The following is a 57,671-nucleotide window of genomic DNA, read 5'->3' on the forward strand; positions in this document are numbered from 1 at the left end:
TCGAACACGTCTTAATGGAGGTCGGCCAAAAGTACACCGTTACTTTTGCGTGACTACTTAAAAGCCGGCATTGGTCGAACCAGCTTCGACTACGGCACCCAGCCGGTGGGGCTGGCGCAAAGCCCGAGCCTGAGCTACCAGGCGGGCCTGCTGCTACACGCCTACAACCGCAGCCGCTTGTCGGTGCAGCTCGAAACCATGGTCCTGGCCCTGCGCGGCGACTACGCGCCCGCGGCCGTTTACACAGGAGACTTGTTCCTGAATAAGAAATGGTCAAATATTTTAGCCGATTATGATGCCTGAATGGTCTTTTTGGTTTGGCCAAGCGTGTATCCTTGGATTCTTTGAGCAGCCCCCGTTTCTGGCGCCAAATACGACTTGGAAAACCACCGATTTCTTATTGAGGAACAAGTCTAGGCACTAGCTTGTATGGCCTCACGGGCAGCACCCGCATCCGGTTTCTGCAGCTGCAAATTCCACTGCTGCTGCGCTACCGCCTGGGCCACGGGCCGGTGCTGCAGCCTTACCTCAACGCGGGGCCTTGCTACGAGCAAAATTTCAGCAACTCCTCCGCCATCGTGTACCGCTACTCCAACCGCACCGAGGACGAAACCCTGGCCCTCAGGCTACCCGACCGCTTCAGCCTGGACTACGTGGCCGGTGCTGGCGTGCTGATTCGGCGCCGCACCGGCCCGTCTCTCAACCTCGAAATTCGCTTCGACCAAGTCGTGGACGCTCCCACCAGCATTTACTACACGCCCCAGTACTACACGCCCCAGCACACGAGCCTGCGCCTGAATATGGTGGTCATTTTCTGAATAGTTTTGCTGCGGATAACCGTACGCTCTGGCCCGACCGGTCGTCGGGCGGCAAAAATCGCTGGCTGCGGAGCGGAGCCGGTGGCCGCCGTGCATTCACGCGCAGGTGGCTGCGGGGCGTCCCGAAAATCAGGGCCGGGAGCACAAGCGGGGCTGCGCCGAAAACGTACCGGCCACAGGCGGCGGGCATGCGCAAACCGGTCGGTATCGGAAGCATAATTCCAGTACTTCCATATTATTTATCCTTGATTTTTGTATGGGCCAGTAAAAAGGTTTGATGATATCGGGCGATTGACCTATTTTCGTCGAAAACAACAATTACCAATAAGCCTTCATTCAGGCTGCACACCTCAAATTAAGGTCGGAATAACTGGGCATTTATAACACTAAGTGTCTCATCGACTGCATTTTATTTCCTTATAATACATTTATTTGCCGTGACGGGTAAACTGCTTACCCGTCTGTTGGTCAACAAAAAAATTTCGCATTCGCCTTTTCACCAAACCCACTCATTCCAGGTCCCATGAAACAATTTTTATCTCACATGCTACGGAACGGCCTGGCGGCCGGAGCGTTATTGGCCGGGGCCTTGGCCGGACCCGCGGCCCAGGCCCAAGTGGTGCTCGATGGCCGGCTGCAGGCCGCTGAAAACAGCACCACCCTTCCGGGCTACTACACGTCCATCGGGCAGTACACCCGGCCCCACACCAGCACCAGCGGCTTCGGCAACTGGGGCCTGCTGCAGGGCTACATCAGCAGCGACGACAACAACTTGTATGTGGGGGTGCGCGGCACGAGCGAGCCCAACGGCAACGCCTTCCAGATTTATCTGGACGTACCGGGCCGCACGGGCGCGCTGGTGGGCACCAGCCTGCCCACCCGCCCGGGCGGCACCAGCTTCGACCAGATGAGCGGCCGCCTCGACATGCAGGCCGACTACGGCCTGGCCGTACGCTCGCTGGGCACGGCCGGCCAGTACGGCGCCGAGTATGTGGACTATACCCGCGGCAACGCGCGCGGCGGCTTCGCCACCCCGGTGCTCACCGACGGCACGCCGGCCGTGCTGGTGGGCACCGGCACTGCCCAGGCGTTCAACGCCGCCCGCGTGGCCTACCGGGCCGCCACCCCCGACCTGACGGGCAACGTGAATGAGGGCCTGGAGGTGTCGTTCGACCTCGCCGCGCTGGACTTGGCGCCCGGCGAAACCGTGCGCGTGTTCGTGCTCTACACCAACGACAACGGCAGCTTTACCTCGACTGATTTCCTGCCCGAGTCGCCCGGCCTGACCGCCAACCCCGGCGGGGCGCCCGACTACCCGGCCCTGGCCGGCACGCAGGCCTTCACCTTCAATACCTACGCCTCGGCGGCCACCACGCGCTGCAACCTGGCCGCGCCCGTGGCCAGCGCCTCGCCGGCGTGCACGGGCAGCACGTTCACGCTCTCGGCCACCAACGTGCCGGCCGGCGCCAGATACCAGTGGAGCGGCCCGAACGGGTTCAGCTCGACCGCGGCCATGCCCACGGTGCCGGCCACCGCGGCCGCCAACGGCACCTACCTGCTCTACATTCTCTCGGATAACTGCGGCGCTCCCGCCGCGCCCGTAACCGTGACGGTGGGCAGTGCCCCCGCGGCGCCCACCACCACGGGGAGCAGCAACTGCGGGCCCGGCACCGTCACGCTGAGCGCCAGCGGCGCCCCTGCCGGCAGCACGTACGCGTTCTACGCGGCCGCTACCGGCGGCACGCCCCTGAACTCGGGTACAGGCAGCACCTTCACCACGCCTTCCCTCACGGCCACCACCCCGTACTACGTGAGCGCGGTGAGCGCCGGCGGCTGCGAAGGACCCCGCGCGACCGTCACGGCCACCATCAACCGCCAGCCCACGGCCGCCCTCGCGGCCGGTGGGCCCACCACCTTCTGCCAGGGCGGCTCGGTGGTGCTCACGGCAAGCGGCGGCGCCACCGGCGACACCTACCAATTCTTCCTGAACGGCCAGGCCATCAGCGGCGCCACCAGCACCACGTACACCGCCACCGCCGGCGGCAGCTACACGGTGGTGGTGACCACAACCGACGCCTGCACGGCCACCTCGGCCCCGACCACGGTGACGGTGAACCCGAACACCACGGCCGGCTTTGCCTACGGCGCGGCGGCCTACTGCCAAACCGGCACCAACCCCACGCCCACCGTCACGGGCACGGCGGGCGGCGCCTTCAGCTCGACTACGGGCCTGAGCCTGGACGCCGCCACGGGCGCGGTAAACCTGAGCACGTCCACGGCCGGTACGTACACCGTGACCTACGCGGTGGGCGGCTCCTGCCCCAGCTCGAGTGCGCAGCAGCTCACGGTAACGACACCGGCGCAGGCGACATTTAGCTACGCCAACGGCGCGGGCATTTGCACCACCACCACGGGCACAGTGGCCGCCAGCCTGGCCACGGGCAGCACGGCCGGCGCGTTTACTTCAACTACGGGCCTGACATTGAACGCCACGACCGGCGCCGTCACGCCTTCGACCTCGACCCCCGGCACCTACACCGTGACCAACACCGTGGCCGCCAGCGGCGGCTGCGCGGCGAGTACGGCCACCACGACCGTGACCATTACGGCGCCACAATCGGCTAGCTTCAGCTACGCGGCCACCAGCTACTGCACCACGGCCTCCGGCCCGGTGGCCGCCAGCCTGGCCACGGGCAGCACGGCGGGCACCTTTGCGTCCACCGCGGGCCTCACCCTCGATGCCGCTACTGGCGCCATCACGCCCTCGACCTCGACCCCCGGCACCTACACCGTGACTAACACCGTGGCCGCCGCGGGCGGTTGCGACGCCACGTCGGCCTCGACCAGCGTCACGATTACGGCACCGCAAACCGCCGGCTTCAGCTACGCCGCGGCCAGCTACTGCACTACGGCCACCGGGCCCATTGCGGCCGACCTGGCCACGGGCAGCACGGCGGGCACGTTCACCTCGACCGCAGGCCTGACGCTGAATGCCGCCACCGGCGCCGTCACACCTTCGACCTCGACCTCCGGCACCTACACCGTAACCAACACCGTGGCCGCCAGCGGCGGTTGCGCCGCCGTCACGGCCACAACTACGGTGAGCATTGCCGCACCCCAAACGGCGGGCTTCAGCTACGGCACGACGCCCGCGTACTGCACCAGCGCCACGGGCGCAGTGGCCGCGAGCCTGAGCACGGGCGCTTCGGCGGGCACGTTTACTTCGACCACGGGCCTGACGCTGAACGCCACGACCGGCGCCATCACGCCTTCGACCTCGACCCCCGGCACCTACACTGTGACTAACACTGTGACCGCCAGCGGCGGCTGCGCCGCCGTCACGGCTACGACCAACGTCACGATTACGGCACCGCAAACTGCCGGCTTCAGCTACGCCGCGGCCAGCTACTGCACTACGGCCACCGGGCCCATTGCGGCCGACCTGGCCACGGGCAGCACGGCGGGCACGTTCACCTCGACCGCAGGCCTGACGCTGAATGCCGCCACCGGCGCCGTCACACCTTCGACCTCGACCTCCGGCACCTACACCGTAACCAACACCGTGGCCGCCAGCGGCGGCTGCGCCGCCGTCACGGCCACGACTACGGTGAGCATTGCCGCACCCCAAACGGCGGGCTTCAGCTACGGCACGACGCCCGCGTACTGCACCAGCGCCACGGGCGCAGTGGCCGCGAGCCTGAGCACAGGCGCTTCGGCGGGCACGTTTACTTCGACCACGGGCCTGACGCTGAACGCCACGACCGGCGCCATCACGCCTTCGACTTCGACCCCCGGCACCTACACCGTGACTAACACCGTGGCCGCCAGCGGCGGCTGCGCCGCCGTCACGACCGCCACGACCGTGACCATCACGGCACCGCAAACGGCGGGCTTCAACTACGGCACCACGCCCACCTACTGCGTGAACGGGGGCGTCAACCCCTCGCCCACGCTCACCGCGGGCGCTTCGGCCGGCGCGTTCACCTCGACTACGGGCCTGACGCTGAACGCTGCCACGGGTGCCATCACGCTTTCGACTTCGACGCCGGGCACCTACACCGTGACCAACACCGTGGCCGCCAACGGCGGCTGCGCCACCGTCGTGGCCACCACGACCGTGACGATTAGCGCGGCCCCCTCGGCCGCCTTCGCCTACGCCAACGCGGCCTACTGCCAAGGCGGAGCGGCGGCGCAGCCCACCGTGACCGGAGCCACGGGCGGCACCTTCTCGGTGGCGCCTGCCACGGGCCTGACGGTGGACGCCACCACCGGCGCCTTAGCGCTGGCCACCGCCACGCCCGGCACCTACACCGTGACGTACAGCGTGACCGGCACCTGCTCGGCCAGCAGCACCTTCGCCGTGACAGTGAACACCCGTCCGGCGACGCCCACGCTTGCCACTTCGGGCTCGCCCGCCACGGGCATCACGCTTACCTCCAGCAGCGCCACGGGCAACCAGTTCTTCCTGAACGGGGTGGCCGTGGCCGGCGCCACGGCCCAAACCTTGCTCATCAACTCGGGCACCCGCAACGGCAGCTACACCGTGACCACCACCAACGCCACCGACTGCGTCTCGCTGCCCTCGGCTGCGGTAGCGGTGGTGGTGACGGCGGCCCGTTCGGGCGCCACCGGCCCCGCGTTCAGCGTGTACCCTAACCCCACGCCCAGCGGCTTGCTGCAGGTGGCGCTGGCCGGCTACCCGAAAGCCGTGGAGCTGACGGTGGTGAACGCCATCGGGCAGGAAGTATTCCGCCGGAACGTGGCCGCGGGCAGCCAAACCCTGAGCCTCGACTTGTCGGCCCTGCCGACCGGCATCTACGTGCTGCAAGGCCGTTCGAGCGAAGGCACCACGGTGCGGCGCTTCGTGCGGGAATAACCGCGCAGATACAGAGCAAAAAAGGGCCTGCCGGAAACGGCAGGCCCTTTTTTTGACCGAAGCGCAACGGCACTGCGCCGCGCGAGCCCACCCAGCGGCGCGCTATTTCTCCCGCCGGCCCGTGCCCAGCAGCAGCAATATTATCAGCAGAAAGCCCGTGGCCCCCAGGCTCCACCACGTTATTTCGGGTACTCCGCGGCGGTACGGCATGGCGTCGGAGTAGCGGCCCAGCAGCGTGAGACCCGAAAATAGCAGCCCGCCCACGCTCAGCAGGGCCAGAATGGTGCGGCTTACCAACTGGTCGGCCTTGCGCATCAGGATGTTGTAGCCGCTCAGCTCCACTTTCACCCGCAGCTCGCCCTTGCTGATTTTGCGCACAATCTGGCGCACGTCGGCCGGCAAGGTTTGCAGCAGGGCCAGCAGCTGGGTACCGGTGTACTCGGCCTCCGTGAGCAGGTTTTCGCGGGAGTATTGCTCCCGGATAATCTTGGCCCCGTAAGGCCGCACAAACTCGAAGGTGTTGAAATTCGGGTGCAGCACCTTGCCGATGCCCTCGAGAATAACCAGCGCCCGCAGGATGAGAAAGACCGCCCCCGGCACCTGCAGTTTGTAGTTGTAGATAATGATTTGCAGTGCGTCGGCGAGGTCGCTCATGCTCATCTCCTTCACATCGAGCATCGCAAAATCCTCAATCAACTGGCTCAAATCAGCCTCAAAAGCCCGCATATCCGGGATTTCGGCCGTGAGGGCCAGGCGGCGGAAATTGAGGGCCATGCTGCGCGCATCCTGCCGCGCCATGCCAATGAATACGCCCGCAAAGGCGTATTTCTGCTGTTTGGTGAGGCGGCCCACCATCCCAAAGTCAATGAGGACCACTGTGCCATCAGGCCGCACCAGCACGTTGCCAGGGTGCGGGTCGGCGTGAAAAATCCCGAACTCGAAAATCTGAGTCAGGTAGATATCCATGCCGTTTTCGGCCACGGCGGCGGGGCTCAGCCCCCACTCCTGCAGCTGCACCTTATCGGTGATTTTGCAGCCGCTCACGAATTCAATTACGAGAATGCGCTCGGTGCTCAGCCCCCGGTAAGGCTTGGGCACATAGAAGGTAGTATAGTCTTCGTAGAGCTTGCGAAACTGCTCCATCGAGCGCGCCTCGGCCGTGTAGTCCAGCTCTTTGCTCATGCTCCGCTCAAAAGCATCCACGATGTCCTGTGGATTGGCCAGGCCCTGCTTTTGCAGGAAGCCGGTCGTGAGCCTGACCAGCTCGTGCAGCAGGGCCAGGTCGGAGCGCACTTTGTCGCGCACGCCGGGACGCTGCACTTTTATCACTACTTCTTCGCCCGTGAGCAGCCGCGCCCGGTGCACCTGCCCAATGCTAGCCGAGCCCAAGGTCACGTCGTCGAACTCACTGAACACCTCCGAAATCGGGCGGCCCAATTCTTCCTCAATTATTTGGCGGGCCACCACCACATCAAAGGGCGGCACGTTGCTCTGCAGCTTCTCGAACTCGTCAATCAGGGCCTGGGGCAACAAGTCGGCCCGGTTGCTCATGGCCTGGGCCAGCTTGATAAACGTGGGGCCGAGTTCCTCAATTATGAGGCGCACCCGCTCCCAGCGCGTGGTTTCAAACACCTGGCGGTCGGCCCGCTGCCAGCTCAGGCGGCGGCTCTGGCTCACGAGGCGGCGCAGGGGCGTCGTCGTCACCACATCCTCAAAGCCATAGCGCAGCAGCACCTCAGCCACCTGCCGGATGCGGGTGAGGTTAGAAATCGTGTTTTTGAACATATGCCGCAGATTTACGCAGATTAATCTGATTTCGCAGATTCAGCCGGGCCGTGGCGGTGGCGCAACCTAGCCATTTTAGGTAATTTTCAATCAAAAAAACCCCGCTTGCTCCGGGCAAACGGGGTTTTTTGATTGTGATAACGGGTAGTATTTAAGCCTTGTCTTCAGCTTTGGCGGCAGAAGCAGCAGAAGTAGCAGCAGCGGGTTTCTTGGCAGCGGGCTTGCTGGTTGCGGGCTTCGCAGCAGCTTTAGCGGCGGGCTTCGCTGCCGGCTTGGCGGCGGGTTTAGCAGCGGGTTTGGCAGCGGCAGCGGCTTTGGCGGCGGTCGAACGTTGGGTCGAATCAGCGACGGCGCTCACGCGGTCAGCTACTTTCTTCAGGGCTCCGGCGGCTTTGCTGGCGGCCCCGTTGGCGGTGGCAGCGACCGACTTAGCGGCCGGCTTCTTAGCGCCAGCCTTGCCTTTGGGCTTGGCATCGCCGAGGCCCACAGTGGTTTTCATGCGGTCGGCCAGGCCCTGAAACTGCTTTTCGAGCTCAGCGCGCTTGGTTTCGCCGCTCTTCACCAGCTCATCCACAATTTTCTTACCCTCGGCTTGGGTCATCTTATTGTCCTTCACCAGTTTCTCAATGGTGCTCTGAAATGACTTGCTACCTTGAGCAATGTAGCCAACGCCGGCGTTTACGAACTTCTTAAACAAATCTTCCATGATAACGAAAGGGTGTGGGTGAAATTGAAAAAAGGGAAGTTGTTGATGGAAAAGGCATTGACACAATAAAGTAGTATGCAAGCCGACTATTTTCGTTGCAAACCTACGAAGACTCCGCAATATAGTTGAGTTTCGTACGACGGATTTCTCCAAAAGTGGCTTAAAATCATTGAAAAGAGAATTTATTTTTCAATTCCGTGAATATTCGTTGGCTTGCCAAATGCGCCACAACCCGTTCAGGACCAACCTACGCGGCGCGTCGGCGCACGGCGGGCTGCCGCGGGGTGGCCGGCAAGTGAATGGGCACTACGCCTTGCCGGGCCCATGTTTTCGCCATAAATTCGGCTACTTGGTCGAGCGCCTGCCGGGCTTCGGGCACGATGCGCCAGAACAGGTGCCACCAATGCACCAAGCCTTCGAAGGGCTGCACAGTGACGGATATGCCCGCCGCCCGAGCCTTTTTGGCAAATTTCAGCACATCGTCATACAGTACTTCGGCCGTGGAAATCTGGATTAGCAGCGGTGGCAGGCCATGCAAATCGGCCTGGGCCGGCGAGAGCAGCGGGTGAGAAATGGGCGTTTTGTGGGCGTAAAGCGGGCCCCAGGTGCGCATTTGCAGGGCTTCGAGCAACAAAGACTCTTCGCGGGCCACACGGCGCAGCGCGGTAATGGGCAGGTTCAGGTCGGTCCAGGGCGAGAGGCCGATGCCGGCGGCGGGCTGGGCGTCGCCGGCGTCGCGCAGGGCGAGCAGCAAGGCCAGGGCCAGTCCTCCCCCGGCTGAGTCGCCGGCCACCACGATATCGTGCGGCTGATGGCCGTGGCGCAGCAGCCAGCGGTAGGCCCGCCGGGCATCGTCGAGCGCGGCCGGAAAGGGATGGTCGGGCGCTTTGCGGTAGTTGATGGTGAGCACGTTGAGGCCGCAACGCTGAGCCAGGCTGCCCACCAGGCTGCGGTGCGTATTGAGCGAGCCCAGCACGTAGCCGCCGCCGTGCAGGTACAGCATCACCCGCGTGGGGTGCGCGGCACGCGGCCGCAGCCACTCCGCTTCGAGGCGGTTGTCGAGCTTCAGGCTCTCCAGATTCACCTTCCAGGGCATGAACTGGAACAGCGCGCCGGCTTCCATGGCCAGGCGCATGGCTCCCACGCTGGGCTTGCGACGGGCCAGCGGAGCCGCCGCCGCCGTCAGGAACTGCTTGAGCAGCAAGTGTTGGAATGAGGGCATTGGGTGGGATGAACGCGGGAGGGGAGAAACGGGAAGCGGGGAGCGGGAAGCGGGAAGCGGGAAGCGGGAAGCGAAAGAACGTCATGCTCATCTGGCGTCCGCGTAGCCGAAGCATCTCGCGTGTGGTAGTAACTCAATCTTTAAACGACGCGAGCGAGATGCTTCGGCAAGCTCAGCATGACGTTCTTTTTTCGGCATGACGTTCTTCTTATTCTTTACAATGTTCTTATTTGCTACGGTAAGGTTCGGGCTTTTGCCCCAGCTTATTGTCTTTGTACCCCTTGATGGCCAGCGGTATCCAGCCAATCAACGGGATGAAATAGGCCAGGGTTATGGGGTTGCGCCAGAGCAGCTTCAACCACGCCCCGGGCTTGTCGAGCTGCATGTTGAAATTGCGGCGGCCTTCCTTCACAAACAGTCGCTCGAACTCGGTGAATACGGCCGGCCAGGCAAAGGGCAGGAAGAAAGGAAAGAAGCGGCGGTTTTCCTTCATACGCTGCCAGAGCTCGGCCCAGCGGTAGGGCTTTTGGCCGTGGGCCAGCACGGCGGCATCCATCTCTACCTGCATCCGCTGGCGGATTTGCTCCGACAGGTCCAGGTATTCTTCGCGGGTGAGCTCATCGGTGGTTTTACTGGTGAGGTCGGAGGGTCGGATGCGGGTACCCATCACAAAGGTGAGCTTGGCGGGCAAAGCCAGGTAAAAGGCCCAGGGCTGAATCAGGACCAAGATTAGCAGCACCGTGAGGGGCAAGAACGGGATACCGATTTTCTTGGTGAATTGGTTTATCCAGTCCCAGGAATAAGCGTAGGGATTGAGGTATTCGGCGTTGATGGTGTAGAAGGGCACGATGTCGGTGCCGTGCTGCAGGGCCAGGCGCACCATGCTGGTGGCCAGGCGCTGAAACTGGTACTTGCGGTTGAATCCCTTACCAATACCCAGCACCCCTTCGGGATAGAGCATCAGGTTGTGTTCCTGGTAGTACATCATGGTCTCAAAATTCAGCGTCGTGGCATCCACGGAACCACATTTTTTCCAGAACTCATTTACCAGGTAGGGGTTCATCAGGGCCGTTTGGGAGAGCAGCGGGGCCGAGAGCGGCCGGGGCAAATCGCGCAGGGTGCCGTGCCTGGCCAGCAGGTGCCGCCACAGGTGGGAGAGCGCCACGATGGCATCCCAGGGAAAGGCCATGCCCGAGTGATTGCTGGCGAAAATCAGCGGCCGGTCGGGGTTGTTGCGCTGCGGAAAATCCTCGAAGCCCACCAGCTCGGAGCGAAACCACACGCGGTCCAGCAGCTGCAAAATATTTTCGTCGAGGGTTTGGGTGAATTCCTCCCGAAAATAGTCGTCGTAAATATGTTGGTTGGCCACAATGGCCGGCGGGGGCAGCGAGGACGAAGTAGTGGCGGGCATGGTGGGAATTTGCAGCAGACGGAGGACGGAAGATAGGAGAATTTCTACCGCCGCGCTTGTGGGGCCTGGCGGTGGAAGTCCGGGCGCAGTTTCCCGCGCCAGACCCAGTGAGCAGGCGCAGCGGGCAGCCCGCGCTAGCCGCGACTGCCAAAAATGGCGCTGCCCACGCGCACGATTGTGCTCCCCCCGGCCACGGCCAACCGGTAGTCGCCGCTCATGCCCATGGATATATCGCAGAAAGCTTCAGATTCCGCAAAGTGCGCGCTTTTCAGGCGCTCGAAGTAGCCGCGCAGCTGCTGAAACTCCTCGCGCAGCTGGCCTTCGTCGGGCGTAAAAGTGGCCACGCCCATCACGCCGGTAATGCGCACATGCGTGAGGTGGGAGAATTCGACGTCGGCCAGAATTGCTTCGGCCTCGGCCATCGAGAGGCCGGATTTGGTTTCTTCCCGAGCAATGTGGAACTGCAGCAGGCAGTTGATAACCCGCCGGCTGGCAGCGGCGTGCTTGTTTATTTCGCGCAGCAGCTTGAGGCTGTCGACGCTCTGAATGGTGTGCACGAAGGGCGCGAGCAGCTTCACCTTATTGGTTTGGAGCTGGCCGATGAGGTGCCACTCCACATCGGGTGGAAGTTGGGGCTGCTTGGCAGCCATTTCCTGGGGTCGGTTTTCACCAAATACACGCGCTCCGGCGGCATAGGCTTCTTCCAGCAGCTCCACAGAGTGGGTTTTGGTGACGACGCACAGCCGGGCGGCGGTGCCGGCCAGCTCGGCATTGATGCGGTGAATGTTATCGGCGATGGACATTTATTGATGCATTGATTGTACGATTCTGTCATCCTGAGCAAAGCGAAGGACCTTGTCACCGGAGCACGGCTTGCGGTAATAGCAGCTTGCAATACTACGCACCGTTGCGAGCTTGATAAGGTCCTTCGCTTTGCTCAGGATGACAAAACAAACGAATGACTAATCCTCCAGCGGGTTGCTCAGAAACGTACTTTTCAGCAGCAGCCACAGCAGCCACAAGCCGATGCTCAGCCACAAGTACGGACGGTAGAAATCCTTGGTGTTACGAAACCGTAATTGCTTGATTTCGGATTTCTCCAGCTTATTTATCTGGTTGAAAACCTGGCGCAGACCAGCCGCATCGGTGGCCCGAAAAAACTGGCCATCGGCGGCGGCGGCCAGCTGGCGCATGGTGGTTTCGTCGAGGCGGGTGCTCACGTAGCGGGTGCGGCCGAGCGAGTCCTGACCGTAGGGCACGAAACCGTCTTTGCCCACTCCGATGGTGTAGATGCGAATGCCAAAGGCGTGGGCCAGCTGCGCCGCCAGCAGCGGGTCGAGGCTACCGGCGTTGCTCTCGCCGTCGGAGAGCAGAATGCAGACCCGCGAGCGCGCCTTGGATTCGCGCAGCCGGTTGGTAGCCACGCCCAGGGCCGTGCCAATGGCCGTGCCGTCGCTCTTAATCATGCCGAAATGCAGGCTGCCGAGGCTTTCGCGCAGCAAATCATAATCGGTAGTGAGCGGAGCCAGCGAATAGGCCTCCCCCGCAAACGCCACCAAAGCCAGCCGGTCGCCCACGCGGCTGGTCAGGAAATCGGCGGCGATGCGCTTGGCGGCTTCGAGGCGGTTGGGGCGCAGGTCCTGGATTTCCATCGAGCCCGACACGTCGAGGGCCAGCACCAGGTCGATGCCGCGGCCGGACTGTTCCACCCGCTCGTCGGTGCGCTGCGGGCGGGCCAGCGCCACCACGGCGAAGCTGAGCGCCAGGCCCAGCACCACATCGGGCACGAAGCGCAACGCGGCGGTCCAGTCGCGCCGCACCGGGCCGGGGGCGAAGGCCACGCCCACCTGCGCCCGCCGCCGGGCCAGCAGCCACCGCAGCCCAAACAGCAGCGGCACGGCCGCGATGAGCAGCAGCAGGCGCGGCTGCTGCCACTGGTACCCGGCCAGGGTGGTGTAGCGCAGAAGGGTAAAAAAGTCGTTCAAGCAGCCGCGAAAGTAGCGCGGACTTTCAGTCCGCGCCGGGAAATTGGGAAGGGTTAAGCTCGCGAACTAAAGGTCCGAGCTACTCTGCTACGGAGGCGTAGCGGCGCTCAGCAAAGCCGCGCAGGCGCTGAAAGGCCCGGTCAACCTCCTCGGCTTCCTCGGTTTGCACGTTGCCGTAAATCACTTTATCGGTCGCGTTCAGGGCTTTGCGCACATCGTTGTCGTTTTCGAAATACACCACGATTTCGCGGGTGGTGAAGGAATTCAGCCCGCTGTTTTCCAGGCCGGCGAGGTAGTTTTTCCAGAGCACCACGGCCCGCTCCACGTTGGTGGCCGAACGCGACAGCTCGAACCGCTCGACGTGCCGGGCAAACTGGGCCAGGAAATAGCCGTGGTTTTTGCGACGCTTATAGGTCTGGTAGCGGCGCGACAACCGGCGGCGAAACAAGGCCACTGCGCCCGCCAGCAGCAGCAGCACCGCCAAGGCTCCAGCAATCCAGTATGGGTAGTTAAAAAGGGGCTCTACTGGTACCAATACCAGGTTTTGACGCAAAGCGGGCAGCGGCGCAGTAATGCCAAAGGGTATCGGAGCCGTCGTGCGCCGGAGCCGCACGCGGCTGGGCGGCGGCAGGATGCTCAGCGTATCGGGACCTTGCAGCACGGCCACGGGCAGGGCCAAGGTCTGCACCGAATCGAGGCGGAACGTGCGCAAGTGGTAAATGGCGCGGTCGAGGCTAACGCCCCGGCGGGTGCGGGTGGGAAAAAACGTTTTGCTCACGTACTCAAACGGTACAAAGCGCGCCAGCGAATCCGGAAATACCACCGCCAAATCCGGCGCGTGCTCGTAGCGCAGCTCGTAGTCGATGCGCTCGCCCACGAGAACGGTTGGTTTCAAAAAGCGGCCCTGCGGAACCGGCAGCGAAGTTTGGGCCGCTGCACCACCGCCAAGCAACAGGCTCAACACCATCATGCTTAAGAGTCCAACTAGCTTACCCACGGCGGCCCGATTGACGACGGTGACGGAACAGATTCACTAACTGAGGTACGAAATCGCCCTCGGTACTCAGCGACAAAAAGCCGGTGCGGGTGCGGCGGCAGATGTTTATCAGCTCGGCCTCCTGGCGCTCGGCGGTGGCGGCCACGCTGGCCCGGAAGCTGGCCGATGAGGTATTCACCCAGCGTACTTGCCCGGTTTCGGCGTCGCGCAGCGGCACAATGCCCAGCGCCGGGAAGTCGCGCTCACGCGGGGCCAGCAGCTGCACCACAATCAGGTCGTGGCGCTGGGCCAGCATGGTGAGTTCCCGCTCGTAGTTGCCATCGATGAAGTCCGACACCAGCACCACCAGGCTACGGCGCTTCAGCAACCCCAGCGCTTGCCGAATGCCCGCCCCCACGCCCGTGCGGCGCGAAACCGGCTCCAGCGTAAACAGCCGGTTGATGAGCGCATAGGCCGCCCGTGGCCCCTTGCCCGGCGGCAGGTACAATTCCTTTTGGTCGGAAAACGCGAACAAACCCAGCGCCGAGCCCTGCCGCGCCGCCGACAGCGCCAGCAGCCCCGCAATGTCGCGGGCCACGTCGAGCTTGCGGCGCTGGCCGTCGCCTACGTCCAGCGACGCGCTCACGTCCAGCAGCACCAGCACCTGCTGCTCTTTTTCCTCCTTGTAGGTTTTGACGAAGGTGCCGTGGCCCTTGCTGCTCACGGCCCAGTCGATGGCCCGCACCTCGTCGCCGTACTGATAGAGGCGCACATCGTCGAATTCGAGGCCCGTGCCTTTAAAAACGGAATGAAAATCACCCTGCAGCTGGGCCTCCACCGCTTTGCGGATGCGGATTTCGAGGTGGCGCAGGCGGCGCACCAAGTCGGTGAGGGCCGGGGGCACGGAGGGATTCATGGCGGCGAAGCTACGGCCTGGGACTAACTTTGCGTCGTGAAATCATTCCGCCGCTGCTGCCTGGGCCTGTTGCTGCCCTCCCTCCTACTGGCCCTGCCCGCCTGCCAGCGCCCCGAAGAGGCCCCCCTGCCCGCCGACCTGCTGCCCAAAGAAAAGATTGTGCAGCTAGTGGTCGACCTGCAGGTGCTGGAAGCGCGCGTGGAAAACAGCCGCCTGTCCGCCGACTCGTCACGGGCACTTTACCTGGTCAATCAAAAGGAAATCTTCTGGAAAAACGAGGTTACTGATTCAGCTTTCCAGCGCAGCTACCGCTACTACAGCATTCACGGCAAGGACCTCGACGAGATTTACGGGGCGGCTATCGACACGCTGGGGCGGCGCGAACTTAAACTGGCTCCGGCGCCGGCCGGCGCGGTGCCGCCGCCCGGCGCGGCTAAATAAGGCGGCTGCCGTTGGGTACGGCCCCGGCCACGCTGGCCAGCACGATGTGGCCCGCAGCATCGGCAACGCCCGTCACCAGAACTTCGGAGCGAAATTTCCCAATCTGCTTGGGTGGAAAATTAATTACGGCCAATACTTGTCGGCCCACCAAGCCCGCGGGCGTGTAGTGGTGCGTGATTTGGGCACTGGACTTTTTTAGCCCGATTTCCGGCCCGAAATCAATCAGCAGCTGAAAAGCGGGCCGGCGCGCCTCCGGAAACGGATGCGCCTCGATAATGGTCCCCACGCGCAGGTCGACGTGCTCAAATTCGGCCCAGGTTAGCGGTGCGGTGGTCATGGTCATAACAGCAATTTGCGTAAGACTTCAGTGATAGAGTGGTGAAAATAGAACGGTCATGCTGAGCGCCGTCGAAGCATCTCTACCGCGCAAGTACAAGAATTGCTTCTGCGGTAGAGATGCTTCGACGGCGCTCAGCATGACCGTTGTTAATACAACTATCCGAACGCTACTGCGCAAATGCCTTTAGCGCCTCCAGCTTCTGCTGGGTCTGCTTTTCCCAGAAGGCCTGGCGCGGCGCGTTCAGGCCGTGGTTGCTTTCCTGGTCGTAGCGGTTTTCTTCCCGGTCCCACTCCGCGTACACGCCTTTCGTGAGGTTGTTAAAGGCTGGCTGCAGCTTTAGGCAATTAGCTTTAGCCGAAAACGCTACCAGCTTTTGACGCATAATCCGGGCATATACTTCGGTGATATCGAAATGCAGCTGCTCGTGGCGGAGCAAGGCTGCCGAAGCATTTTTGGGGTCTCGAAACCACGAGGTATTGGGGTCGAAAGTGGCTTGGGCCGTGCCTGTAAACACAAAATCCCGACAAGCCGCATTGGCATTAATATTAGACGACGTGGACGAGGCCAACCGGTCGCCTACACCGGGCCGGGCCAGGTAGTCGGCCATCGTGAGCGGCCGGCTGGCCGACCACCCGATGGGTGCGGCGGGCGCAGGCTTAGCAGCTGGTTTTGCGGGCGCTTGCGCGGGTAGTGGCGTAGTCGAAGTAGTTGGGCGCGGCTTCGTGGCCGGGCCTTGCAGCAACGAGGCCGCCATTAGTAGGGAAGTCAAAAAAGAGAGCATCAGCAGAGAATTAATACCCGGCACGTCTGGCCAGTCCGTCGCAATTTAGTAATCCGACCGAAACTCCGAATGACCGGTCTATTCCGCTGTTACTGGCTTGGGCAGAGACGCGGCATATTCCGGCGAAGTTTCGCGCCGGAAGCGCACTAGCAAGACTCCGGCCACAATGGTCAGGCCCAGCAGCAGCCCCGTCCACACGCCCGGCGCGCCCAGGTGCAGCTTGAACCCCAGGAAATAGCCCAACGGCAGCGCCACGGCCCAATACGCCAGCAGCGCCACCACCGAGGGCACCTTCACATCCTCCAGGCCGCGCAGGGCTCCCAGGCCCATCACCTGCAAGCCATCGGATACCTGAAATAGGGCCGCGATGAGCAGCAACGTACCGGCCTGCGCCACCACGGCGGGGTCGTGGCTGTACATAAGCGGGGCCAGGTGCCGCGTGGTGATGAACAGCAACCCCATTATCGCCATAAACCCAAACCCCAGCAAATACGCGGCAAATCCGGCTTGCCGGGCCTCGGCCAGGTTGCCGCTGCCATTCAATTTGCCCACCCGAATGGTGGCCGCAGCCGCGATACCGCTCGCCGCCATGTAGGTAATCGAGGCCAGATTGATGGCTACTTGATGGGCTGCCAACGGCACTGCCCCCAGCCAGCCAATCATGATGGCCGCAGCGGCAAAGGCGCCCACTTCAAACCCCATTTGCACGCCAATGGGCGCACCCAGGTTCAGGAGGCGCGACACCGTGGCCCAATCGGGCCACCAGCTGCTGATGGCCGCGCGGTAGATGTGCAGCCGCTGGGCCGTCAGCACGTACGCGGCCATGAGCGCGGCCATGAGCACCCGAGCAATGAGCGTGGCCCAGGCCGAACCCATCAGGCCCATTTGCGGAGCGCCCCAGTGGCCAAATACCAGCGCGTAGCACAAGGCGGCGTTCAGCACGTTGGCCAGCACCGACAGCCACATGGCCTGCCGGGTGAGGCCCAGCCCCTCGGCAAATTCGCGGAAGCCCTGAAACACCATCAGCGGTAGAAACGACCAGCTGATGACGCGCACCCAGGGCGCGGCCAGGGCTTCTACCTCGGGCGCCTGGCCGAGGTAGTGCATCAGCGAAGGCACCAGCTGGCCCAGCCCCGCCAGGGCCAGCCCCGCCAGCACGCTCAGCCACACCGACGACACCAGCAGCCGGGCCAGGTCGGGCAGGTCGCGGCGGCCGTCGGCGGCGGCCACCAGCGGCACGCTGCCCATACTCAGGCCAATGCCCAGAATCATAAGCACGGTGGTGCTGCTCACGCCCAGGCTCACGGCGGCCAGCGGAACGGTGCCCGTGCGCCCCACCAACACCGAATCAACAAAATTCACCATCGTATGCCCCAACTGGGACAGCACCACCGGATACGCCAGCAACAGGGTCGGACGCAAATGCGGACGAATATCTTTCAACTCAACAACTTCTAAACTACTGGGCAGAATGGCCCACTCAAAGGTACGCCCGCGCCTTTTGGGCCGGCACCTGAGTGATGCGCAACGCGCAACGAAGCGGCCATCAGACGGCCACCGGCAGCAGCGCGCTGCGGACCTGGGCCAGGGCCAGCCGCAGGTCATTGGTCGGCACTGCGTACGAAAGCCGCACGCAGCCCGGGGCGCCACAGGTAGCGCCGTCCACCACCTCCACCCCAGCCGCCGCTAGCTGCCGCACCAGTTGCGCTGAGGCCGCTTCGGGGGGCATATCTGTCGCCAGAAACCGGGTAAAATCGGCAAAAACGTAGTACGTGCCCTCGGGGGCAGCCACGGCCGGGGCGCCGGGCAGCGCGGCTAGCGCACGCAGCATCAGCGCACGATTGGGCAGTAGCTGCGCGCACAGCGCCGCCCCAATGGCTTCGGCGTGCTGCGTGGCGGCCAGGGCCGCCAGCTGTGCCGGCACGGGCACCGCCACGCCGGTGCTGAACAGCCGAGCGGCCACGGCCTGGGCCAGCGGCAACGGGGCCACCAGACAGCCCACACCCCAGCCCGCCAGCGCCAATGACTTGGAAAAGCCACTCACCACCACGTGCCGCTGGTGCGAGCCGGGCAGGGCGAGCAGCGTGGTCACGGGCTCGGGGCCGAAGCTGATGCCTTCGTAAATCTCATCGCTGAGCACCCAAAGCTGCGGAAAATCGGCTGTGACGGCGAGGATGGCGGCCCACTCGGCCCGCGAATACACCCGGCCGGTGGGATTATTCGGGTTGCTGAGGATGAGCAGGCGGGTGGCAGGCGTGATGGCCCGGCGTAGCTCGTCGGGGCGCAGAACGTAATTATCAGTAGCCGCTAACGGCAACGGCCGCAGCTCGCCACCAGCCCGCCGCACCAAATCATGAAATCCGAACCAGTTGGGCGTGGGCAGCAGCACCTCGTCACCGGCCGTCAGCATTTCGCTGAGCAGCGCAAACAGGCCCGTTTTGGCGCCGGCGGTCACCAGCACCTGGCCGGCTGCAACACCGGCCGCACCGCGTCGGCGGTAGCGTTGGGCCAATGCCTCGCGCAGTTCGGACAGGCCGGCGGCGGGGCTCACGGACAGGGGCGCACCCTGCTCCTGGGCACGTAGCAAGGCCTCATTGACTGCCTCCAGCGCCACGCCGGGCACCGCAAAATTTCCGTATCCAGAAGCCAGGCTTATCATAATAAGGCAGGGTTTACTCTTGGTGAATGGCCAGGACTACATCGGCAAAATCCGTGGCTGCATCGGTGAAAGAATGCACGACCCGCAGCCCGGCCTCGGCGGCCAGCTCATGGATTTGGGGCAGGGTGAATTTGAAAGAATTCTCGGTATGGATGACTTCCCAGGCGGCGAAATCGAAGGTTTCATCGAGCGCGGCGAAGTGAACCTGCTGGCTGCGGGCACTCACCAGATACGAACGCACGGCCCCGGTGAGGGGATTGTAGTCGGTATAGTGCTGCCAGTGGGCCAGGTCGAAATCAGCCCCCAACTCGCGGTTGAGGCGGGTGAGCAGGTTGAGGTTGAAGGCGGCCGTCACGCCCTGGGCATCGTCGTACGCAGCCCGGATGCGGCGGGGGTCTTTCTGCAAGTCAAACCCGATGAGTAGGCGGTCGGCCGGTGCCAGGGGGGCCGCCAGCTTACGCAGGAAATCCAGCCGCTCGGCCGGGCCAAAATTGCCAATATTCGACCCCAGAAACAGCACGGCTTTGCTGCCCGGCCAGGTGCGCAGCTGGCTTAGCGCCGTGGCGTAGTCGGCCACCACCGGGGCTACCTGCAAGTCGGGCAACTCCTGCTGCAAAGCCGCGACCAAGCCCGTCATCGCTCCCGCCGAAATGTCGACCGGCGCGTAGGTGAATGCGGTGCCCGCACGCAGTAATTCGCGCAGCAGCAGCTTGGTTTTGGCTCCGTCGCCGGCACCCAGCTCCACTAGGGCGAATTCGCCGCCTGCCGCCGGGGCCAGCGCCGCCGCAATGGCCGCGCCATGCTCCCGAAAAATGGCAAACTCAGTCCGGGTCGGGTAATACTCCGGCAGGGCCATGATTTGCTGAAACAGCCGGCTGCCCGCATCATCGTAGAAATACATCGACGACAACGTTTTCGGCGTGCGCTGCAGGCCAGTGCCCACGTGCTGAGCCAACTCGGTAAGGACCTTTAACATTTATTCAGGTAGCATTTAACAGCGGTGGCGCTTGCGCTCAAGCTGAGTTTGAACGGAAAAGTAGTTTTGCTCGGCATGAGCAAAAGTCGATAAGAAAGAATTGCTAAATGCTACTTGTTGGTTGACTCAACTGAGCGGGCCAACCGAATGCCGGTGAACTGCCAGCGCTTATCAGCGTGGAAAAAGTTGCGGTAGCTAACACGAATGTGGTTTTCGGGCGTGGCGCAGGAGCCCCCGCGCAACACCAGCTGGTTCACCATAAACTTGCCGTTGTACTCGCCCAGCGCCCCGGCGGCGCGGGCGTAGCCGGGGTAGGCGTGGTAGGCCGAGTAGGTCCACTCCCAACAATCGCCGAGCAGCTGGTGGCACTGGGTGGGGTCCGCATCGATGGGCACAGGCTGGGGGTCAAATTGACTGCTTTCCAGCCAGGTACCACCGTCAGTAACAGCCTCAAAATGCCGGGCCGCCGTTTCCCACTCCGCCTCGGTGGGGAGGCGCGCCCCGGCCCAGTTGGCATAGGCGTCGGCCTCATAGAAGCTGATGTGGGTGACGGGCGCGGTCAACTCCACAGCCTGCAGGCCATGATGCGTGAACCGGAACCAGTCGCCCTCTTTTTTAACCCAATACAAGGGCGCTTCCCAGCCTTCGGCCTGCGCCAGGTCCCAGCCTTCGCCCATCCAATAGCGGAAGTCGCGGTAGCCGCCGGCCGCCATAAAAGTCAGGTAATCGGCATTGGTCACCAAGCGGTTTTGCAATTCAAATGGCGCAAGCAACACGTCATGCGCCGCTAGCTCGTTATCGAAGCAAAAGCCCTCTTCCTGAAAGCCTATCCGGTGAATCCCTCCCGGCACCGACAACCAGGATGCGGCGCTTGGTGCGGAACGAGGGCGCTCATCTGCTTCTTCAACCAAGTAGGCCGGGGCCAACGGGCTGGTGCTGAGAATGTACTTGATATCGGTAGCCAGCAGCTCCTGGTGCTGCTGCTCGTGCTGTAGGCCCAGCTCCAGTAGCTCGTAGAACACAAGGGGCAATAATTGGGGCGCGGCCAGCAGCTTGGCGAAAGCTCCGTCGACGTGGGCGCGGTAGGCCAGCACGTCGGCCAGGGCCGGGCGCGAAAGCGTGCCACGGTCGGCCCGGTTCACGCGGGAGCCAAGTGAATTATAGTAAGAATTAAACAGGAAGGCGTATTCCGGATGAAAAACCTGGTAGCCCGCCGCGTATTCTTTCAGCAGAAATGTTTCCCAAAACCAGGTGGTGTGCGCCAGGTGCCACTTGGGGGGGCTCACGTCGAGCATGGGCTGCACCACGGTGTCTTCGGGCAGCAGGGGCGCGCACAGGGCTTGGCTTTGCGCCCGAACTGCCTGGTAGCGAGCGAGCCAAGACATAGCGGTTGAGGAAGCGACGGGCGCTGGATGAACGAGCAGCATGATTGAAGAGAGCGGAATAATTGGTAGTTGTGCTACTAACTGAATGTGCCGGCCGGAGGTTGCGCGTTGATTACCAAACCCACCCGCAACAGCACCCGCGCCAACGGAGTCTTGACGGGTGTAAATAAACACGCAGAACCCGCCAAGAAATACGTAGAAGCACCTGCGTAAAAAGCCGTATTTTATCGTCAATCAACCACTAAATCAGCCAATAGTTAAACGAATATTATTAAAAACAGTACACTTGCATCTAACCACTTTCTTTTCATATTACTATGGTATCTTCAATTTCCACCATCAGTTCTACAGCTGCTATTGCTGTGAAGGTTGCTCCCCGCCCAGCTGCCCGCGTGGGTACCAAAAGCCGCCGCGGCTTTGCGGCCATGAGCCCCGAAACCCAGCGCCGCATTGCCAGCGAAGGCGGCAAGGCCTCGCACGCCAGCGGCCGTGGCCACCGTTTTTCAGCCGATGAAGCCCGCGATGCCGGCCGTAAAGGCGGCTTGGTAAGCCGGCGGGGCAAAAAAGAAGTGGAGAAATAAGAAACTTCTGCTGCCGGGTTACGCTGCATGCCGCGCATCTTTGTGGCATGCTACGTCTCCGTTTTTCGCAACGCGCCCTCCGCTTCAATTTCCCCGCCCGTACCTCCCGCGGGGCCTTGGCCGAACACGTAGCCTGGTACCTGCACCTCTGCGATGACTCGGCCCCGGACGTGGGGGGCGTGGGGGAAGCCGCGCCACTGGCCGGCCTCAGCCCCGATTTCGGCCCGGAGTTTCCAGCCGCAGTAGTCCAGCTATGCCACCGTTTCAACGCCGGCGCTTTTGTCACGTTTGCCGTGGCCGATGCGCCGGCGTTTGTGGGTTTGGCCCTGCCGGCGTTGGTTTTTGCATTCGAAACCGCGCTACTTGACCTGGCCCGCGGGGGCCGGCGGCAGCTTTACGCCAATGCCTTCAGCCAGGGCCAGGCAACGTTGCCCATCAACGGGCTGGTATGGATGGGAGATGCCACCTTCATGCGCGAGCAGATTGAGCAGAAGCTGGCGGACGGCTATTCCTGCCTGAAATTAAAGATTGGGGGACTTGACTTTGCCACGGAATTAGCCATTCTTGCCGAAATACGTGCCGTGGCAAGTCCCGAAAAGTTGATTCTGCGAGTGGATGCCAACGGTGCTTTCAGCCCGGCCGATGCCCCGGCCAAACTCGCGCACTTGGCGGCGTTTCGTATTCATTCCATAGAGCAGCCGCTGAAGGCGGGGCAGGCAACAGCTTCGGCGGCCCTTTGCCGTACTTCGCCCCTGCCCATCGCCCTCGACGAAGAATTGATTGGACTGACGGACCCGACCGCGCAAGCGGCCTTGCTCGATGCGGTGCGGCCCGCCTACATCGTACTAAAACCCACTCTGCTGGGGGGCCACGCCGCTACCCGCCACTGGATTGCCCTGGCCCAGGCACGGGGCATTGGGTGGTGGATTACCTCGGCCCTTGAATCCAACATCGGCCTCAACGCCGTGGCTCAGCTCACCGGTGAGTACGATGTGCATGGGTTTGCCCAAGGCCTGGGTACGGGCCAGCTCTATCACAACAACGTGGTGGCCCCCTTGCACATCCGCGAGGGCCACTTGCACTACGACCCCGCCGGCACCTGGGGCGAATAGCGCCCAGCCAGCCCCGCAACTATTTGGCTAATCTGCGGCTTGTTCGCTAAACTTACCGATTAGGCTGCGCTTTCCTCTTATGTTGGCTTTCCGCTTTGTGCTTCTGCTAGTTTTCCTGTGCTTATGCGGGGAAATGAGTCCGGCTGCACAAGCGCAAACTGCGCCCAAAGCCGGGCCGTTTGGTTTCGACCAATCCCGACGCCGAAACGTGCGCATTCCCATTCAGCTGCACCGCAACTTACTAGTGGTAAAGGCTAAGGTAAACGGGACGGGGCCGTACAATTTCCTGCTCGATTCCGGAGTTGGGATATCCATAATGACGGCCTCCACGCTCGCCGACTCGCTGGGCCTGAAGCACGGGCAGCAGTTCCGAGTGGTGGGCGCAGGCGGCCTGGATTCCGGCCTGCTCGCCTACCAAACCGATAGTGTCCGCGTGACCATGCCCGGGGTAGTAGCCCCGCACATGACGTGGCTGGTGCTGTCCGAGGACGTGCTCAACCTGTCGGGGTACGTGGGCGTGCCCATCCACGGCATCATGGGTTCCGAGCTGTTTCGCAGCTTTGTGGTGACGCTGCGGCCCCAACTCGACTACCTGTTGCTCAGTGACCCGGCTACTTACCGCACGCCAAAAGGCAAAGGCTGGGCTTCCATTCCTCTGACCCTGGAAAACAACAAGGCCTATTTCACAGCCCCCGTGCAGTTCACCGACTCGCTCACGCTGCCGCTCAAGCTGGTGCTCGACACCGGGGCCAGCCACGCGCTGTCGTTGGAAATGGATTCGGACCCGCGCCTGGTGGCACCTGCCCGCCGCTTGCCCGCCGACTTGGGACGCGGCCTCACGGGCACCGTGCACGGCTTTCTGGGCCGGGTGGCGGCCTTACACTTGGGGCGCTACGTGCTACGCTCGGTGCTCACCTCCTACCCCGACGCGGCCGACGTACACCACCGCATCGATGTGCCCCGCAACGGCAATATCGGCTACGAGCTGCTGAAACGTTTCACCTTAGTTATTGACTACCCGCACCAGCGCTTGTTGCTCCGGCCCAACGTCAGTTTCCGCGACCCGTTTGAGCACGATATGTGCGGCATCGAGCTGCTGGCCACTGGGCCAAACTATCGCCGCTTCCTCGTGCTGCGCGTGGTGCCCGGGTCGCCGGCCGCTGACGCCGGCCTTTCCCCCAACGAAGAAGTACTAAGCATTAACCTCGTTCCAGCCAGCGAATTTTCCCTCAGTGAGCTCGACCGGATGCTGCATTCCATCGATGGCCGGACTTTGTTCCTGGTATTACGCAAGTCAGACGGTGAAATCTACGCCACCTCCGTGCGCCTGAAACGGCAAATCTGAGCGGTTCTGTGGATAACCGAGCCGTACCTTCGCCCCTGCTTCTCACTTATCTCGAACTTATTCTATGACTGCTCGACTTTTGCTTCAACTCGCGGCCCTGCTGGGCGGCCTGGGCGTCGCCATTGGGGCTTTTGGGGCGCATGCCCTGCACGATGCACTGGTACGAGCCGGCCGCCTCGACACCTTTGAAACGGCGGTGCGCTACCAGTTTTACCACCTGCTGGCGCTGCTGGCAGTGGGCGTGCTGTGGACGGCGCGCCCCGAGCTGCGCACCTTGGGCACCACCGGCTGGCTGTGGCTAAGCGGTATAATTGTGTTCAGTGGCTCGCTCTACGCCCTGTGTTTCACGGGCATTACCAAGCTGGGCGCGGTAGCGCCGGTGGGCGGGCTGCTGCTGCTGGCGGGCTGGCTCAGCTTGTTCTGGGCCGTGCGCGAGCTGTAGCCGGCCGCCTGAGCTGGCTTCTCGGTAGCAAGGCGTTGGCGCAGGCGGCTCCGCACTCGCACAAAAGTACTCTAAGTACCCACGCACAAGTAACCGGATAAAGAAGAACGTCATTCCGAGCTTGCCGAGGAATCTCGCTCGCGCTAGTGGGCGGCGCGGATGACTCCGGCAAGATTCCTCGGCAAGCTCGGAATGACGTTCTTTTTGGTTGACTACGGTTACTTATGCGCGACTGCTGAACGATGCCAAAAGGGCGGCCTGCTTACGCAGGCCGCCCTTTTGGCATCGTTCAGCGGCTTAACCAGCTTACTTGATTTTGGCTTTCACTTTGGTGTCGCCGCTTTTTTCTTTCACCTTTTTGCCATCGCCCGACGTTTCCATTTTCATCGCGGGAGCGGCGTTGGCAGTGGCACCGGCTTCTTTCACTTCACCCACCAGGGCTACGGTGGTGCTGCCGGCCGCCGCATTCGACTCAATAGTCAGCACTTTGTTCTGCATACCGATTTTACCAGTCGAGTTGAAGTGCGCGGTGATGGAGCCGGTTTTGCCGGGCATTACCGGGGCCTTGGTCCACTCCGGGGTGGTACAGCCGCAGCTCACACCGATGTTGGAGATGACGAGGGGCGCATTACCCGTGTTCTTAAACTTGAAGGTGTGGTCGACTATACCACCCTGTGCTACGGAGCCGAAGTCGTACTTCACTTCTTCGAACGTGATGGCAGGGCCAGCTACTGGGCCAGCGGCGGCCGACTTCATGGCCTGGGCCTGCGCGGTGTAGGCGGCGGCGGTCAGGCTCAGGGCGAGGAGCAAGGTTTTTTTCATGGATGCGAAAATGATTGACGGATTATGAAGAAGGGAGGAGGAAGATTGAGCCGGTACGGACTCAACCAGCCGGCTGGGGCCTAAACAAATTTACGACCAAACTACTAAGTCCAATCTGAAGAGCTGGTGAAGCTTATCTAACCAAATTTTTAGCCTTTAAATTCTTTGGAGTAGGGAAACTGGCGCGAAGCCTTGCGCATGATGGTGGTAATGATGGAGTTGGTGTCGGACCCGAAGCCGCGCGCGAGGCTCTTGTCGTACTTCCACAGCAATTCGCCGCTCCGACCATCGTTGATGTTGATGACCAGCTTACCGGTGTTGGTGGGGCCCGAAAAACCGCCCACCATTAGCATAGCCACCGCCGCGCCGCCCGACATGGGCTGGCTGCTTTCAAACGTGCCCGAAATCACGCCATCGACACCGAGCATCTGAGCCAGTTCTTCCATGGTCATAGTGAGCGTTTTTTCGCTGGTCATGCCGTTTTTGGCGAGTAGGGCATTGGTTCTGGCTACGTCCTGCACATCCACCGTAATGTCATTATCGCCCTTCTGCTTCAGCAGGTACGATTGCAGGGCGCTTTGCACGCCCAGGCCTTCGCGCTCTTCCAGCACGCGCACGCCCTCAATGCCGCCGTTCTTTTTTACTTCGGCGGGCCGCAGCTGCAGCGTAGTGCGGAAGGGCAGCACGGCGAGGGTTTTGTGGTCCTTAGTCAGTAGTTTGAATTTGGGGCTGGTGTAGATTTCGCGGGTTTGAGCCGAGGCCAGCAGGGTAGTGAACAGCGCCAGCAGCACTGTCAGGGAAAGGTGCTTCATGAGTACAGAAATGGGATTTGAAAAAAAGAATGAGTGGAGTAACGCCGCAAGTTACCAAGTTTTCGGGCATTAAAAAGCGCCCGCCGTTACCGGCAAACGGGTAGCAGCGGGCGCTTCGGGCACCTCCGGTTTCGAGAGCTTAAACATTAGTTCTCCTCCACCGGGTCGCTAATCAGCTTCTGCTGAAAATTGAGCAAAAACAGCCGCTCCGAGGCGCGGGTGATGGCCGTATAGAGCCAGCGGGCAAACTCGCCGGCCAGCGGCTCGTCGGGCTTCAGGAAGCCGTGGTCGACGAACACGGCCTGCCACTGCCCGCCCTGCGCCTTGTGGCAGGTGAGCGCATAGGCAAACTTGATTTGCAGGGCGTTGAGGTACGGGTCTTTGCGCATCTCCTTGTAGCGCTCGGCCTTGGTTTTGAGGTGGGCGTAATCTTCGCTCACGGCCATATACAGGGCATTATTGCGGTCCGAAGGCAGGGCCGGGCTTTCGGTGTGCAGGGTATCAAGCAGCAGCTTAACTTCGATTTCGGGCTCGTCGGGATAGTCCACCAGCCGAACCTGGGCCTGGGCAAAATGGAAGCCGTAGACCTCTTCGCGCCGCACAATTTTGGTGATTTGCAGGAAGTCGCCGTTGGCCAGGAAGCCGATTTCGGAGTCCTTGGGCAGCCAGTAGTAGTTGTTGCGCACCACCATGAGGTAGTCGCCGCCCTCAATCTCCTCCTCGGCATCAAACAAAGCTCTTCTAATGAGCTGGTTGTACTGGTTGGCGTTGCGATTCGAGCGACAGATAATGGTGGTATTCTCGTGGCCGTAGTTGCGGTAGGCCCAGCGCAGGCCGTCCTCCAGCTTGTCGCCGCTCATTTTGAATATGTCGCGAAAGCCCTTGGTATGCAGCTGGATGTTGGGGTGCTCCTGGCGCAATTCCTCGCGCAGCTCGGTGGCATTCACCAGAATGCCCGACTCCTGGGCCTGGCGCATTACCTGGCGCAGCTCCACGCTGCCCACCTCCGCGCGGAAGCGGTGGGCCAGCAATTCCGGGTCGAGGGCCGGGCTCAGGAGCTGGCCCACCGGCGGCAGCTGCGCCGTATCGCCGATGAGCAGGAGCTTATTGCTCGTCTTCTCAAACGCGAAACCCATCAAGTCATCGAGCAGGCCATTTTCGCCAAAGGCTTTTTCGTCCGAAATCATCGAGGCCTCGTCCACAATGTAGAGCGTTTGCTCGGCGCGGTTGGGCTGGCGCTGGAAGTTGAGCCGCTCAGATGGCGCACTAGACGTTTGGCGGTATATTTTCTTGTGAATGGTGCTGGCGGCCACGCCCGCGTAGCCGGCCATTACCTTGGCGGCGCGGCCGGTGGGGGCCATCAGGGTGTACTTGCGCTGCATTTTGTGCAGCCACTGCACCAGGGCGCTTATGACAGTGGTTTTGCCGGTGCCCGCGTAGCCGCGCAGCACAAACACCTTGCGGCCCGGTAGTTGGTCGCGCAAAAACGCGTCGAGCTGCGTGAACAGCAGGGCCTGGTCGTCGGTGGGCTCGTAGGGAAAATAGTCGCGGACGGAGGGGGTTCTGACAGTTAGCACAGATTCATTTTTAAGTAGCCCTTACGACCGGCTTATGCCAGGGGCAATGGCTCAATCACCGCCATGGTGGCGCTGGCTTTGGCGATGAGCACGCCGTCGCACCACACCTCGGCCTCGCAAAAGTGCAGCCGCCGGCCCGATTTCAGCACCCAGCCAATGGCTTTTATCTGCTGGCCAACGCCGGGATTTAGGTAAGAGATTTTCAAATCGGAAGTAACTACGCCGAAATCATCGGGCACGAGCGTGACGGCGGCGAAACCAGCCACCAAATCAGCCATCGTGGCAATGAGGCCGCCGTGGGCAAAGCCGCGCTGCTGCAAGTGCTGCTGGCCCAGCATTAGCTCGGCCTCCACCCGGCCAGGGGCGATGCTTGTCAGGTCGGCCCCAACAAGGTGCATGAAATGCTGGCGGACCAACTTGCGCCGGATGCGAATTTCCAGCTCCGGATTGGCCGCGATAGCAGCAGCAAGTGACTCTTTATTAATAGCTGACACAGAAATTGAATATGTTTATAGGTAAGAAAACGAGCAGCGGTGTTAACACGACGACGGATTTATACCAGTTTGTACTGCGGGCCAGAGTGGAGAACTTCTTAGAACTCTAAAGCGGGCCTGACAGCCTCTCAGCCGCATTTGCGAGCCGTGAGGTCAAAGGTACTGGCTTGACTACTGCGCCCGTATCTTTCGGCTCCACTTTAGCCTTTTGTATCCAATGGAACACGGTCCGACAATGCAGTATCTGGTGGCGGGGGCGCTGGGTCTGGGGCTGGCGGCCAGCAGTGGTTTCCGGGTATTCGTGCCGCTGCTGGCGGCCAGCGTGGCCTACCACACCGGCTACATGGCCCCATCGGCGGGATTTGCGTGGCTGGGTACCTGGGTGGCCCTGCTCACGCTGGCCACGGCCACGGTGGTTGAAATAGCGGGCTACTACGTTCCGTTCGTCGACCATTTGCTTGACACCATAACGACGCCGGCCTCCTTCGTGGCCGGCACCATTCTGATGACTTCGGCCCTGCCCCACCTCGACCCGACTTTGCGCTGGACGCTGGGCATATTGGTGGGCGGTGGCACGGCCGGGCTGGTGCAAACCGGCACGGCGCTGCTGCGCGGCGCCTCCATGGCCACCACCGGCGGCCTGGCCAACCCGGTGCTGGCGACCGTCGAAAACACGCTGGCCGTGGGCGGCGTGGCGCTCACGCTGCTGCTGCCACTGGCGGCGGCAGGACTGGTGGTGCTGTTGCTGGTTTATATCCTGAGCCGGCTGCGGCGCTGGCGTGCTCGCCGCCGCCAGGTGGCCTAGGGGCACGGTGGTTGGGTAAGCAGCCGCAAAAGTCGCTGATTTTCGGACCGGCCAAAACAATCCGGAAAAGTCAACGTTAGTCTTGCCGTGCTTTGCATCCGTCGCCTGTCTTTATTCTATGCCCGATTCGATTATTAATTCTCCTGATGCCTTGCTCCAGGCGTATTCCGGCAAGGTGCGGGTACGAGTGGGCGGCCTGTTGCTGCGCGATGGGGCCATGCTGCTGGCATCGCACCGCGGGCTGTTGCCGCAGGGTGCGCCATTTTGGTCGCCGCCAGGTGGCGGGTGGCAGTTCGGCGAAAGCATTCGGCAAGCCTTGGTTCGCGAATTCAAAGAAGAAACCGGACTGGCCGTGCGCGTGGGTCGCTTCCTGCACCTGCACGAGTTTTGCCGCGATGAGCTGCAAGCGCTGGAGCTTTTCTTCGAAGTACTGGCCGATGATGCTAGCCCGCCCGCCCTGGGCCACGACCCCGAGCACGCCCCCGACCAGCAAATCCTGACTGAATTGGCCTGGTTCAGCCCGCGACAGCTGCAGCAGCTGCCCCCGGCTCAGGTGCATCCCACGCTGCGCCACGTGCTCAGCCCCGATGATATTTTCGTGCCGCAGGTAAATTTTGCGCAGTAGCAGCCAGAAAACTGGTCATTGGAGCCTTTTATTGCTTGGTGCAGAGAGGAATATGTGCCCATTTCTTGGCAAGTAACACCAGCTGGCACTGCCTGTTTTCCGGCTTTCCTATCCATTGGCACGAAGCCACGCAGTATCTTTAGCACCGGCCAAAAGGCCTGATTAGCTCCTACTCGTGCCTGCCACTTCTGCATCTGCTGTTTCTCCGGCTGCGCCCTCGGCGCTGCTGCGCCTGCGCGACGAAACCTTTGACCCCACCAACCTCGGTGCCTACAACCTCTATTTGCTGGTCGCGCCCGCCCGCCTGTGCCTGGCGGTGGCCGATGTGGAGCGCCGCAAGTTTGTCGCCCTCGAAGAATATACCCTGCCCACCGGCGGCCTCCCAGCCCTGGCGGAGCAGCACGACGTGCTGGGCCAGCGCGGCTGGAACGCGGTGCGGCTGGCCGTTACGGGCCGAGCCTTCACGCTGCTGCCCGCGCCGCTGTTCCGGGCCGGCGACGAAGCGGCGGCCCTGCGCCTGCACCACACCCCCACCGCCACCGAAACCGTGCGGCACACCACCCACCCCGGGCAAGAGCTGGTCAACGTGTTTGCGGCAGATGCCGCCGTGGCCGACTGGCTGGCGGTAACTCATGGTGCGGCCGGGCGACTGCTGCACCACACCAGCGCTTTTCTGGTGGGCCTGGTGCACCAGCGCGGGGCCGCCGCGCCGCGCCGCCTCTACCTCAGCCCCGGTCCGCAGGAACTCACCCTTGTTGTGATGGGCCAGCACCTGGAATACTGCAACGTATTTGCCTGCACCACCGCCGAGGACGTGGTGTACTACACCATTCTCGTGATGCAGGAACTGAGCCTCGACCCCGACCTGGATGAGGTGACCGTGTGGGGCGAGCTGACCCCTGATTCGACCGTATTTAGCTTGCTGCGCACCTACGTGCGCAATGTCCGGTTTGGGCCCCGCCCCGCCGATGTGCAGTACAGCTACCGCCTCAACGACGTGTTCGAGTACCGTTATTTCGACCTGTTCAGCCTGCACTTCGCGTGACAGAATTATCAGTTAAGTGCCTGCACAGAATTAAACGAGGTATTAGGGCGTCATGCTGAGCTTGTCGAAGCATCTCTACCGCTTCGACAGGGTCGTTCAACGAGGCGGTAGAGATACTTCGACAAGCTCAGCATGACGTTCTGATTGCACAATTAATTTAGAACAAGCACTTAAGAGGCATGAGTAATGAGTTGAGGCACATAGTAGGCAGACTCCAATTCTTAACTCATAATTTTTAACTCCTGATTCACCGAAATGTCCCGCATCGCGCTTTTTCCCGGCTCCTTCGACCCCTTTACCAACGGGCACCTCGATATTGTGCGGCGCGGCACTGCCCTGTTCGATGAAGTGATAGTAGCCATCGGCACCAATAGCAGCAAGCAGCGCTACGTGCCTGTAGAGCAGATGCAGGCGCTTCTACTGGAAGTATTCCGGGATGAGCCACAGGTCTCGGTACGCACCTTTAAGGGACTAACGGCCGAGTTTGCGCGCGAAGCAGGAGCCCACTACTTATTGCGCGGCTTGCGCAATAGCCTTGATTTCGAGTACGAGAAGCCCATTGCCTATGGTAATCAGCACATCAATACCGGACTGGAAACAGTGTTTCTGCTGACCTCTCCCCTGTTAGGTGCCATCAGCAGCACCATCATTCGGGATATTCACCGCTTTGGGGGCGACGTGACGGCCTTTCTACCCTACGCGATGCCGCCGCTTGGCTGATTCATCAGCAAGCAAAACCCAGGCCTTGCTAAGGCAGTGACGGGGCCGTAGCCAGCACCCGCAATCCCATCAACTGGGTTGGTCGTTGCTCCTCAAAAACCGGCAAGACCAAGTAGTCGGCCGCCCCCAGCGCCAGATTGGCGCGACGCATGAGTTCGCTCTCGTCGGCTCCTAGTAAAAGCAAGTCACTCACGCGGCGGGTGCGCTCGTTGTAGGCCGCCACCACCGCCAGGCCCCGATACTGGAAAAATCCAGACGAGTCTATTTGCTCCTGACGCAGCAGCAACGGTGCCTGCACGGGGTCGGTGAAACCGACAGGTAAGGGCCGGCGGGGGCCTAATCGCCGGATTAGCTGGTCAATTGATAGGTGAATAATGCCGGGCACATCCAGTCCGGGAATGTTCCGCGATGGGGCTATGCTGGCCCGGGGCCGGTCGCGCACCGGCTCGTGCGAACCCGAGCAGCCCCCCGCAAAAGAAACTGCTGCTACAATAATAAGCATTACTACGAGAGGCCGCATAAGCCACAAGATAGACTTATTTTCCAGTGGTTGGTGCTTCTTTAGCCGGTTTACCGGCCATGGTGCTCAGATAGTAACGCACCACCAACGCGATAGAGGCATACGACTCCTCCAGCTTGGCCAGGGCCTCCTGAGGCGACATCCAGCGCACTTCCTCGATATATTCCTCGGTTTGGGGCTTCATCAGGCTGTCGTCGATGGACTTCATCAGGTACCAGTCGGTCTTTTTCAGCATTTTATTGCCTTTGTAGGCATAGCTGTGCCAGGTGCTGGGCAGCTTTTCGCCCAGCTCCAGCTTGATGTTGGTTTCCTCCTCTACCTCGCGCAGGGCCCCGACGGCCGTGTCCTCGTCGCTCTTGAGCTTGCCCTTGGGCAGGTCCCACTTACCGAGGCGGTAAATCATCAGCACCTGGTCGTCCTTCACCACCAGTCCGCCGCCGGCCTTGGCAATCTTGAACTGGTCTTTTAAATGGAGCGTGATGAATTTCTTCTTCTTGACCAGCATGGTCAGCGACTTCAGCTTCTTGAGCTTTTTCACTTCCATCAGGCGCAGGAGGCGGTCGATAAAGAGCGGGCCTGCGTCGCGCACCAGCACATCGCCCACCAGGTCCTTGGACGTAAAGTCGTCGTCGGGGCTGAGAATCAGGTCGAATTTGTGTTTGTACACTTTTTCGCTGAGCTTTTTGATAACCAGCGGAATGTCGTTGATGAAAATATTCATCGGGAGGTACGAATTGAGAAGATGATGACGGGCAGCTGGTGCACCGAAGTCAGAAAAGAGTTGCGAAAGTAGCCCCAGGCTGCGGCTGCAAGATACGGGACCGGGCCGATTTGCCGGGCGGCCGCATCTTTGTGGCATGACGCGTATTGGCTTGCTTTCGGACACCCACGGTTATTTCGACGAGCGAATAGCGCACCATTTGCGCGATTGCGACGAAATATGGCACGCCGGCGACTTCGGCGATGCCCATGTGTTGGATGAACTGCGGGCCTTGGCGCCGTGCTTTCGGGGCGTGTACGGCAATATCGACGGCACGGACGTCCGCCGAACCGAGCCCCTGACCCAGGACTTTGTGGTTGAAGGCTTACGGGTGCTCATCACGCACATTGGCGGCTACCCGGGCCACTACGCCCCGGCCGCCCGGCCCCTGCTCGATGCCGCCCGGCCGGGCCTGTTCGTGACCGGCCACTCGCACATTCTGCGGGTGATGCCGGACAAGGCCCGGGGCCTGCTCCACCTCAACCCCGGGGCCGCGGGGCGGCACGGCTTCCACCAGGTACGCACGCTGCTGCGCTTCGGCATCGAGGCCGGCAAGGTGGTCGACCTGCAAGTAGTGGAACTGGGCAAGCGCGCCAGTTAGCCGCAGTGCCCCCGGCTTTTGCGCTAGCCTATCCTGAAACCGACAAGCCCCGCCGCCTGCGGGGCAGGCGGCGGGGCTCATCAAAGGGGTTGGCAAGTAGCGTTGGGCAGCCCGAATACTTTCGAACTGCTTGGGCTACGAGCGAAAATCCTTACAGCGCGATTTCGGGCTTGGGGTGCTCGCCTGGCTGACCATCGGCGTTCACCGGCTTGGTTACGGAATCAGCGGCTTCGAATGCGGCAGCGTTGTCGGCCACATCGGCGGTTTCAGCAGCCGCTTTCTTGGCGGGAGCCGTGGCAGCCGGAGCCGCACCGTTGGTGGTGAAACGGGATTTCAGCTCTTCGATGTCCACGTTTTTCAGAACGGGCGTACGGAGCAAATCCTTGATAATGCTCTTCTTATTGTTGGCGCGGGCAATGTTCTTGCGGTGCTTGCGCTTGAGGCGGGTAACGGACATGGTGCCGGATTGGTTAAAGTCTAGGGCTTACGAAACGGAGGGCAAAAGTAGGGCTTTCATTTTGAAAGTGCAAGCACCGCAGGCATTTTGCTGAATTACTGCAGATTCAGGTGGGGCGCGGCCGAGCGGTTTCGAGCGCTACTTTTGCCCTGGCCCCGCCCACCATCGGCCGAGGCCCTGCCCCGCTCCTATGCCAACCTCAACCCCAGCTTTGCCCCTCATCGACCTGCGCTCCGACACCGTGACGCGCCCTACTCCCGCTATGCTGGCAGCCATGTGGGCAGCCCCCGTCGGCGACGACGTGTACGAGGAAGACCCCACCGTGCGCCGCCTGGAAGAAGCCGCCGCCGCTCGCTTTGGCATGGAGGCCGGCTTATTCTGCCCCTCGGGCACGATGACCAATCAAATTGCCATCAAGGCCCACACCGAACCGCTGAGCGAGGTTATTTGCGAGCAGACGGCCCACGTGTACCTCTGGGAAGTGGGCGGCATTGCGTTCCATTCCAGCGCCTCGGTGGCGCTGCTGGTCGGCGACCGGGGCCGCCTCACGGCCGCGCAGGTGGAGGCGGCCATCCGGCCCGATAACGTGCACTACCCCACCACCCGCCTCGTATGCCTCGAAAACACGCACAACCGCGGTGGCGGCAGCTGCTACAGCTGGGACGACATGGCGGCTATCAGCGAAGTGGCGAAGCGGCACGGGCTGGCCCGCCACCTCGATGGAGCCCGGATTTTCAACGCCCTGGTGGCAACCGGCCAGCGCAGCGAGGACTACAACCAGGTATTCGACTCCATATCCGTATGCCTGAGCAAGGGCCTGGGCGCGCCGGTGGGCTCGGTGCTGCTGGGCACGCAGGCCTTTATTCAGAAGTGCAAGCGCATCCGCAAGGTGATGGGCGGCGGGTGGCGGCAGGCGGGCTACCTGGCCGCCGCCGGCCTGTATGCCCTGGAAAACAACGTGGACCGCCTGGCCGATGACCACCGCCGCGCCGCTCGCCTGGCCGAGGTGCTGCGCCAGCAGCCCTACGTGACCGAGGTGCTGGCCCCGGAAACCAACCTCGTCATTTTCCGGCTGCACGAGCGCCAGCCGTCCGCCGATTTTCTGGCCGCGCTGGAGGCTCAGGGCATTCGGGCCAGCAGCTTCGGGCCGCAGTGGATTCGCTTCGTGACGCACCTGGACGTGGATGATGCCATGATGGGCCGGATTGAAGCAGCTTTATCGATGGTGAATAGCTAATGGTGAATTGGTTTTGCTTCCGCATTTGCGGTGGAAATAATTAGAATTCTCCATTGCGCTGGTGAGCAGCAGCGTTGGCCGACGTCAACCCACTGCTTTCCACCAGTCGCGACGGCGGTTGCGGTGTTGAAGCCACTGCCTGGGCCCGGGACAGCCCAAAGTTGGCCTCGGGCCCAGGCATAAAATCAGCGTTTTCGGACCCACATCTGCGTTTTTACGTTCTCAAGGCCATGAATTTACTCATCATTGGCGACGTGCACGGGTGCTTCCACACTTTCAGCGAGTTGCTCACGCACTGGCGGCCCGCCACTGAGTACCTCATCCAGGTGGGCGACCTGGTGGACCGGGGCCGGCACGTGCCCGAAACCGTGACGCTGGCCTGCCAGCTCAGCGAAAAACACCCCGATACCGCCACTTTTCTGATGGGCAACCATGAGCAGAGTATGCTGCGGCACTACGGCCCCGTGGGCCCGTACTTGGACTGGCTGGAGTGGGGCGGCCGCACCACCGTGGCGCAGTATAAAGCCCGCCCGCAGCTGCTGGCGCAGCACCTGCCCTGGCTGACCCAGCGGCCGCTGCTGTGGCAGAATGAGCACGTGCTGGTGAGCCACGCCGGCCTGGCCGATTCGCTTCACGCCCTCGACCCTGCGCACCCCGATGGCTTGCTCTGGCGGCGCGGCCCCCTCCGCAAGCTGCCCACCCAGCGGCAGGTGGTGGGCCACACCCCCACCGACGACGGCGACCCGCAGCTTGATACCGACTCCGATACCATTTACCTCGATACCGGGGCTTACCTGGGGCGCAACCTGGCCGGTGTGCGCCTCACCCCCACCGGTGAGGTACTGGACATGATTTTGATTCCGACCCACGCCGCCGATTTGCGCTGACATTCTGCTCCGCTAACTACCTCCTGCTCATGTCCCACCAGGCCGCCATCCAACACCTTTCTGCCGCCGACCCGCTCTTGGGCGACCTTATTGCGCGCGGCCGCGCCATTGAGCCCCGGCCCCACGAAGACCTGTACCTGGCGCTGCTGCGGGCCATTGTCAGCCAGCAGATTTCAACCAAGGCGGCGGCGGCTATCTGGAAGCGTTTCCAGGCCCTGTTTCCGCCCGAGGGCTACCCCGAGCCGCGCGAAGTGCTGGCCCTGAGCGAGGACGAGCTGCGCGCCGCCGGGCTTTCGCGCCAAAAGGCCGGCTACCTCAAGGCCATTGCTGAATATAACGAGCGCGGCCTGCTCGACTACGAGCACCTCACCAGCCTGTCGGAGGAAGCCTTCACCCAGCACCTCACCGCCATCCGGGGCGTGGGCCGCTGGACGGCCCAGATGCTGCAAATGTTTGCCCTCGACCAACCCGACGTGTTTTCGGAAGGCGACCTGGGTGTGCAGAACGCCATGCGCCGCCTCTACGCCCTGGAAGAAACCGGCCGCGCCCTGCAAAAGCGCATGCTGCTCATTGCCGAAAACTGGCGGCCCTATCGCACCCTGGCTTGCAAATACCTCTGGCAGTCGCTGGACCAAGGCACCCAGATTCCGCCCACGGTTTAGCGCCAACGACGCGCCCCCGCACATCGCTGGCCACATTATCATAAAAAAGGCTGACTATCAACAATTATTGTGTTGATAGTCAGCCTTTTTCTACTTAACAAGCAGGTAGCTACGGCAGGTTAGCGACTCAACTCAGGACCCTATACCTTCGATTATTACTCAAAAATAATTAATTTATACTATATATAACGAATTTTCTATTAAATTAGCTTTTGTTATTCTCACCCAGGTAACAGGCAGCAGTAAGCAACCGGCCACTACCCGGCTGGCCTTTCTCGTCTGCACTACCTCCTCACGCCTTTCCATGCGCATACCCTTCTACTTCAGCTTGCGGATAATGGTGGTGGTACTGTTGGCAGGGCTGCTGGGCAGTTGCGTAGCCCAGCGCGAGCTGCCCTACCTGCAGGGCAAAGACTACTCTACCCAAGCCACCGTGCAGGTAGAAAACGAGCGCCAGGTGTACCGCCTACAGCCCGGCGACGTGCTCAGCATTCTGGTGCAGAGCGTGCAGCCGGCCCTCAATGATATGTTCAGCATGACCACGGGCCAGAACATTCAGAGCGGCGACCCCGGCAACCTGTTCGTGTCGGGCTACTCCGTGGATGCGGCTGGCAGCATTACCCTGCCCACCGTGGGCCGCCTGAAAGTGGCTGGCCTGACGGTGGAAGAAACCCAGCTGCTGGTGCAAAAAGAAGTGGCCCGCTTCATGCGCGAGGCCAACGTGGTGGTGAAGCTCACCAGCTTTAAGCTCACCATCCTGGGCGAGGTCCGGGTGCCTGGCCGCTATTTCGTGTACAATGCCCAGGCCACGGTGCTCGAAGCCCTGGGCCTGGCCGGCGACCTTACCGAGTTCGGCAGCCGCACCAATGTGAAACTGATTCGGCCCACGCCGAAGGGCTCAGAAGTGGTGCTGCTCGACCTCACCGACCCTAACCTGCTCCGCTCCAAATACTACTACCTGCTGCCCAACGATGCCCTGTACGTGGAGCCGCTGAAGGCGCGCACCAACCGCGGCAACGCCAACAATCTGGGGCTGGTGTTCGGTGGCCTGTCCACCATCATCCTGCTCCTGAGCTTTATCAAGGCCAACTAACGCCCCGGCATTGCGTCCGGCCGGCCCTGGCCCTCACCCCCTATCCGTTTCTGCTTATGGAAACCCGGCCTTCCTCCGACGAAATAGATTTGCACGCCCTGTTTTTTAAGCTGCGCACCCGCTGGCCGCTGTTTGTGCTGGCGCTGGCGCTGGCAGTGGGCGGGGCCTACCTCTATTGGCAGATGAAGGCCCCGGTGTACGCCTTCCGGGCCACCATGCTGCTCGGCGACCAGGGCACGGGTTCGAAGCAGACCCAGGAGCTGCTGCAGCTGCTGCAGGTGCGGGACAAAGGCGTGAAGATGGAGGACGAAATCGGCGTGCTCACCTCGGGCGAATTTGTGCGGCAGGCCGTGGCCAAGCTGCCCTACGCCGTGAGCTACTACGCCCAGCCCCGCACCTGGCTCAACCAGCTGCGCCCCCTGAAAGTGCGCGAGCGGCCCGCCGCCGCCGTGCCCTTCCAGGTGTGGGTTGATTTGACCGCGCCACAGCTCACCGGCGTGCCTATTTACGTGGAGCCGGCCGGGCCGGGCCGCTTCCGGCTGCGGGCCACGGCCCCGAAAGCCGCCCTCTACAGCCTGCCCACCAGCGAGCGGCTGGCCGATATCAACGACGCGGCCCTGGACCAGACCGGCACCTGGGGCGACACCCTGCGCACTCGCCTACTCACGGCCGTACTGCAGCGCATGCCGGGCGTAGCCTTCGGAGCCGAGCCCACCGCCTACTACTTCGTACTGAACGATTTGAACGGAGCCGCCGGTGAGTACCAGAGCAGCCTGGCCGTGCGCCCCATCGACCACGAGTCGCGCATTATCGAGCTGAGCGCCAAGAATACGGTGCCGGCCAAAGGCGTGCAGTTTCTGGACACGCTGATGGCCCAGTACATCGCATCCGATTTGAACGAAAAAGACCTCACCGGCCGCAAAACGCTGGCTTTTTTGAACCAGGAGATTGATAAGATTTCGGGCATGCGGCGGCAATCGGCCGAGGCACTGGCCTCGTTTCGGGCCACGCGCGGGGTGCTGGACGTAGCCGCGCAGTCCACTTCGGGCATCCAGCGGATGAGCGGGCTGGAAATAGACCGCGCCCAGGTGGCCATGCGCCGCAAATACTACCAGAACATGCTGGCCTACCTGCGCGCCAACCGCAACGCCAGCCAGGTGGCCTCGCCCAGCAGCGCCGGCATTGAGGACCCGGTGCTGAACAGCCTGATAATGCAGCTCACCAACCTCAACGAGAAGCGGGCTGAGCTCACGGCCACGGCCAGCGGCGACAATCCCCTGCTGACGGTGCTCGACGGCCGCATTCGCAACACCAAGGAATCGCTGATTCAGACGCTGGCCAACATGAGCCAGGCCAACGACATCGCTCTGCGCGACCTGGACGGCCAGCTGGGCCAGGTGCGCGGCCAGATGAGCCAGATGCCCGAGAGCGAGCGGCAGCTCTCGTCCCTAAAAAGCACAAGTGATTTTAACGAAAAAAACTACAACTTCTTGGTTGATAAGCGCAACGAGGCGGCCATTGCCCTGGCCACCAACGCCACCGACAAAAAAATCATTGACCCGGCCCAGCAAGCCAGCAGTGAGCCCGAGTCGCCGAAGCCCGTGCTGGTGGGGCTGCTGGCCCTGCTGGTAGGGCTGCTGTTGCCTACCGGCGTAGTGTTGGTGCTGGATAAGGCCAACCGCCGCATTCAGGGCCGCGACGACCTGGCCGAAGTCACCACCATTCCGCTGCTGGGCGTGGTGGCCCACGGCTCAAAGTCCGACAAGATTTCGATGCTGCGCGATGCCAAGGGCCCGATTGCGGAGTCGTTTCGGTCCATTCGGGTCAATTTGCAGTACTTGGCGGCGGGGCTTGATAAAAAGGTGCTGGGCGTGACTTCATCGATTCCGGGCGAAGGCAAAACCTTTTGCGCCGTGAACATTGCCGCCGAGCTGGCCATGAGCGGCCGCCGCGTGATGCTGGTGGAAACCGACCTGCGCCGCCCCACCGTGGCCAGCTACTTCGACCTCGACCCCACGCCGGCGCACGGGCTGGCCAGCTACCTCACCGGGGCCAGTACGCTGGACGAAGCCTGCCGCCCCAGCGGCATCGCCCACCTCGACGTGCTCACCTGCGGACATATTCCGTCCAACCCCACCGAGCTGCTGGAAGGCCCGCGCATGGCCGAGCTGCTGACCCAGCTGCGGGCCGAGTACGACTACGTGGTGCTCGACACCCCGCCGGTGGGCTTCGTGGCCGAATACTTCGTGCTGGTGCGCTTCCTCGACGCCAACATTTACGTGGTGCGCCACAACTACACCGAACGCGGCCTGGTGAGCCAGATTGACGAGCTGCACCGCACGCAGCGCATCAAGCAGCTCTACATGATTATCAACGACATGCACTTCGACCGCAACTACGAGTACCGCTACAAAAGCAAGGCCTACGCTTACGGCTACTGATTCAGGCTGCCCAATTTGCCGGCGGCGCTTCCTCACCTTTCCGCGCCATGAAATCCGTCATCGCCCCAGCTCCGGAACCGGAATCCGAACCGGAAGTCCTGATTGTCGCGACCGTCAGCGAGATGAAATGGACGTGCACTACCATCCCCGTTGACCTCAAAAGCACCGCGATGGTGGATGCCGTCCTCGTCAATAAACACAGCATCACCGATTGCCTCACCATGACCCTGACTTCGACCGCCGCGCCTACCACTCTCCCCGAAAGCCCCAGCACCACCGCCATCGAACCCTGACTTTTTGCCCCACCCGCGCCATGGCCTCCGAACGAGAAAACCTAACTATTGCTACCGTGAATGGCGTGAAGTGGACGATGATGTCCACCATCGTCAACTCCGTGCTGCAGGTGGGCTACACCGCCGTGATGGCGCGGCTGCTGAGCCCGGCTGCCTTTGGGCTGGTGGCGCTGGCGGGCGTTATTCTGCGGTTCGGGGTGTACTTCGCCAAGATGGGCATGGAGCGGGCCATCATCCAGAAACCCGACCTGACGGAGCGCGACGTGCGGGTGGCCTTCACGTCGTCGGTGCTGCTGGGGGTATTTTTTGCGGGTCTGCTGGTGGCGGGCGCGCCGCTGGCCGCACGCCTGGTGCACCAGACCGAGGTGGTGCCGGTGGTGCGGGCCATGGCACTGAGCATCTTGCTGAGCGGACTGAATGGCACGGCCATGAGCCTGCTGCACCGCGCCATGCGCTTCCGGACGCTGGCTATTTTCGAAAGTATTTCCTTCCTGGTCAGCTACCTGGGCCTGGGGTTGCTGCTGGCCTGGCAGGGCTTTGGGGTGTGGGCGCTGGTGGGGGCCACGCTGGGCCAAAGCCTGCTGATGACCGTGCTGAGCTACGGCGCGGTGCGCCACACGCTTCGGATGCTTTTTAGTTGGGAGGCCTACCGGCCGCTGCTGGCCTACGGCAGCCGGATGTCAGCCATCAGCTTTGTCGAATTCGTGACGATGTCGCTTGATACCCTGCTGATTGGCCGGCTGCTGGGGCCGGCGGCGCTGGGCATCTACAGCCGGGGCTCGCTGCTGATTGGCTTGCCGGTGCACCTGCTATCGAGCAACGTGGCCAAGGTGGTGTTCCCGTCCTTCAGCCAGGTGCAGGCCGACCGGGGCCGCCTGCGCGAAGTGTACCTGAGCAGTATTACGCTGGTGGCCATGCTGGTAACGCCGGTGTGTGCCGGCGCGGCCGTGGCGGCCCCGGAAATAGTGCGCGTGATGCTGGGCCCGGACTGGATGGCGGCTGTGCCAATACTTCAGGTCATCAGCCTGACCTACGTATTGAGCGCCGTCACGATGTTTGCCGGCGTGGTGTGCGACGCCACCGCCGCTCTCAGCCACAAGCTGCTGCTGAACGTGCTGTGCCTGGCCGTGCTGGCCGGCCTGCTGTGGGGCGGCAGCAAGTTTGGGCTGGTGGGCGTGGCCTGGGCCCTGGTGGGCGGCGAGCTGCTGCGCGCCGGGTTGTACTCGGCCATTATGCAGCAGGAACTGAAGGCCAGTTCCTGGGACGTGTTGCGGGCCTATGGCCCGGGCGTGCTGGCCGGGGCCGCGGCCGTAGTGGCCGTGGGGGCCGTGCGCTACGGATTACTGGTCCTACACGCGCCCACACTGGCGCTGCTGGGAGCCGAAATGCTGGCCGGAGCCCTGGTGCTGGGCAGCCTGGGGCTGGTGCACCCACCGGCCCAGCTGCGCGGCGTGATGCGGAACCTCCTGGCCCGGCTCACTAGTCCGGAGGGCACCGACAGCCCCCACCTGATGCCGCGCCTGTTGCGGGCGCTGGCCCTACGGCTGGCCCGGCAGGCGGGCGAAATACCTGCGGGGCCATTGGCCGCTACCACCCTGGCAACCACCACGAGCGCCGCCCCAACGGCACCGCAGCCCGTGCATTTCTCACCCGCAGCTACCGAGCTGGCATAGCTCTCCGGCCATGAAAGTCCTCTTTGAACCCGAAACGTTTTCCATCCAGGATTTTGGGGGCGTGTCGCGCTATTTCTTCGAGCTTATCGACAACGCCGGCCCGGAGCTTACCTGCGAGCTGCCGGTGGTGCTGAGCAACAACCTGTATCTGCGCGACCGGCGGCACACCCGGCACCTGGGCCTGCTGCCCGGCGTGCCGGTGCCGGGCAACTGGCGCCTGATGCAGTTTGCCAACCGCCGGGCCGCCCGCCGCGCCATTGCCCGGCAGAATTTCGACGTGTTTCATCCCACGATGAATGACCAAACCTGGTTTCTGGAGCTGCTCGGCGATAAGCCCTTCGTTATCACCATTCACGACATGATTCCGGCGCTGTTCGGGCAGTATTATCAGTCGCCGGACACTGCGTTGCAAGAGCTGGTCAGCCGGGCCGCCCGCATCATTACGGTGTCAGAAAACACCAAGGCCGACGTACTCCGACTGCTCCCCGTGCCGGCCGAGCGCGTGACAGTGGTGCACCACGGCCACACTTCCCGCCACTACCCCTACGAGGCCCGCGTGCCCACGCCCGACAGCTACCTGCTGTATACCGGCAACCGCCGGGCCTACAAGAATTTCGGCTGTCTCGTCACGGCTTTCGGGCAGCTGCACAAGCACAGTCCCGGCCTGCACCTGGTATGCGCCGGCGGCGGCGCTTTCACCCCCTATGAACAGCATGAGCTGCGCCACGCCGGCATTGCCGAGCACACCCACCAAATGGGCTACCTCACCGATGGCCAGCTCAACCACCTCTACCACGGGGCCCGGGCCTTCGTGTTTCCGTCGGAATACGAGGGGTTTGGATTTCCTATACTTGAAGCCTTCGGACAGCACTGCCCGGCGGTGCTGAGCAACGCCTCGTGCTTTCCCGAAATCGCGCACGACGCCGCCCTCTACTTCAACCCCCACGACCCCGACGACCTGCACGAGCAGCTCGACCGGGTGCTGCACGACCGGGCCTTGCGCCAGATACTGACGCGCCGGGGCCAGGGGCGCGTACTCGATTTCACCTGGGCCCGCACCGTGGCCGATACCCACCGCGTGTACGAAGAAGCCCGCGAGGATGCCACCGCCGTGACGTATTGAAGGAGTTACAGTTGAAAAGGACGTCATGCCGAGCATGTGGCGCATCAAGCCAGGGACCGAGGCATCTCGCGTGTGGTAGCAACTCAATCGTTCAACGATGCGAGCGAGATGCCTCGGCTGCGCGGACGCCAGATGAGCATGACGTTCAAGTATCAATACCTCAGTCCACTAACACCATCCACCCCCATGCGGCTCAATATTCGGTTTCTGTACTTGCTGCCGGTGCTGGCGTTGGTGTTCACGGACCGCGCCTTCACGGAGTTTGCATTTCCTGATGAGGACTCGCCGCTTTTGGCGAGCTATGGGCTACTGCTGCTGGGCGGCTCGTGTGGCATAGTGGCCCTTTGCTACCGCTACCTGGGGCCGCTGATGCAGCGCTGGCTGCTGGTGGTAGTGGCCGCGCTGGGCGTGCTGGCGCTGGAGTCGTACGCCGGCTGGCAGACGTGGATGGTGTACCCGCACGTGTTTGCCAAGTTCCTGGTGATGATTCACGTGTTTGCGATTTATGCGTTTCACCGGCGGTTTGGCCCGCCCCCGTTTGGGCTGCTAATGAGCCTGCTGCTGCTGGGCCTGCTGGCCAACCTAGCCATCTACCACCCCGATGCTTTGAGTTTATCGGCCTTTCTGGACAATGAGCGCGGATTTGCTTCTACCTCAGCCATGCTGCTGCTGCTGCCCACCCTCTACTATTTCAACCAGTACCTGACGCGGGGCGGACTGCTGCGGCTGCTCACGTTTTTTATGGGCGCGGCGCTCATCATCTTCCTGCAGCACCGCTCGGTATGGGTGGCCATGGGCGCGGCCCTGGTCCTGAACGCCGTTTTGCTGCTGCTGGGCCGGGTGGAAGGCGCGCGGCTGAGCTCGGCGCGGCTGCTGCCCATGGTGCTGTTGCCGCTGTTCGTGCTGGTTTCGGGCGGTTTGGTGGCCCTCAGCGACCCGCACGTGGTGAAGAAGCTGGAAGCCAGCCTCAACGACATTGCCCACCCCAACACGCGGGGCACGGGCAGCTGGCGGATGAAGCAGTTTGAGGTCTACCAGCCCTACCTGGCCGAATATCCGGTGGCCGGCATGCGCCTCAAGGGCTTTGAGCTGCCCGTGCAGTTTTACACCCTGGCGGCCAATGGCGGCGGCGACGAGCAGGTGTGGACCGATGGCACCGGCCACCATTTCCACAGCTTCTACGTCGACCGGCTGTTCTACTTCGGGGGGCTGGGGGTGCTACTCACGCTGCTGGTGCCGCTGCTGGTGCTGGGCCGCCGCCTGCTGAGCCGAGCCCCGCTGCCACCCGCCTCGGCCGCGCTGGCGGTGTTTACGCTCAGCTCCCTGGTCTACAGCATTTCTTACGATTGGCCGCTGTATTTCTTCGGCCTGCTGGGGCTCTCATTAGCCACTGCCGCCGACCCTGGCCGGGTGCCCGCGCCCGCTGCGGCCGCTCCACCGCCCCACCGCCAACCCTTGCAGCATTTCGGGCCTTTTCCCACTCCTCGCCATGCCAACGCCGCTGCTGCCGCCGCCCGCCGCTGAGCGGGCCGCGCCCGTTCTGCTCATCGTCTTCAACCGCCCGCAGCCCACGCGGCGCGTGCTGGCCGCCGTGCGCCAGGCCCGCCCCGCCTGCCTCTATATAGCCGCCGATGGCCCCCGCCCCGGCCACCCCACCGATGCCGTCCGCTGCGCCGAAACCCGCGCCTTGGTCACGGCCGGCGTGGACTGGCCCTGCGAAGTGCACACGCAGTTTCGGAACGAGAACCTGGGCTGCGGCCGGGGGCCTTCGGCAGCCATAACCTGGTTTTTTCAGCACGAGCCCGAGGGCATTATCCTGGAAGATGACTGCCTGCCCACGGCTGGATTCTTCCGGTTTTGCTCCGAGCTGCTGCTCCGTTACCGCCATGACAGCCGCGTGATGCACATCAGCGGCAACAACCTCACCCACGAAGCCCGGCAGCCCGCCGCGGCTGGCGCCGAGTCTTACTATTTCTCGGGGCAGGTGCATAGCTGGGGCTGGGCCACCTGGCGGCGGGCCTGGCAGCAGTTCGATTTCGACCTGAAGCTGCTGCCCGAGCTGGGCCGGCACGGAGCGCTGGCCACTATTTATCCGGGGTGGCTGGAGCGGCACTATTGGCTGCGCAAGTTTGAGGCGGTGCGCGCGGGCCCCCAGCCGGCCCACATCTGGGACTACCAGTGGCACTTTGCGGTGGCGGCCCACGGCGGCCTCAGCATCGCGCCGGCCGTGAACCTGGTTACCAACATCGGCTTTGGCGACGACGCCACCCACACCTTCGACCACCACGACCAGCACGCGCACCCGACCGCGCACGAGCTGGCTTTCCCACTGCGCCACCCGCCCGAGGTGCTGCGCGACGCCCGCCGCGACGCCCGCCACTTTCGCGAACACCTGCTGAACCGGGCCTGGGCCACGGTTCGCCGACGGCTGGCCCGGCTGCTGCCAGCCGCGCCCGTCCCCGCTGAATCTGCTATAACTACCTATCCTCAGCCTATTTCCGCGTTATCGCCATGAAAGTTCTCGTATCCGCATATGCCTGCAACCCCGCCCAGGGCGGCGAGGGCGGCAACGGCTTCCACTGGGCCTGGGGCATGGCCCAACGCGGCCACCGGGTGTGGTGCTTCACCACGCCGGAAGGCGAGGCCGGCATCAAAACCTTTTTGGCGGCAAATGCCCACGAAGGAGCCGTTGAGCGCATCCAGTTCATCTATCCTTCGGTGCCCGGCTGGGTGCAGTTTCTGTACCGCTGGCAATTTGGCGTGTACCTGCACTACTACATCTGGCAGTTCACGGCCTGGCGGCTGGCGCGGGAGCTTGACCAAGCCGTCGATTTCGACCTGGTGCACCACGCCACCTACAGCAGCCTGAAAATGGGTTCCTGGCTGTGGCGATTGGGCAAACCGCTGGTGTACGGCCCGGTGGGCGGGGCCCAAAAAGCGCCCATTGCCTTCCGCCAGTACCTGCCCGACTGGTTCCAGACCGAAACCATGCGCTCGGCCTTTACCTGGCTGCTTATCAAACTCGATTTCAACCTGCGCCAGAACCTGCGCCACGCCGCGCTGGTGCTGGCTTCCAACGACGAGTCGGCCGCGCTGGCCCGGCAACTGGGCGCGAAACGGGTCGAGCTTTTTCTCGATACCGGCCTGTCGGAATCCTTCCGGGCCGCCACGTTTCCGGAGCGGCCCGTGCAGCCGGTGCTACAGATGCTGTGGGTGGGCCGGCTATACCCCAACAAGGCCCTGCCGCTGGTGCTCGATGCCCTGTCGCAGGTAGCATCCCGGGTGCCGTTTCACCTCACCGTGCTCGGCGATGGGCCAATGCGCGACCTCGTGCCGGGCTGGATAGCGCAATATGGGCTGGTGGGGCGCGTGACGTGGCGCGGCGGCGTGCCGTGGACCGAGGTGCACGCCGCCATGCTCAGCCACGACGTGTTTCTGTTCGGCTCGCTGCGCGACTCGTTTGCCTCGCAGTTTATGGAGGCGCTGGCCACGGGCCTGCCCATCATCACCCTCAACCACCAGGGAGCCCGCACTTTTCTGCCCGATGCGGCCGCCATCAAAGCATCGGTCGAGTCGCCGGCCGTGGCTACTGCCGCCATGGCCCGAGCCGTGGAATACGTATATGACCACCCCGCCGCGCGCCGGGCCATGGGCCGGGCCGGCTACGAGTTTGCCCTGCGCCAGACCTGGCCCCAGCGCCTGACGCGCCTACTGGGTCTGCTGCGGCAGGCGGGCATCGGCCCGGCCATGGAAGAGCTGCCCCTGGCGCGCCGGCACCACCGCTACCAGCAGGCGCACCGCCGCCACCACAAGTCCGGACGGCCATTTCCGAGCCGCCAGTCACTGCCAGCCGACCGAACCTGATTTCTGCTGTTCGCACCCCCTTTTCTATTCGCTTTCCTTTCCCTCACTTCTGCAACCTGTGCCATGCTATATATCGTCATCCCCGTCTTCAATCGGCAGCAGTTCACCCGGGCCTGCCTGCTGTCGCTTCGGCAGCAAACCCGTGCCGACTTCCGCGTCGTCGTCGTCGATGACGGCTCGACCGATGGCACGCCCCGGATGCTGGCCGAGGAATTTCCGGAAGTAGACGTGGTGACCGGCGACGGCAACCTGTTCTGGACGGCCGGGGTGAACGTCGGCATCCGGCGGGCCCTGGTGCTGGGCGCGACGCGCATCATGACGATGAACAACGACGTGCTGGCCCTGCCCGATTTTGTGGCGCAGATGCTGCGCTGGGCCGACCGCCATCCCCGCGCCATCCTCGGCGCGCTGGAGCTCGATGCCGCCTCGGGGCAGCCCGTGTACGGCGGCGAGCGGCTGGACTGGCGCACCAATACCCGCCAGGACCTGCTGACCGCCCTGCCGCCCACCGAGCACCACGGCCTGCACGCCGTGACCTACCTGCCCGGCCGGGGCCTGCTCATTCCGCTCGAGGTGATTGAGGAAATTGGCCTGTTTGACGAAAAGCGCCTGCCCCACTACCTGGCTGACTTTGACTACACCAGCGTGGCCCGGCGGCACGGCTTCCCGGTGTTCTGCAACTACGATGCCCGCCTGAGCACCTACCCCGACGAAAGCGGCCAGGAGCAGACCCGCCGCAAGCACAGCCTGCGCGGCTATTTCCAGCATTTGTTCGGCATTCGGGGGGGCGGCAACCTGCGCAATTTCACCCATTTCACCATCAAGAACTGCCCGCGTCCCTTCCTGCCCTACTTCCTGCTCAATGGCTACGCCCGCCGGCTGGTGGGCTACTTCCTGCACTGAGACGGCCCCGCTGCCATCTGTCGCACTTATCCAATCACCCTCTTTTTTCCTGCATCATGGTTATTCTTACTCAGGACCTCGACGGTTTTGGCAACCACTTGCTGCTCACTTCCCACTTTTTGGTGAATGCCGTGCAGCACAACTACGAGCTGGCCATCCCTTCTTTTGAACGGTACGCGCCGTATTTTGAAGGCCCCACCGGCAAGCCAACGGCCTTTTTTGGCCGCCTGCCCGTGCGCCTGCACACCGACCAGCTCGCTACCGAGCTGCTGTATCGGGGGTTGCGCAGCCGCTGGGGCGGGGGCGCGCTCCTGCGCCTGCCCTGGCTGCACCGCCTGCTGGGCGTGCGCGTGGTGGTCGACCTGCCCAGCGGTGATGTCGACCTCAACAGTCCGGCCTATCTGGCCCAGGCCCGCGACCCGCACCTCCACTTACTGGTACATGGCTGGCAGTACCGCGACAAAATCAACTTTACCCGGCACAGCGACTTACTACGGCGGTTTTTCCGGCCCATTGCGGCCCACCGCGAGGCCGTGGCGCGCGTGCTGGCCACCAACCGCGAAGGCGGCGTGGATGTGCTGGTGGGCGTGCATATCCGGCGCGGCGACTACGCGGGCTGGCACGGCGGCGCGTTTCTGTACAGCAACGCCACCTACGTTCGGGCCATGCGCGAAACCCAGGCCCTGTTTCCGGCCGAAGCGCGGGTTCGGTTCCTGCTGTTTTCCAACGAACCCATTGTGGACGAAGACTTTGCCGAGTTTGATACCGGCCGCTCCACCGACCACCCCGTGGAGGACCTCTACGCCATGGCTGGCTGCGACTACATTGTGGGGCCGCTGAGCACCTACTCCATGTGGGCGTCGTTCTACGGCCGGGTACCGCTCTGCCACCTGCACCGCCCCGACCAGCCCATTCGCACCCTCGGTGAGTTTGTGGTGTTCGAAGACCAGGAAACCGTGCGCTGGGAAGCCACCATGCCGAGCGTGGTATGAGCCCGGCGCGCACCCGCCGGTGGGCCTGGGCCGCAACCGCACGGCCGGTTCTGGCGGCGGCCGTGGCCGTGGCCGGGCTGGTGGCCTGCCAGCTGCAAGCTGGCAGTGCCGATGCACTGCTCATAATCCGCCACGGCGGCACCTATACCGGCACTTATCGCAGTGTGAATTCGGCCGTGCCCTGCGTGCTCATTGCCACCACCGAGCCCGTGGTGCTGCGCGACTGCGTGCTCTACGGAGCCGGCGACCTTATCCGGGCCACCCAGGGCGGGGCGCAGCTCACGGTGCTGAACTGCCGGGGCTACGGCTTGCCCCAATCGCAGGACCAAACCCGTCACGGGCACTTTTTGGAAGTAAATTCGGCCCGTTCGGTGCGCATCGAGCACAATTACTTCGAGCGTACCACCGGCATCAGCATCTACCAGTGGAGCGGCGACGGCACCCCGGCCCAAACCCTAACCGTGCGCTACAATTCGGCGCGCAACATCGACGGCCGGTTCCGCGACGGGGGCAGCACCATGGCCAATTTCCTGGGCCTAAATGGCCTGCCTGGCCTGGCTAATATAGAAGTAGCCTGGAACCAAGTGATTAACGAGCCCGACCAGTCGCTCGTCGAGGACAACATCAACTTCTTCAACTCGGGCGGCACCCGCACCAGCCCGGCCCGGCTGCACCACAACTACATTCAGGGGGCCTACCCGTACCCGGCCACCAGCGCCACCTACAGTGGCTCCGGCATCACGCTGGATGGCGATGGCCGGGCCGCTGCGTCCACCACGGCCTACGTCGAAGGCTATGATAACCAAGTAGTCAGCACTTGTGCGGCCCTCAACATTGCCGCCGGCCACCACAACCATTTCCATCACAACCGGCTGATTACCGCCGGCCTGCTACCCGACGGCACCCGGCTGGTCGCCAACTACGCCGCCGCTGGCCTCTGGAACGCCTACCGGCAGCCCACCACGGTTTTCAACCACAACTTATTCAGCAGCAATGTTATTGGCTTCGTGCACTGGGGTGGCAGCAGCCCCTGGCCCAATCGCCAGGACCTGAGCACCGGGGCCTGCACGCCCTGCACCGGCACGGTGCACCTCCCCAATCCCATCACCCTGCAAACCGAGCAAGCCGAGTGGGCACGCTGGCAGCAAAAGCTACGGCGCGAGGGCCTGCGCGTAGGGCCAATCCTGGCCAAACCCCGCCCAGCAGCCATCGCCCAGACCCGCTGAGGGTGATTCAACTTATTTAGTCACCATTAGTTCGCAGCATTTATAAGCCCCTCAATCGCAAAATTTGATAGCAACATAATACAATTATTGCAGACATCTGGCTTTAATATTTGGAAAAAACAATATTGTCTTTTATTAATAATACTATTGAATAACTATTGCACTATGTCAAGTAGTCAAGATTTTATTTTCTAATGATTAGTTGTTTTTGGTGAGTAATCTTCTCCTGAATACAGTTGCTGCCAGCGCAAAGTATTGGGCGTGCATCACAGTTAGGAAGTATCATTTCTAAAAGTATTACAGACCATAAACCTGTTCTATTATCTGCATTAAGGCTTTGCTGAGGCAATTTTTAGTGAAACTCCACTCGCACGGGCAATGAGTACCCAGCGCCGGATTTGGGCAGATGGGCGGCGGGCGGGGCTAAAGCCGAGGATGCATAAATATTAAATTGCATTTTATGATTTATAACAAATTCCATTATAAGGCTTGGAACAAATTGATTTTTTGCCCGGTTGAAGGGGCCATTGCAAATCATTTTTTCGTTTCAAGATTATTTAGAATGCAAAAAAATCCGAAGCATACCGCCGCTCTTTCTTTCGTTAAGCGCCCACTGACTGGTTTTTTTCCGCTGGTTCTTTTATCCATTATGACACTGATACCCGGCTTAGTGCCGGTGATGGCCCAAGCGCCCAACGTCACGTATTCCGGCCCGCTCGTCATCACGCAAGGCGGCACTTACTCCGGCAACTACCGCAGCACCGACTCGAACGTGCCGGCTATCAGTATTCAGACTACGCAGCCCGTTACCATTGAGAACTGCATCCTGGCCGGTGCCGGCGACCTGATTGACGCCAAGAATGGCGGCAGCACCCTCATTGTGCGCAACAACCGGGGCTACGGCCTCACCCAGAGCGCCGACAACACCCGCCACGGCCGCTTTATCGAGGTGAACTCGGGCAAGTCGGTGGTTATCGAGCACAACTACTTCGAGCAGACCACGGGCATCGACATCTACCAATGGGGCGGCAACGGCACCACCGCGCAAACCCTGACCATTCGCTACAACTCGGCCAAGAACCTGGACGGCCGCTACCGCAACGGCGGTGGCCAGTACTGCAACTTTATAGGTGTGAACGGCGGCCTGAACATCGCGGGAGCCGAAGTATCGTGGAATCAGGTGATTAACGAGCCCAACAATTCGCTGGTCGAGGACAACATCAACTTCTATAACTCGGGCGGTACGGCCAGCAACCCCATCAAGCTGCACGACAACTACGTGCAGGGTGCCTACCCATTCCCGGCCACGGGCTCGAACTACACCGGCTCGGGCATCACCCTCGACGGCGACGCCCAGACGGCTGGCACCGCCACGGCCTTTATCAACGGCTACGACAACCAGCTGGTGAGCACCTGCGCGGCCATGAACATCGCCTCGGGCCACGATAACCACTTCTATAACAACCGCATGGTAACGAGTGGCTTGCTGCCCAATGGGTCGAAAATGCCCGCCGGCTACGCGGCCGCTGGCCTCTGGAATGCTTACCAGCAGTCGGGTTCGGTGTTTTTCAACAACGACATGCTGAACAACACCATCGGCTTCTTCTTCGAGGGCGGCAACACGCCGTACATCAACCGCCAGGACACCAGCCCCGGCGCTTGCCCTACCTGCACGGGCACCAATCATTTGCCAGACCGCCCGCTGACGCTGGCCGATGAGCAGAACGAATGGAACATCTGGCTCCAGAAGCTGCAGCAGAACGGCATCACGCTGGGTGCCGGTGGCAGCAGCACCCCCACTACCCCCACTACCCCCACCACGCCGGTGGCCACGCCGCCCACGGTGAGCCTGAGCGCACCGGCCACCGGCACCGTCGGCACGGCCCTGGCCCTGTCGGCCTCGGCGGCCACGGCCAGCGGCACGATTGCCAAGGTGGAGTTCTTCAGCGGCGCAACTAAACTCGGCGAGGATTTGACCGCGCCCTACGCCCTGAGTTTCACGCCCACCGCCGCCGGCTCGCTGAGCCTGACGGCCCGCGCCACCAACAGCGTCGGGGCCGCCACCACCTCCACGGCGGCCAATGTGACCGTGGCTGCGGCCCCAACTACCACGCCCACTACTCCGCCCACGACCACCTCGGGCTCTACGCCTCCTAACTCGACCTTCTTCCGCGCCCTGAACGTGAACGGCAGCGCCGCCACCATCGACGGTCGCAACTGGGAAGACGGCACCAGCGCTGCTAACTTCCAGGTGAACGGCGGGCCTTTCGCCGCCCAGACAGTCACCCTGAACCCGACCACGGATGCTGCCCGCGCCAGCATGATTCGCTCGTCGGTGTACGACGGGGCCATCAGCGCTGCGGTGAGCGGCATCACCAGCGGTACCTATAGTGTGTACCTGTATGTGTGGGAGGACAACAACGCCGAAACTTTCAGCATCAGCCTCGAAGGCCAGACCGTGCAGACCAACTACAACAGCGGCGCGGCCGGCCACTGGGACCGCCTCGGCCCGTTCACGGCCAACATCACCGACGGCACCATCAACGTGGGCACCAGCGGCGGCGCGGCCAACCTCTCCGGTATCGAAATCTGGAAGCAGAACAGCGGCACCACTACGCCAGTTGCTACGCCGCCCACGGTGAGCCTGAGCGCGCCGGCCACCGGCACCGTCGGCAAGGCCCTGGCCCTGTCGGCCTCGGCCGCTACGGCCAGCGGCACCATCAGCAAGGTGGAGTTCTTCAGCGGCGCAACTAAGCTCGGCGAGGATTTGACCGCGCCCTACGCCCTGAGCTTCACGCCCACCGCCGCCGGCTCGCTGAGCCTGACGGCCCGCGCCACCAACAGCGCCGGGGCTGCCACCACCTCCACGGCGACCACCGTGAGCGTGGCCGCCGCCCCCACCAGCACGGTTCCGACCTTCGTGCGGGCCATTAACCTGGGCGGGGCCGCCATCACGATTGATAATCGGAGCTGGGCCGCTGGCAGCAGCGCGCCTAACTTCCAGGCCAGCGGCGTCACCACGTTCGCCAACCAGAACATTACGCTGACCCCAACTACTGGCTCGGCCCGTGCCAGCATGATTCGCTCGTCGATGTACGGCAATAACCCCAGCCTGGCCATCAGCGGCATTGCCAGCGGTACCTATAGTGTGTACCTGTATGTGTGGGAGGACAATAACGCCGAAACCTTCAATATCAGCCTCGAAGGTCAGACCATGCAGTCCAACTACAACAGCGGCGCGGCCGGCCACTGGGACCGCCTCGGCCCGTTCACGGCCAACATCACCGACGGCACCATTAACGTGGGCACCAGCGGCGGCGCGGCCAACCTCTCCGGTATCGAAATCTGGAAGAAGTAATCCGCTGACTGCCTTAACAGGGCCAACTATTGCGGCAGCCGCCGCATCACGCAAAAAACCCGGCCAAATGGCCGGGTTTTTTATTGCCCTTTCCAAAAAAGTCCGCAGCCCAACCATCATATTTCAAACTCCCTCACCAACAACTATTTATTCAGACAAATACCCCGGCAGGACGATACGCCGATAACGACTTGCATTATTTTATTTACTTTGAATATATAAATCTTAATACATTTGGCTATATTAGTACTGAGCATAAAGCAACGCTCACCTGCCGCTTCAATTCCCTTCAACCGCTTTCGCCCTTCCCGCCTATGAAATGCGCACTAATTACCGGAATTACAGGCCAGGATGGCGCTTACCTCGCCGAGCTGCTCCTGGCCAAAGGCTACGAGGTGCACGGCATCAAGCGCCGCTCCTCGCTCTTCAACACCGACCGGATTGACCACCTATACCAGGACCCGCACGAGGAAAATGTGCGTTTCCGACTGCACTACGGCGATTTATCGGACGCTACCAACCTGATTCGCATTGTGCAGGAGGTGCAACCCGATGAGATTTACAATCTCGGGGCCATGTCGCACGTCAAGGTATCGTTCGACACGCCCGAATACTCGGCCGATGTGGACGGCCTGGGCACGCTACGCCTGCTGGAAGCGGTGCGCATTCTGGGCCTGACCAAGAAAACCCGGCTGTACCAGGCTTCTACTTCGGAGCTCTACGGGCTGGTGCAGGAAGTGCCCCAGCGCGAAACCACGCCCTTTTACCCGCGCTCGCCCTACGCCGTGGCCAAGCTCTACGCCTACTGGATTACGGTGAACTACCGCGAGGCCTACGGCATGTATGCCTGCAACGGCATCCTGTTCAACCACGAAAGCCCCCGGCGGGGCGAAACCTTCGTCACGCGCAAGATTACGCGGGCCGTGGTGCGCATTGCCCTGGGCCTGCAGGACAAGCTCTACCTGGGCAATATGGACGCCAAGCGCGACTGGGGCCACGCCAAAGACTACGTGGAAGCCATGTGGCGCATGCTGCAGCAGGACGAGCCCCGCGACTACGTCATTGCTACCGGCGTGACCACCCGGGTGCGCGAGTTTGTGCGCCTGGCCTTTGCCGAGCTGGGTGTGGAGGTGGCCTTTGCCGGCGAGGGCGCGGCCGAAGTAGGCTACGTACGCGTCTGCCACCACCCCGATTTCCAGCTGCGCACCGGCCAGGAAGTGGTGGCCGTGGACCCCGCCTACTTCCGCCCCACTGAGGTAGAGCTGCTCATCGGCGACCCTACCCGCGCCCGCACCGAGTTGGGCTGGGTACCCACCTACGACCTACCCGCCCTGGTTAACGACATGGTGCAAAGTGACTTGCGGCTGTTTCGGCGCGATGCCGTACTGCTTGAAGCCGGGCACCCCGTGCTCAGCTACCACGACGAGTAGCGCCCACTGCTCCGCCCGCCGCACTTTTTGGATAACTGATTACCAATCGTTTCCCACTCATGGAAAAGAACGCCAAAATATACGTTGCCGGGCACCGCGGCATGGTTGGCTCGGCTTTTATGCGGCTGCTAAGCCGCACGGGCTATACCAATCTGATAACGCGCACTTCGGCCGAGCTGGACCTGCGCGACCAGGCCGCGGTGGCGCGGTTTTTTGCCCACGAGCAGCCTGACTACGTGCTGCTGGCCGCCGCCAAAGTGGGCGGCATTCACGCCAACAATACCTACCGGGCCGATTTTCTCTACGACAACCTCATGATTGAGGGCAACGTGCTCGACCAGAGCCACCGGCACGGGGTGCGCAAGCTGCTGTACCTGGGCTCGTCGTGCATCTACCCCAAGCTGGCCCCGCAGCCCATCCGGGAAGAGTACATCATGACCGGGCCGCTGGAAACGACCAACGAGCCGTACGCCATTTCCAAAATTGCGGGCGTGAAGATGTGCGAAGCCTACCGCGACCAGCACGGCTGCAACTTCATCACTGTGATGCCGGCCAACCTCTACGGCCCCCACGACAACTACGACCTGGAAAACTCTCACGTGATGGCCGCCCTGCTGCGCAAGTTCGTGGAGGCCGTGCAGCTCCAACTGCCCCGCGTGGAAGTGTGGGGCACCGGCACGCCCCGCCGCGAGTTTTTGCACGTCGACGACCTGGCTGAGGCCTGCCTGTTTCTGATGGAGCACTACAACGAGCGCAGCGCCGTGAACGTGGGTACTGGCTGCGACATGACCATCCGGGAACTGGCCGAGCTGATTGGCGAGCTGGTAGGCTTCCAGGGCGAAGTTCATTTCGACTTCTCGCGGCCCGATGGCACCATGCGCAAAGTGCTGGACGTGCACAAAGTGCATGCCCTGGGCTGGCACCACCGCATTTCGCTGCAGGCGGGCCTGCGGGCCGTGCTGGCCTCGGCCGAATGGCAGGCCACTGCTCAGCCGCCCGTGCTGGTGGGCTAGCCGCGGACTTTGTTCCCCGTTTTAGGCCGCTGCACTCCTGCCGCGCCGGCTGCCGCGCAACCCCAACGGTGGCCTTTACCCTTCTGCACACCATGCTGTAGCCGCGCCCCGCACCAACAGTCCGGCAGGACTTTTTCTAACCGTCAATCATTATGCAAGACCTACTACTTCGGGCCCAGCGCCGCACCGGCCAACTGCTGCGCACTGTGCTTCCCCGCAACGAACACTACCGCCCCACGGGCCTGCACCCCAGCAGCCGGGACTTGGCCGCAACCTCCACCAACGGAGCGTATTACGTGGAGGTGTACCCCGCCTACACGTCGCACCTGGTAGTGCCCGACGAGTTTGTGACCCTTGCCCCGACCTACTATGACCGTATGACCACCCAGGAGCAGGTGGCGCCCGCCTTCGTGTGCCTGCTGCCCGGCGGCCGCGTGAATGTGGACAATTACGACAGCGTGGCCATCATTTCGGCCGATAACTACCTCGTGGGCGATACGTCGCTGCAATTTGCCCCGGGCAGCTTTGCGGTGACCTGCCCCACCGAAAACCCCATTTTCCGACAACGCTACTTCCGCCCCCCCGTGGAAGTGGCGGGCACGGTGTGCAGCCTGCTTTCGGGTGGGGGCGCGGCCATGGGCAACTACTACCACTGGCTACTCGACTCGCTGCCCCGCCTGCACCTGGTGGAGGAAGCCGGCCTGTGGGATGAAATCGATTACTTCCTGATTTACAGTCGGGAGCAGCGCTTCGCCGTCGAAACCCTGCTGGCGCTGGGCATTCGCAATGAGCAGATTATTGACGTGGCCACCGCTACCCACCTGCGCGCCCAACGGCTGCTGGTCACCTCGCCGGTGCGGGGCTACGGGCGCCACGCACCCCGCTGGGTGGGCGAGTATTTGAAAGATGCCTTCCTGCCCGCCGGGCCCGCCGCCCGCCGCTTCAGCCCCTACGTGTACGTGAGCCGGCGCGATGCCGCGTTTCGGCGGGTGCGCAACGAGCCCGAAGTGGAGGCGCTGTTGGCCGAATACGGCTTTGAAAGCTACGCCCTTACCGAGCTCAGCTTCCGGGAGAAAGTCAACCTGTTTGCCGGGGCCAAGGCCGTGGTAGGACCCGTGGGGGCCGGGCTGGTCAACATCGTGTTCTGCCCCGAGGGCACGCCGCTCATCGAGCTGCTGCCGCGCAACTTGGTGGTGCCCGATTACCTCGACCTCACGGCCCGGCTCGATATGCCGCACTTCCCGCTCATCAGTGCTCACGAGGCCGCCTCCGCACAAAACGCCGCCGCCGACCGCCAGGACGATATTACCGTGGACCTCGACGCCCTGCGCCACACCGTGCAGCTGGCCCTGCGGCAGCTGGTAAATGCGTAATGCGGCTCCGGTGTCAGGACCGTGCGGGAAGTTATCGCGGAGGTACACCGAGAAGTTCGCGGAGGTACACCGAGAAGTTCGCGGAGGTACACCGAGAAGTTCGCGGAG

The 57,671-nt window shown here is 62.5% G+C and carries 52 protein-coding genes; 31 read left to right on the top strand and 21 right to left on the bottom strand.

Annotated elements, in window-relative coordinates; genetic code table 11:
• Positions 1-45 precede the first annotated feature (45 nt).
• From IEW17_RS12035 to IEW17_RS12045, 3 genes are all read left to right on the top strand, one after another.
• Entirely contained in the window at positions 46-303 is a 258-nt protein-coding gene (locus IEW17_RS12035) for a hypothetical protein (RefSeq protein WP_188562294.1), read from the top strand.
• Positions 304-425: 122 nt separating this feature from the next.
• The gene (locus tag IEW17_RS12040; protein WP_188562295.1) at positions 426-818 is read left to right on the top strand and encodes an outer membrane beta-barrel protein; all 393 of its coding nucleotides are present in this window, start codon (positions 426-428) and stop codon (positions 816-818) included.
• A 523-nt stretch (positions 819-1,341) separates the two neighbouring features.
• The gene (locus IEW17_RS12045) at positions 1,342-5,694 is read left to right on the top strand and encodes a T9SS type A sorting domain-containing protein (protein ID WP_188562296.1); all 4,353 of its coding nucleotides are present in this window, start codon (positions 1,342-1,344) and stop codon (positions 5,692-5,694) included.
• A gap of 102 nt (positions 5,695-5,796) precedes the next feature.
• On the opposite strand, the gene IEW17_RS12050 is transcribed toward IEW17_RS12045, so the two are convergent.
• From IEW17_RS12050 to IEW17_RS12085, 8 genes are all read right to left on the bottom strand, one after another.
• The gene (locus IEW17_RS12050) at positions 5,797-7,479 is read right to left on the bottom strand and encodes an ABC1 kinase family protein (protein ID WP_188562297.1); all 1,683 of its coding nucleotides are present in this window, start codon (positions 7,477-7,479) and stop codon (positions 5,797-5,799) included.
• A gap of 151 nt (positions 7,480-7,630) precedes the next feature.
• On the bottom strand, positions 7,631-8,185 hold the full coding sequence (locus IEW17_RS12055) for a phasin family protein (RefSeq protein ID WP_188562298.1): 555 nt from the start codon (positions 8,183-8,185) through the stop codon (positions 7,631-7,633).
• A 247-nt stretch (positions 8,186-8,432) separates the two neighbouring features.
• Entirely contained in the window at positions 8,433-9,407 is a 975-nt protein-coding gene (locus tag IEW17_RS12060; RefSeq protein ID WP_188562299.1) for an alpha/beta hydrolase, read from the bottom strand.
• Between the two features lie 226 nt (positions 9,408-9,633).
• Positions 9,634-10,818: a lysophospholipid acyltransferase family protein gene (locus IEW17_RS12065; RefSeq protein WP_229748970.1), complete on the bottom strand. Its 1,185-nt coding sequence runs from the start codon at positions 10,816-10,818 to the stop codon at positions 9,634-9,636.
• A gap of 134 nt (positions 10,819-10,952) precedes the next feature.
• Positions 10,953-11,621 (bottom strand): YggS family pyridoxal phosphate-dependent enzyme, encoded by a 669-nt coding sequence (locus IEW17_RS12070; protein ID WP_188562300.1) that lies wholly within the window; start codon positions 11,619-11,621, stop codon positions 10,953-10,955.
• A 159-nt stretch (positions 11,622-11,780) separates the two neighbouring features.
• Positions 11,781-12,803, bottom strand: coding sequence for a VWA domain-containing protein (locus IEW17_RS12075; protein WP_188562301.1), 1,023 nt, complete (start codon positions 12,801-12,803; stop codon positions 11,781-11,783).
• Between the two features lie 79 nt (positions 12,804-12,882).
• On the bottom strand, positions 12,883-13,773 hold the full coding sequence (locus IEW17_RS12080; RefSeq protein ID WP_188562302.1) for a hypothetical protein: 891 nt from the start codon (positions 13,771-13,773) through the stop codon (positions 12,883-12,885).
• A 19-nt stretch (positions 13,774-13,792) separates the two neighbouring features.
• On the bottom strand, positions 13,793-14,695 hold the full coding sequence (locus IEW17_RS12085; RefSeq protein WP_188562303.1) for a DUF58 domain-containing protein: 903 nt from the start codon (positions 14,693-14,695) through the stop codon (positions 13,793-13,795).
• Between the two features lie 36 nt (positions 14,696-14,731).
• Here IEW17_RS12085 and IEW17_RS12090 point away from each other — a divergent pair, with 36 nt between their 5' ends.
• Positions 14,732-15,136 (top strand): DUF4296 domain-containing protein, encoded by a 405-nt coding sequence (locus IEW17_RS12090; RefSeq protein ID WP_188562304.1) that lies wholly within the window; start codon positions 14,732-14,734, stop codon positions 15,134-15,136.
• On the opposite strand, the gene IEW17_RS12095 is transcribed toward IEW17_RS12090, so the two are convergent.
• From IEW17_RS12095 to egtB, 6 genes are all read right to left on the bottom strand, one after another.
• A complete protein-coding gene (locus tag IEW17_RS12095) occupies positions 15,129-15,479 on the bottom strand; it encodes a tRNA-binding protein (protein WP_229748971.1) in 351 nt (116 codons plus the stop codon). The two genes, IEW17_RS12090 and IEW17_RS12095, sit on opposite strands and share 8 nt — an antisense overlap.
• A 163-nt stretch (positions 15,480-15,642) precedes the next feature.
• Positions 15,643-16,257 (bottom strand): DUF922 domain-containing protein, encoded by a 615-nt coding sequence (locus IEW17_RS12100; protein WP_229748972.1) that lies wholly within the window; start codon positions 16,255-16,257, stop codon positions 15,643-15,645.
• Between the two features lie 78 nt (positions 16,258-16,335).
• Positions 16,336-17,679 carry an MATE family efflux transporter gene (locus IEW17_RS12105; protein WP_229748973.1) on the bottom strand — a complete coding sequence of 448 codons (1,344 nt, stop codon included), beginning with the start codon at positions 17,677-17,679 and terminating at the stop codon, positions 16,336-16,338.
• A gap of 124 nt (positions 17,680-17,803) precedes the next feature.
• Entirely contained in the window at positions 17,804-18,916 is a 1,113-nt protein-coding gene (locus tag IEW17_RS12110; protein WP_188562307.1) for a pyridoxal phosphate-dependent aminotransferase, read from the bottom strand.
• A 13-nt stretch (positions 18,917-18,929) separates the two neighbouring features.
• Positions 18,930-19,892, bottom strand: coding sequence for an L-histidine N(alpha)-methyltransferase (egtD, locus tag IEW17_RS12115; protein WP_188562308.1), 963 nt, complete (start codon positions 19,890-19,892; stop codon positions 18,930-18,932).
• A 110-nt stretch (positions 19,893-20,002) separates the two neighbouring features.
• Positions 20,003-21,277: an ergothioneine biosynthesis protein EgtB gene (egtB, locus tag IEW17_RS12120; protein ID WP_188562309.1), complete on the bottom strand. Its 1,275-nt coding sequence runs from the start codon at positions 21,275-21,277 to the stop codon at positions 20,003-20,005.
• Between the two features lie 362 nt (positions 21,278-21,639).
• Here egtB and IEW17_RS12125 point away from each other — a divergent pair, with 362 nt between their 5' ends.
• The 4 genes from IEW17_RS12125 (at position 21,640) to IEW17_RS12140 (ending at position 24,757) form a co-directional block, all read left to right on the top strand.
• Positions 21,640-21,858 carry a KGG domain-containing protein gene (locus IEW17_RS12125; protein WP_229748974.1) on the top strand — a complete coding sequence of 73 codons (219 nt, stop codon included), beginning with the start codon at positions 21,640-21,642 and terminating at the stop codon, positions 21,856-21,858.
• A gap of 47 nt (positions 21,859-21,905) precedes the next feature.
• Positions 21,906-22,970 carry an o-succinylbenzoate synthase gene (locus IEW17_RS12130; protein ID WP_188562311.1) on the top strand — a complete coding sequence of 355 codons (1,065 nt, stop codon included), beginning with the start codon at positions 21,906-21,908 and terminating at the stop codon, positions 22,968-22,970.
• A 208-nt stretch (positions 22,971-23,178) separates the two neighbouring features.
• Positions 23,179-24,315 (top strand): aspartyl protease family protein, encoded by a 1,137-nt coding sequence (locus IEW17_RS12135; protein ID WP_188562312.1) that lies wholly within the window; start codon positions 23,179-23,181, stop codon positions 24,313-24,315.
• 64 nt (positions 24,316-24,379) lie between these two features.
• Entirely contained in the window at positions 24,380-24,757 is a 378-nt protein-coding gene (locus IEW17_RS12140; RefSeq protein WP_188562313.1) for a DUF423 domain-containing protein, read from the top strand.
• Positions 24,758-25,063: 306 nt separating this feature from the next.
• Here the strand turns inward: IEW17_RS12140 and IEW17_RS12145 are convergent, their stop codons facing one another.
• From IEW17_RS12145 to IEW17_RS12160, 4 genes are all read right to left on the bottom strand, one after another.
• On the bottom strand, positions 25,064-25,579 hold the full coding sequence (locus tag IEW17_RS12145) for a DUF1573 domain-containing protein (RefSeq protein WP_188562314.1): 516 nt from the start codon (positions 25,577-25,579) through the stop codon (positions 25,064-25,066).
• A gap of 149 nt (positions 25,580-25,728) precedes the next feature.
• Entirely contained in the window at positions 25,729-26,391 is a 663-nt protein-coding gene (locus IEW17_RS12150) for a DUF4136 domain-containing protein (RefSeq protein WP_188562315.1), read from the bottom strand.
• Between the two features lie 146 nt (positions 26,392-26,537).
• On the bottom strand, positions 26,538-27,968 hold the full coding sequence (locus tag IEW17_RS12155; protein ID WP_188562316.1) for an ATP-dependent DNA helicase: 1,431 nt from the start codon (positions 27,966-27,968) through the stop codon (positions 26,538-26,540).
• A gap of 32 nt (positions 27,969-28,000) precedes the next feature.
• Positions 28,001-28,462 (bottom strand): PaaI family thioesterase, encoded by a 462-nt coding sequence (locus tag IEW17_RS12160; protein ID WP_308420619.1) that lies wholly within the window; start codon positions 28,460-28,462, stop codon positions 28,001-28,003.
• A gap of 217 nt (positions 28,463-28,679) precedes the next feature.
• On the opposite strand from IEW17_RS12160, the gene IEW17_RS12165 reads away from it, so the two are divergent.
• The 4 genes from IEW17_RS12165 (at position 28,680) to coaD (ending at position 31,657) form a co-directional block, all read left to right on the top strand.
• Positions 28,680-29,267, top strand: a complete 588-nt coding sequence (locus IEW17_RS12165; RefSeq protein ID WP_229748975.1) for a DUF4126 domain-containing protein — start codon at positions 28,680-28,682, stop codon at positions 29,265-29,267.
• Between the two features lie 118 nt (positions 29,268-29,385).
• The gene (locus tag IEW17_RS12170) at positions 29,386-29,892 is read left to right on the top strand and encodes an NUDIX domain-containing protein (protein WP_188562317.1); all 507 of its coding nucleotides are present in this window, start codon (positions 29,386-29,388) and stop codon (positions 29,890-29,892) included.
• Between the two features lie 175 nt (positions 29,893-30,067).
• On the top strand, positions 30,068-30,937 hold the full coding sequence (locus IEW17_RS12175; RefSeq protein ID WP_188562318.1) for a DUF3822 family protein: 870 nt from the start codon (positions 30,068-30,070) through the stop codon (positions 30,935-30,937).
• 255 nt (positions 30,938-31,192) lie between these two features.
• Positions 31,193-31,657 (top strand): pantetheine-phosphate adenylyltransferase, encoded by a 465-nt coding sequence (coaD, locus tag IEW17_RS12180; RefSeq protein ID WP_188562319.1) that lies wholly within the window; start codon positions 31,193-31,195, stop codon positions 31,655-31,657.
• A 28-nt stretch (positions 31,658-31,685) separates the two neighbouring features.
• Here the strand turns inward: coaD and IEW17_RS12185 are convergent, their stop codons facing one another.
• Positions 31,686-32,177: a hypothetical protein gene (locus IEW17_RS12185; protein WP_188562320.1), complete on the bottom strand. Its 492-nt coding sequence runs from the start codon at positions 32,175-32,177 to the stop codon at positions 31,686-31,688.
• A gap of 16 nt (positions 32,178-32,193) precedes the next feature.
• The gene (locus IEW17_RS12190) at positions 32,194-32,898 is read right to left on the bottom strand and encodes an NUDIX hydrolase (protein ID WP_188562321.1); all 705 of its coding nucleotides are present in this window, start codon (positions 32,896-32,898) and stop codon (positions 32,194-32,196) included.
• Positions 32,899-33,034: 136 nt separating this feature from the next.
• Between IEW17_RS12190 and IEW17_RS12195 the strand changes: the two genes are divergently transcribed.
• Positions 33,035-33,538 (top strand): metallophosphoesterase family protein, encoded by a 504-nt coding sequence (locus tag IEW17_RS12195; RefSeq protein ID WP_188562322.1) that lies wholly within the window; start codon positions 33,035-33,037, stop codon positions 33,536-33,538.
• A gap of 151 nt (positions 33,539-33,689) precedes the next feature.
• Here IEW17_RS12195 and IEW17_RS12200 read toward each other — a convergent pair whose 3' ends face one another.
• Positions 33,690-33,995: a hypothetical protein gene (locus IEW17_RS12200; protein ID WP_188562323.1), complete on the bottom strand. Its 306-nt coding sequence runs from the start codon at positions 33,993-33,995 to the stop codon at positions 33,690-33,692.
• A 190-nt stretch (positions 33,996-34,185) separates the two neighbouring features.
• On the opposite strand from IEW17_RS12200, the gene IEW17_RS12205 reads away from it, so the two are divergent.
• From IEW17_RS12205 to IEW17_RS12290, 18 genes are all read left to right on the top strand, one after another.
• Positions 34,186-35,232: a threonine aldolase family protein gene (locus IEW17_RS12205; RefSeq protein ID WP_188562324.1), complete on the top strand. Its 1,047-nt coding sequence runs from the start codon at positions 34,186-34,188 to the stop codon at positions 35,230-35,232.
• 230 nt (positions 35,233-35,462) lie between these two features.
• Positions 35,463-36,119, top strand: coding sequence for a metallophosphoesterase (locus tag IEW17_RS12210; protein WP_188562325.1), 657 nt, complete (start codon positions 35,463-35,465; stop codon positions 36,117-36,119).
• 29 nt (positions 36,120-36,148) lie between these two features.
• Entirely contained in the window at positions 36,149-36,781 is a 633-nt protein-coding gene (locus IEW17_RS12215; RefSeq protein ID WP_188562326.1) for a DNA-3-methyladenine glycosylase family protein, read from the top strand.
• Between the two features lie 304 nt (positions 36,782-37,085).
• Complete coding sequence (locus tag IEW17_RS12220; protein ID WP_229748976.1) at positions 37,086-37,874, top strand: polysaccharide biosynthesis/export family protein; 789 nt, start codon at positions 37,086-37,088, stop codon at positions 37,872-37,874.
• Positions 37,875-37,930: 56 nt separating this feature from the next.
• A complete protein-coding gene (locus IEW17_RS12225) occupies positions 37,931-40,315 on the top strand; it encodes a polysaccharide biosynthesis tyrosine autokinase (protein ID WP_188562327.1) in 2,385 nt (794 codons plus the stop codon).
• Positions 40,316-40,362: 47 nt separating this feature from the next.
• Positions 40,363-40,608 carry a hypothetical protein gene (locus tag IEW17_RS12230; RefSeq protein WP_188562328.1) on the top strand — a complete coding sequence of 82 codons (246 nt, stop codon included), beginning with the start codon at positions 40,363-40,365 and terminating at the stop codon, positions 40,606-40,608.
• Positions 40,609-40,628: 20 nt separating this feature from the next.
• A complete protein-coding gene (locus IEW17_RS12235) occupies positions 40,629-42,281 on the top strand; it encodes a lipopolysaccharide biosynthesis protein (protein ID WP_188562329.1) in 1,653 nt (550 codons plus the stop codon).
• Between the two features lie 10 nt (positions 42,282-42,291).
• The gene (locus IEW17_RS12240; RefSeq protein ID WP_188562330.1) at positions 42,292-43,404 is read left to right on the top strand and encodes a glycosyltransferase family 4 protein; all 1,113 of its coding nucleotides are present in this window, start codon (positions 42,292-42,294) and stop codon (positions 43,402-43,404) included.
• Between the two features lie 186 nt (positions 43,405-43,590).
• Positions 43,591-44,928, top strand: coding sequence for an O-antigen ligase family protein (locus IEW17_RS12245; RefSeq protein WP_188562331.1), 1,338 nt, complete (start codon positions 43,591-43,593; stop codon positions 44,926-44,928).
• Complete coding sequence (locus IEW17_RS12250) at positions 44,894-45,919, top strand: nucleotide-diphospho-sugar transferase (RefSeq protein WP_188562332.1); 1,026 nt, start codon at positions 44,894-44,896, stop codon at positions 45,917-45,919. Before IEW17_RS12245 ends, IEW17_RS12250 begins: the two co-directional genes overlap by 35 nt.
• Entirely contained in the window at positions 45,916-47,268 is a 1,353-nt protein-coding gene (locus tag IEW17_RS12255; protein WP_188562333.1) for a glycosyltransferase family 4 protein, read from the top strand. The genes IEW17_RS12250 and IEW17_RS12255 overlap by 4 nt, the downstream gene beginning before the upstream one ends.
• Before the next feature lie 63 nt (positions 47,269-47,331).
• Positions 47,332-48,171: a glycosyltransferase family 2 protein gene (locus tag IEW17_RS12260; RefSeq protein WP_188562334.1), complete on the top strand. Its 840-nt coding sequence runs from the start codon at positions 47,332-47,334 to the stop codon at positions 48,169-48,171.
• A 56-nt stretch (positions 48,172-48,227) separates the two neighbouring features.
• Positions 48,228-49,163: an alpha-1,2-fucosyltransferase gene (locus IEW17_RS12265; RefSeq protein ID WP_188562335.1), complete on the top strand. Its 936-nt coding sequence runs from the start codon at positions 48,228-48,230 to the stop codon at positions 49,161-49,163.
• Complete coding sequence (locus tag IEW17_RS12270) at positions 49,160-50,389, top strand: glycosyl hydrolase (protein WP_188562336.1); 1,230 nt, start codon at positions 49,160-49,162, stop codon at positions 50,387-50,389. The genes IEW17_RS12265 and IEW17_RS12270 overlap by 4 nt, the downstream gene beginning before the upstream one ends.
• A gap of 649 nt (positions 50,390-51,038) precedes the next feature.
• Positions 51,039-53,747 carry an Ig-like domain-containing protein gene (locus IEW17_RS12275; protein ID WP_188562337.1) on the top strand — a complete coding sequence of 903 codons (2,709 nt, stop codon included), beginning with the start codon at positions 51,039-51,041 and terminating at the stop codon, positions 53,745-53,747.
• A 314-nt stretch (positions 53,748-54,061) separates the two neighbouring features.
• On the top strand, positions 54,062-55,177 hold the full coding sequence (gmd, locus tag IEW17_RS12280) for a GDP-mannose 4,6-dehydratase (protein WP_188562338.1): 1,116 nt from the start codon (positions 54,062-54,064) through the stop codon (positions 55,175-55,177).
• 59 nt (positions 55,178-55,236) lie between these two features.
• Positions 55,237-56,190 carry a GDP-L-fucose synthase family protein gene (locus IEW17_RS12285; protein ID WP_188562339.1) on the top strand — a complete coding sequence of 318 codons (954 nt, stop codon included), beginning with the start codon at positions 55,237-55,239 and terminating at the stop codon, positions 56,188-56,190.
• A gap of 152 nt (positions 56,191-56,342) precedes the next feature.
• Positions 56,343-57,563 carry a glycosyltransferase family 61 protein gene (locus IEW17_RS12290; RefSeq protein ID WP_188562340.1) on the top strand — a complete coding sequence of 407 codons (1,221 nt, stop codon included), beginning with the start codon at positions 56,343-56,345 and terminating at the stop codon, positions 57,561-57,563.
• The last annotated feature ends 108 nt before the right edge of the window (positions 57,564-57,671 follow it).

Origin of the sequence: Hymenobacter frigidus (assembly GCF_014640435.1) — a bacterium.
GTDB classification, from domain to species: Bacteria; Bacteroidota; Bacteroidia; order Cytophagales; family Hymenobacteraceae; genus Hymenobacter; species Hymenobacter frigidus.

Excerpts from the sequence above, each read along its gene's own strand:
- IEW17_RS12045 (WP_188562296.1), top strand. The coding sequence starts at position 1,342 with ATGAAACAATTTTTATCTCACATGCTACGGAACGGCCTGGCGGCCGGA.
- IEW17_RS12050 (WP_188562297.1), bottom strand. The coding sequence starts at position 7,479 with ATGTTCAAAAACACGATTTCTAACCTCACCCGCATCCGGCAGGTGGCT.
- IEW17_RS12055 (WP_188562298.1), bottom strand. The coding sequence starts at position 8,185 with ATGGAAGATTTGTTTAAGAAGTTCGTAAACGCCGGCGTTGGCTACATT.
- IEW17_RS12060 (WP_188562299.1), bottom strand. The coding sequence starts at position 9,407 with ATGCCCTCATTCCAACACTTGCTGCTCAAGCAGTTCCTGACGGCGGCG.
- IEW17_RS12065 (WP_229748970.1), bottom strand. The coding sequence starts at position 10,818 with ATGCCCGCCACTACTTCGTCCTCGCTGCCCCCGCCGGCCATTGTGGCC.
- IEW17_RS12070 (WP_188562300.1), bottom strand. The coding sequence starts at position 11,621 with ATGTCCATCGCCGATAACATTCACCGCATCAATGCCGAGCTGGCCGGC.
- IEW17_RS12080 (WP_188562302.1), bottom strand. The coding sequence starts at position 13,773 with ATGATGGTGTTGAGCCTGTTGCTTGGCGGTGGTGCAGCGGCCCAAACT.
- IEW17_RS12085 (WP_188562303.1), bottom strand. The coding sequence starts at position 14,695 with ATGAATCCCTCCGTGCCCCCGGCCCTCACCGACTTGGTGCGCCGCCTG.
- IEW17_RS12095 (WP_229748971.1), bottom strand. The coding sequence starts at position 15,479 with ATGACCATGACCACCGCACCGCTAACCTGGGCCGAATTTGAGCACGTC.
- IEW17_RS12100 (WP_229748972.1), bottom strand. The coding sequence starts at position 16,257 with ATGCTCTCTTTTTTGACTTCCCTACTAATGGCGGCCTCGTTGCTGCAA.
- IEW17_RS12110 (WP_188562307.1), bottom strand. The coding sequence starts at position 18,916 with ATGATAAGCCTGGCTTCTGGATACGGAAATTTTGCGGTGCCCGGCGTG.
- egtD (WP_188562308.1), bottom strand. The coding sequence starts at position 19,892 with ATGTTAAAGGTCCTTACCGAGTTGGCTCAGCACGTGGGCACTGGCCTG.
- egtB (WP_188562309.1), bottom strand. The coding sequence starts at position 21,277 with ATGTCTTGGCTCGCTCGCTACCAGGCAGTTCGGGCGCAAAGCCAAGCC.
- IEW17_RS12130 (WP_188562311.1), top strand. The coding sequence starts at position 21,906 with ATGCTACGTCTCCGTTTTTCGCAACGCGCCCTCCGCTTCAATTTCCCC.
- IEW17_RS12140 (WP_188562313.1), top strand. The coding sequence starts at position 24,380 with ATGACTGCTCGACTTTTGCTTCAACTCGCGGCCCTGCTGGGCGGCCTG.
- IEW17_RS12145 (WP_188562314.1), bottom strand. The coding sequence starts at position 25,579 with ATGAAAAAAACCTTGCTCCTCGCCCTGAGCCTGACCGCCGCCGCCTAC.
- IEW17_RS12150 (WP_188562315.1), bottom strand. The coding sequence starts at position 26,391 with ATGAAGCACCTTTCCCTGACAGTGCTGCTGGCGCTGTTCACTACCCTG.
- IEW17_RS12165 (WP_229748975.1), top strand. The coding sequence starts at position 28,680 with ATGGAACACGGTCCGACAATGCAGTATCTGGTGGCGGGGGCGCTGGGT.
- IEW17_RS12170 (WP_188562317.1), top strand. The coding sequence starts at position 29,386 with ATGCCCGATTCGATTATTAATTCTCCTGATGCCTTGCTCCAGGCGTAT.
- coaD (WP_188562319.1), top strand. The coding sequence starts at position 31,193 with ATGTCCCGCATCGCGCTTTTTCCCGGCTCCTTCGACCCCTTTACCAAC.
- IEW17_RS12185 (WP_188562320.1), bottom strand. The coding sequence starts at position 32,177 with ATGCGGCCTCTCGTAGTAATGCTTATTATTGTAGCAGCAGTTTCTTTT.
- IEW17_RS12190 (WP_188562321.1), bottom strand. The coding sequence starts at position 32,898 with ATGAATATTTTCATCAACGACATTCCGCTGGTTATCAAAAAGCTCAGC.
- IEW17_RS12195 (WP_188562322.1), top strand. The coding sequence starts at position 33,035 with ATGACGCGTATTGGCTTGCTTTCGGACACCCACGGTTATTTCGACGAG.
- IEW17_RS12200 (WP_188562323.1), bottom strand. The coding sequence starts at position 33,995 with ATGTCCGTTACCCGCCTCAAGCGCAAGCACCGCAAGAACATTGCCCGC.
- IEW17_RS12205 (WP_188562324.1), top strand. The coding sequence starts at position 34,186 with ATGCCAACCTCAACCCCAGCTTTGCCCCTCATCGACCTGCGCTCCGAC.
- IEW17_RS12210 (WP_188562325.1), top strand. The coding sequence starts at position 35,463 with ATGAATTTACTCATCATTGGCGACGTGCACGGGTGCTTCCACACTTTC.
- IEW17_RS12215 (WP_188562326.1), top strand. The coding sequence starts at position 36,149 with ATGTCCCACCAGGCCGCCATCCAACACCTTTCTGCCGCCGACCCGCTC.
- IEW17_RS12220 (WP_229748976.1), top strand. The coding sequence starts at position 37,086 with ATGCGCATACCCTTCTACTTCAGCTTGCGGATAATGGTGGTGGTACTG.
- IEW17_RS12225 (WP_188562327.1), top strand. The coding sequence starts at position 37,931 with ATGGAAACCCGGCCTTCCTCCGACGAAATAGATTTGCACGCCCTGTTT.
- IEW17_RS12230 (WP_188562328.1), top strand. The coding sequence starts at position 40,363 with ATGAAATCCGTCATCGCCCCAGCTCCGGAACCGGAATCCGAACCGGAA.
- IEW17_RS12235 (WP_188562329.1), top strand. The coding sequence starts at position 40,629 with ATGGCCTCCGAACGAGAAAACCTAACTATTGCTACCGTGAATGGCGTG.
- IEW17_RS12240 (WP_188562330.1), top strand. The coding sequence starts at position 42,292 with ATGAAAGTCCTCTTTGAACCCGAAACGTTTTCCATCCAGGATTTTGGG.
- IEW17_RS12245 (WP_188562331.1), top strand. The coding sequence starts at position 43,591 with ATGCGGCTCAATATTCGGTTTCTGTACTTGCTGCCGGTGCTGGCGTTG.
- IEW17_RS12250 (WP_188562332.1), top strand. The coding sequence starts at position 44,894 with ATGCCAACGCCGCTGCTGCCGCCGCCCGCCGCTGAGCGGGCCGCGCCC.
- IEW17_RS12255 (WP_188562333.1), top strand. The coding sequence starts at position 45,916 with ATGAAAGTTCTCGTATCCGCATATGCCTGCAACCCCGCCCAGGGCGGC.
- IEW17_RS12260 (WP_188562334.1), top strand. The coding sequence starts at position 47,332 with ATGCTATATATCGTCATCCCCGTCTTCAATCGGCAGCAGTTCACCCGG.
- IEW17_RS12265 (WP_188562335.1), top strand. The coding sequence starts at position 48,228 with ATGGTTATTCTTACTCAGGACCTCGACGGTTTTGGCAACCACTTGCTG.
- IEW17_RS12270 (WP_188562336.1), top strand. The coding sequence starts at position 49,160 with ATGAGCCCGGCGCGCACCCGCCGGTGGGCCTGGGCCGCAACCGCACGG.
- IEW17_RS12275 (WP_188562337.1), top strand. The coding sequence starts at position 51,039 with ATGACACTGATACCCGGCTTAGTGCCGGTGATGGCCCAAGCGCCCAAC.
- gmd (WP_188562338.1), top strand. The coding sequence starts at position 54,062 with ATGAAATGCGCACTAATTACCGGAATTACAGGCCAGGATGGCGCTTAC.
- IEW17_RS12285 (WP_188562339.1), top strand. The coding sequence starts at position 55,237 with ATGGAAAAGAACGCCAAAATATACGTTGCCGGGCACCGCGGCATGGTT.
- IEW17_RS12290 (WP_188562340.1), top strand. The coding sequence starts at position 56,343 with ATGCAAGACCTACTACTTCGGGCCCAGCGCCGCACCGGCCAACTGCTG.